General features: G+C 57.3%; 47 protein-coding genes and 4 pseudogenes (1 of these 51 running past the window's edge). 25 read left to right on the forward strand and 26 right to left on the reverse strand.

Annotation, left to right across the window (positions count from 1 at the left end):
* Positions 1-985 precede the first annotated feature (985 nt).
* Complete coding sequence (locus RGR602_RS20115; protein ID WP_203226211.1) at positions 986-1,714, forward strand: hypothetical protein; 729 nt, start codon at positions 986-988, stop codon at positions 1,712-1,714.
* A 78-nt stretch (positions 1,715-1,792) separates the two neighbouring features.
* Here RGR602_RS20115 and RGR602_RS20120 read toward each other — a convergent pair whose 3' ends face one another.
* Positions 1,793-2,710: a recombinase family protein gene (locus RGR602_RS20120; protein ID WP_040113928.1), complete on the reverse strand. Its 918-nt coding sequence runs from the start codon at positions 2,708-2,710 to the stop codon at positions 1,793-1,795.
* Positions 2,711-3,112: 402 nt separating this feature from the next.
* Between RGR602_RS20120 and RGR602_RS20125 the strand changes: the two are divergent.
* Positions 3,113-4,282: pseudogene (locus RGR602_RS20125) on the forward strand (RHE_PE00001 family protein).
* 149 nt (positions 4,283-4,431) lie between these two features.
* Complete coding sequence (locus RGR602_RS20130; protein WP_052451668.1) at positions 4,432-5,415, forward strand: DUF2971 domain-containing protein; 984 nt, start codon at positions 4,432-4,434, stop codon at positions 5,413-5,415.
* A 44-nt stretch (positions 5,416-5,459) separates the two neighbouring features.
* Here RGR602_RS20130 and RGR602_RS34950 read toward each other — a convergent pair whose 3' ends face one another.
* The gene (locus RGR602_RS34950) at positions 5,460-6,866 is read right to left on the reverse strand and encodes a Shedu immune nuclease family protein (RefSeq protein WP_052451663.1); all 1,407 of its coding nucleotides are present in this window, start codon (positions 6,864-6,866) and stop codon (positions 5,460-5,462) included.
* Between the two features lie 184 nt (positions 6,867-7,050).
* Between RGR602_RS34950 and RGR602_RS20140 the strand changes: the two genes are divergently transcribed.
* Positions 7,051-8,727, forward strand: a complete 1,677-nt coding sequence (locus RGR602_RS20140) for an ATP-dependent nuclease (RefSeq protein ID WP_208867270.1) — start codon at positions 7,051-7,053, stop codon at positions 8,725-8,727.
* On the forward strand, positions 8,717-10,237 hold the full coding sequence (locus tag RGR602_RS37370) for a UvrD-helicase domain-containing protein (RefSeq protein ID WP_040113930.1): 1,521 nt from the start codon (positions 8,717-8,719) through the stop codon (positions 10,235-10,237). Before RGR602_RS20140 ends, RGR602_RS37370 begins: the two co-directional genes overlap by 11 nt.
* Positions 10,238-10,387: 150 nt before the next feature.
* On the opposite strand, the gene RGR602_RS20150 is transcribed toward RGR602_RS37370, so the two are convergent.
* A complete protein-coding gene (locus RGR602_RS20150; RefSeq protein ID WP_133939769.1) occupies positions 10,388-11,080 on the reverse strand; it encodes a hypothetical protein in 693 nt (230 codons plus the stop codon).
* 53 nt (positions 11,081-11,133) lie between these two features.
* Here RGR602_RS20150 and RGR602_RS20155 point away from each other — a divergent pair, with 53 nt between their 5' ends.
* Entirely contained in the window at positions 11,134-12,426 is a 1,293-nt protein-coding gene (locus RGR602_RS20155) for a hypothetical protein (RefSeq protein WP_052451665.1), read from the forward strand.
* 379 nt (positions 12,427-12,805) lie between these two features.
* Here RGR602_RS20155 and RGR602_RS20160 read toward each other — a convergent pair whose 3' ends face one another.
* Both RGR602_RS20160 and RGR602_RS20165 read right to left on the reverse strand, forming a co-directional pair.
* Complete coding sequence (locus RGR602_RS20160; protein ID WP_040113931.1) at positions 12,806-13,381, reverse strand: SLATT domain-containing protein; 576 nt, start codon at positions 13,379-13,381, stop codon at positions 12,806-12,808.
* Positions 13,371-14,684, reverse strand: a complete 1,314-nt coding sequence (locus tag RGR602_RS20165) for an SMODS domain-containing nucleotidyltransferase (RefSeq protein ID WP_040113932.1) — start codon at positions 14,682-14,684, stop codon at positions 13,371-13,373. Before RGR602_RS20165 ends, RGR602_RS20160 begins: the two co-directional genes overlap by 11 nt.
* 605 nt (positions 14,685-15,289) lie before the next feature.
* On the opposite strand from RGR602_RS20165, the gene RGR602_RS20170 reads away from it, so the two are divergent.
* Positions 15,290-16,354 carry an XRE family transcriptional regulator gene (locus RGR602_RS20170; protein WP_040113933.1) on the forward strand — a complete coding sequence of 355 codons (1,065 nt, stop codon included), beginning with the start codon at positions 15,290-15,292 and terminating at the stop codon, positions 16,352-16,354.
* Positions 16,355-16,357: 3 nt separating this feature from the next.
* Positions 16,358-16,858 (forward strand): PIN domain-containing protein, encoded by a 501-nt coding sequence (locus RGR602_RS20175; RefSeq protein ID WP_040113934.1) that lies wholly within the window; start codon positions 16,358-16,360, stop codon positions 16,856-16,858.
* Positions 16,859-17,011: 153 nt separating this feature from the next.
* Here RGR602_RS20175 and RGR602_RS38520 read toward each other — a convergent pair whose 3' ends face one another.
* The 4 genes and pseudogenes from RGR602_RS38520 to RGR602_RS20190 all read right to left on the reverse strand — a co-directional run bounded on the left by RGR602_RS38520 (position 17,012) and on the right by RGR602_RS20190 (position 19,598).
* Positions 17,012-17,479, reverse strand: a complete 468-nt coding sequence (locus tag RGR602_RS38520; protein ID WP_223844046.1) for a hypothetical protein — start codon at positions 17,477-17,479, stop codon at positions 17,012-17,014.
* Positions 17,480-17,548: 69 nt separating this feature from the next.
* Positions 17,549-18,025: pseudogene (locus RGR602_RS39445) on the reverse strand (GIY-YIG nuclease family protein); the annotation flags it as partial.
* Positions 17,919-18,782, reverse strand: coding sequence for a PGN_0703 family putative restriction endonuclease (locus RGR602_RS20185; protein ID WP_040113936.1), 864 nt, complete (start codon positions 18,780-18,782; stop codon positions 17,919-17,921). The pseudogene RGR602_RS39445 and the gene RGR602_RS20185, both read right to left, overlap by 107 nt.
* A 90-nt stretch (positions 18,783-18,872) precedes the next feature.
* The gene (locus RGR602_RS20190; protein ID WP_040113937.1) at positions 18,873-19,598 is read right to left on the reverse strand and encodes a DUF2726 domain-containing protein; all 726 of its coding nucleotides are present in this window, start codon (positions 19,596-19,598) and stop codon (positions 18,873-18,875) included.
* Between the two features lie 479 nt (positions 19,599-20,077).
* Between RGR602_RS20190 and RGR602_RS20195 the strand changes: the two genes are divergently transcribed.
* Positions 20,078-20,752: a transcriptional regulator gene (locus RGR602_RS20195; protein ID WP_040113938.1), complete on the forward strand. Its 675-nt coding sequence runs from the start codon at positions 20,078-20,080 to the stop codon at positions 20,750-20,752.
* A 242-nt stretch (positions 20,753-20,994) separates the two neighbouring features.
* Here RGR602_RS20195 and serA read toward each other — a convergent pair whose 3' ends face one another.
* Both serA and RGR602_RS20205 read right to left on the reverse strand, forming a co-directional pair.
* On the reverse strand, positions 20,995-22,233 hold the full coding sequence (gene serA, locus RGR602_RS20200) for a phosphoglycerate dehydrogenase (RefSeq protein WP_040114068.1): 1,239 nt from the start codon (positions 22,231-22,233) through the stop codon (positions 20,995-20,997).
* 1,334 nt (positions 22,234-23,567) lie between these two features.
* Positions 23,568-24,733, reverse strand: a pseudogene (locus tag RGR602_RS20205) (IS110 family RNA-guided transposase).
* Positions 24,734-25,237: 504 nt separating this feature from the next.
* On the opposite strand from RGR602_RS20205, the gene RGR602_RS20210 reads away from it, so the two are divergent.
* A complete protein-coding gene (locus RGR602_RS20210) occupies positions 25,238-26,071 on the forward strand; it encodes an oxidoreductase (RefSeq protein WP_040113939.1) in 834 nt (277 codons plus the stop codon).
* Between the two features lie 623 nt (positions 26,072-26,694).
* Here the strand turns inward: RGR602_RS20210 and RGR602_RS20215 are convergent.
* From RGR602_RS20215 to RGR602_RS20230, 3 genes are all read right to left on the reverse strand, one after another.
* On the reverse strand, positions 26,695-27,687 hold the full coding sequence (locus tag RGR602_RS20215; protein WP_082046619.1) for a TRAP transporter substrate-binding protein: 993 nt from the start codon (positions 27,685-27,687) through the stop codon (positions 26,695-26,697).
* 79 nt (positions 27,688-27,766) lie between these two features.
* Positions 27,767-29,641: a TRAP transporter large permease gene (locus RGR602_RS20220; RefSeq protein WP_040113941.1), complete on the reverse strand. Its 1,875-nt coding sequence runs from the start codon at positions 29,639-29,641 to the stop codon at positions 27,767-27,769.
* A 784-nt stretch (positions 29,642-30,425) separates the two neighbouring features.
* The gene (locus RGR602_RS20230; protein ID WP_223844047.1) at positions 30,426-30,770 is read right to left on the reverse strand and encodes a methyl-accepting chemotaxis protein; all 345 of its coding nucleotides are present in this window, start codon (positions 30,768-30,770) and stop codon (positions 30,426-30,428) included.
* Between the two features lie 28 nt (positions 30,771-30,798).
* Here RGR602_RS20230 and RGR602_RS35950 point away from each other — a divergent pair, with 28 nt between their 5' ends.
* Complete coding sequence (locus RGR602_RS35950) at positions 30,799-31,125, forward strand: methyl-accepting chemotaxis protein (RefSeq protein WP_203226212.1); 327 nt, start codon at positions 30,799-30,801, stop codon at positions 31,123-31,125.
* A 3-nt stretch (positions 31,126-31,128) separates the two neighbouring features.
* Here RGR602_RS35950 and RGR602_RS20235 read toward each other — a convergent pair whose 3' ends face one another.
* Positions 31,129-31,752, reverse strand: coding sequence for a nucleotidyltransferase family protein (locus RGR602_RS20235; RefSeq protein ID WP_040113944.1), 624 nt, complete (start codon positions 31,750-31,752; stop codon positions 31,129-31,131).
* 212 nt (positions 31,753-31,964) lie between these two features.
* On the opposite strand from RGR602_RS20235, the gene RGR602_RS20240 reads away from it, so the two are divergent.
* Complete coding sequence (locus RGR602_RS20240) at positions 31,965-32,927, forward strand: winged helix-turn-helix transcriptional regulator (protein ID WP_223844042.1); 963 nt, start codon at positions 31,965-31,967, stop codon at positions 32,925-32,927.
* 43 nt (positions 32,928-32,970) lie between these two features.
* Here the strand turns inward: RGR602_RS20240 and RGR602_RS20245 are convergent, their stop codons facing one another.
* The 4 genes from RGR602_RS20245 to RGR602_RS20260 are packed head-to-tail and all read right to left on the reverse strand — an operon-like array spanning position 32,971 to position 37,482.
* Positions 32,971-35,367 (reverse strand): xanthine dehydrogenase family protein molybdopterin-binding subunit, encoded by a 2,397-nt coding sequence (locus RGR602_RS20245; RefSeq protein WP_040113945.1) that lies wholly within the window; start codon positions 35,365-35,367, stop codon positions 32,971-32,973.
* Positions 35,364-36,125, reverse strand: coding sequence for an N-acyl homoserine lactonase family protein (locus RGR602_RS20250; RefSeq protein WP_040113946.1), 762 nt, complete (start codon positions 36,123-36,125; stop codon positions 35,364-35,366). The genes RGR602_RS20245 and RGR602_RS20250 overlap by 4 nt, the downstream gene beginning before the upstream one ends.
* The gene (locus tag RGR602_RS20255; protein ID WP_040113947.1) at positions 36,122-36,601 is read right to left on the reverse strand and encodes a (2Fe-2S)-binding protein; all 480 of its coding nucleotides are present in this window, start codon (positions 36,599-36,601) and stop codon (positions 36,122-36,124) included. The genes RGR602_RS20250 and RGR602_RS20255 overlap by 4 nt, the downstream gene beginning before the upstream one ends.
* Entirely contained in the window at positions 36,598-37,482 is an 885-nt protein-coding gene (locus RGR602_RS20260) for an FAD binding domain-containing protein (RefSeq protein ID WP_040113948.1), read from the reverse strand. The genes RGR602_RS20255 and RGR602_RS20260 overlap by 4 nt, the downstream gene beginning before the upstream one ends.
* A gap of 184 nt (positions 37,483-37,666) precedes the next feature.
* Between RGR602_RS20260 and RGR602_RS20265 the strand changes: the two genes are divergently transcribed.
* Positions 37,667-38,455, forward strand: a complete 789-nt coding sequence (locus RGR602_RS20265; RefSeq protein ID WP_040113949.1) for an SRPBCC family protein — start codon at positions 37,667-37,669, stop codon at positions 38,453-38,455.
* A gap of 75 nt (positions 38,456-38,530) precedes the next feature.
* On the opposite strand, the gene RGR602_RS20270 is transcribed toward RGR602_RS20265, so the two are convergent.
* Genes RGR602_RS20270 through RGR602_RS20285 form a run of 4 tightly spaced genes read right to left on the reverse strand, consistent with a single transcriptional unit; the run spans position 38,531 to position 41,890 of the window.
* Entirely contained in the window at positions 38,531-39,508 is a 978-nt protein-coding gene (locus RGR602_RS20270; protein WP_082046615.1) for a branched-chain amino acid ABC transporter permease, read from the reverse strand.
* 2 nt (positions 39,509-39,510) lie between these two features.
* A complete protein-coding gene (locus RGR602_RS20275; RefSeq protein WP_040113951.1) occupies positions 39,511-40,398 on the reverse strand; it encodes a branched-chain amino acid ABC transporter permease in 888 nt (295 codons plus the stop codon).
* Positions 40,399-40,431: 33 nt separating this feature from the next.
* Positions 40,432-41,139 (reverse strand): ABC transporter ATP-binding protein, encoded by a 708-nt coding sequence (locus tag RGR602_RS20280; protein WP_040113952.1) that lies wholly within the window; start codon positions 41,137-41,139, stop codon positions 40,432-40,434.
* Entirely contained in the window at positions 41,132-41,890 is a 759-nt protein-coding gene (locus RGR602_RS20285) for an ABC transporter ATP-binding protein (protein ID WP_040113953.1), read from the reverse strand. Before RGR602_RS20285 ends, RGR602_RS20280 begins: the two co-directional genes overlap by 8 nt.
* A gap of 263 nt (positions 41,891-42,153) precedes the next feature.
* On the opposite strand from RGR602_RS20285, the gene RGR602_RS20290 reads away from it, so the two are divergent.
* The 12 genes and pseudogenes from RGR602_RS20290 to RGR602_RS20345 all read left to right on the forward strand — a co-directional run bounded on the left by RGR602_RS20290 (position 42,154) and on the right by RGR602_RS20345 (position 54,656).
* Complete coding sequence (locus RGR602_RS20290) at positions 42,154-43,362, forward strand: ABC transporter substrate-binding protein (protein WP_040114070.1); 1,209 nt, start codon at positions 42,154-42,156, stop codon at positions 43,360-43,362.
* Positions 43,363-43,451: 89 nt separating this feature from the next.
* Positions 43,452-44,219: an enoyl-CoA hydratase-related protein gene (locus RGR602_RS20295; protein WP_040113954.1), complete on the forward strand. Its 768-nt coding sequence runs from the start codon at positions 43,452-43,454 to the stop codon at positions 44,217-44,219.
* Positions 44,220-44,285: 66 nt separating this feature from the next.
* Positions 44,286-45,041, forward strand: a complete 756-nt coding sequence (locus tag RGR602_RS20300; protein ID WP_040113955.1) for an SDR family NAD(P)-dependent oxidoreductase — start codon at positions 44,286-44,288, stop codon at positions 45,039-45,041.
* A gap of 23 nt (positions 45,042-45,064) precedes the next feature.
* The gene (locus RGR602_RS20305; protein WP_040113956.1) at positions 45,065-46,594 is read left to right on the forward strand and encodes a class I adenylate-forming enzyme family protein; all 1,530 of its coding nucleotides are present in this window, start codon (positions 45,065-45,067) and stop codon (positions 46,592-46,594) included.
* A 23-nt stretch (positions 46,595-46,617) separates the two neighbouring features.
* Positions 46,618-47,778 carry an iron-containing alcohol dehydrogenase gene (locus RGR602_RS20310; protein ID WP_040113957.1) on the forward strand — a complete coding sequence of 387 codons (1,161 nt, stop codon included), beginning with the start codon at positions 46,618-46,620 and terminating at the stop codon, positions 47,776-47,778.
* Positions 47,778-48,221 carry an acyl-CoA thioesterase gene (locus RGR602_RS20315; RefSeq protein ID WP_040113958.1) on the forward strand — a complete coding sequence of 148 codons (444 nt, stop codon included), beginning with the start codon at positions 47,778-47,780 and terminating at the stop codon, positions 48,219-48,221. The genes RGR602_RS20310 and RGR602_RS20315 overlap by 1 nt, the downstream gene beginning before the upstream one ends.
* Positions 48,222-48,246: 25 nt before the next feature.
* Positions 48,247-49,704, forward strand: coding sequence for an NAD-dependent succinate-semialdehyde dehydrogenase (locus tag RGR602_RS20320; RefSeq protein WP_040113959.1), 1,458 nt, complete (start codon positions 48,247-48,249; stop codon positions 49,702-49,704).
* 3 nt (positions 49,705-49,707) lie between these two features.
* The gene (locus RGR602_RS20325; protein ID WP_026203871.1) at positions 49,708-50,292 is read left to right on the forward strand and encodes an adenylate kinase; all 585 of its coding nucleotides are present in this window, start codon (positions 49,708-49,710) and stop codon (positions 50,290-50,292) included.
* A 44-nt stretch (positions 50,293-50,336) separates the two neighbouring features.
* Positions 50,337-51,278: pseudogene (locus RGR602_RS20330) on the forward strand (XdhC family protein).
* 325 nt (positions 51,279-51,603) lie between these two features.
* On the forward strand, positions 51,604-51,846 hold the full coding sequence (locus RGR602_RS20335; protein WP_133939768.1) for a hypothetical protein: 243 nt from the start codon (positions 51,604-51,606) through the stop codon (positions 51,844-51,846).
* Positions 51,847-52,079: 233 nt separating this feature from the next.
* Positions 52,080-53,195, forward strand: coding sequence for an NAD(P)-dependent alcohol dehydrogenase (locus RGR602_RS20340; protein WP_040113961.1), 1,116 nt, complete (start codon positions 52,080-52,082; stop codon positions 53,193-53,195).
* Between the two features lie 30 nt (positions 53,196-53,225).
* Positions 53,226-54,656 (forward strand): aldehyde dehydrogenase family protein, encoded by a 1,431-nt coding sequence (locus RGR602_RS20345; RefSeq protein ID WP_040113962.1) that lies wholly within the window; start codon positions 53,226-53,228, stop codon positions 54,654-54,656.
* 207 nt (positions 54,657-54,863) lie between these two features.
* Here RGR602_RS20345 and RGR602_RS20350 read toward each other — a convergent pair whose 3' ends face one another.
* The 3 genes from RGR602_RS20350 to otnK form a co-directional block, all read right to left on the reverse strand.
* Positions 54,864-56,144, reverse strand: coding sequence for a DUF3422 domain-containing protein (locus RGR602_RS20350; protein WP_040114071.1), 1,281 nt, complete (start codon positions 56,142-56,144; stop codon positions 54,864-54,866).
* 224 nt (positions 56,145-56,368) lie between these two features.
* On the reverse strand, positions 56,369-57,016 hold the full coding sequence (gene otnC / locus RGR602_RS20355; protein WP_040113963.1) for a 3-oxo-tetronate 4-phosphate decarboxylase: 648 nt from the start codon (positions 57,014-57,016) through the stop codon (positions 56,369-56,371).
* A protein-coding gene (otnK, locus tag RGR602_RS20360) for a 3-oxo-tetronate kinase (RefSeq protein WP_040113964.1) crosses the window boundary here: on the reverse strand, positions 57,013-57,671 show its 3' portion. The gene runs 616 nt beyond the window's last position; only the last 659 of its 1,275 coding nucleotides appear in the window; its start codon lies beyond the right edge, outside the window; its stop codon occupies positions 57,013-57,015. Before otnK ends, otnC begins: the two co-directional genes overlap by 4 nt.

Genomic DNA, 57,671 nt, shown 5'->3' on the forward strand with positions numbered 1-57,671 from the left:
GTTTGGCCTCTCGTCATCCACCATTCACGATTTCAGTCGTGGTCAGCTGACCACCAGTCTAACAGTTTGGCCAACAATAGCTTTTGAAGATGGGGTATCGCAAACGCCGGTTAAGTGTTGCTCCCATGTCATTTGGTCGGTGAAGACAACCGATCGCACCTCGGAAGACCAGGGCCAACGGTATCGGCCGACCAGAAACGAGAGCCATCCAAGCGGAAGATTACCTTGTGTCGGCGTCGTGTCGTTCGATCTACTGCTTCCTAGTGCCTGGTGCCGCGAGCAGTGGAGGTCGACGTCTCCGAATGGGGTTCACAGGCGACGCGGGGACAACGAGAGCCGTTGCACGTCGGCAACGGCTCGATATGCTCGAGTCGATTTCGCAACGTCCTCAAGGCTCGCTTGACCAATTCGATCCCGTTGAAGCCGCCAAAGAGGGAGGCGTGATGCTTCGATGGCGAACATCTTTAGTGGTCAGCTGACCACTGACCTAATATCTTGAAATACAAAGGTTTTAGATCACGGTCACCTTTGCAGCTCAATGACCTCTACATCCGCGAAAATGTGAGGGGTTCTCCTGAGATGATTGCTGGAATAGACGTATAGTCACTTGGAGTGCATAACGTGAGGTGAGCGATGCCGCTACATGGTGAGCGACGAAATGAGGTTCTATTCGGTTCCTAGAGGCGGCGAGCGGTGAATTTTGGAAGAGGCGCTAAGGCTGGACAGGGCAGGCCGGCAATTTGCCATCAGCATATTAAGCGATTTACTGGTGGCAAGGCGTCATCAGCGCCCTGCACCCGTGCTTCCCGACATAGAGCGATAAAGTGACCAAACCAACCCCACTAATCAAATCGCTGCTTTTTATGCGAAATTAGATAAAGCTGTTGCGCAAGGGCGGCGGCAGCGCGACAAGATCGAGCGGGAGAAATCGAAGGCCCGCGCCAATGCCTCCAATTATGAACCTGCGATCGTAAGTTTCATCGACGTGCTGGGTTTCCAGGCGCTCCTCAATTCGAGAACTCCTGCCGAGATTCACAACGTCATTCTTGATCTGCGGGAATTTTCCACGCCAGATGAGTTACCCGCGAGACGAATGAAGGACGTCCGGCTGAGTAGTCGAGCCTTCGCGGAGTCGGTGTCGGACGCGGTGGTGCGTGTCCGTGTTTTTGATACACAATATGCTGACGGGGCACTGTTCAACGAGTTGCTAGACCTTCTCCACATCCAGATACAATGCATTAACAGCGGAGTATTAATCCGAGCCGGGGTCGCGATCGGAGACGTGCATGTTGGCCTAAACGGAAAAGGCCCTATCTTCGGACCGGCGATGGTGCGCGCTTACCAAATCGAGAGCGAGGAAGCCATGTATCCGCGGATTGTCGTTGACGAAGCCGCATACAGGCTCTTCCTCGCGGACAGTCGCCTACATAATGAGAATCACGACCCGGAGGAGGAAGCGGGTTATGTCAACGGGCTTCTTCGAGTGGGCGAGGACGGGACGCGGTACATAGACTATTTGGCTGCCGGCGAGGGAGAATTCGATGACTTCGCGAATTACCTTCAATTCATGGAAAGGCACGCTGACTTACTGCGCCGGAACCTCGGCACGACCCATCGACCGAACGTCCATCGTAAATACGTGTGGCTGGCGCGGTGGCCGGTTTCATCGGAATACGCACGTAGCGGCGGAGCGATGGCGAATACCGTCGCCTAGCGCTTCAGATTCTCAAGTCTACGGAGATCGCACAGCGGCGCGAAACACCGAGCCGTCGGCGCCTGATGAACCGCGCCATCAACGGCGAATGAGGCCAAATCGGTGGGCTTCGTCTAGCAGGTCTCGAACGGAGGAGGGCTGCCACTTCTTGCCGCCGCGCGCAGGCCGTTCTCCCATCTGGTCCAGTTGCGCGCCAATGTCGCGAAGCGACAGATCGGGATCGGCAATAGAGATTGCCGCCACCAACTTCATGAGGTGGTCCGCGGGGGCGCGACGAGGGGAGCGGGCCAGAAGTTCTTTCTCCGCGAGCTTTTCGCGAACCAGGCGATGAACGGCGCGACGAAGGCGCTCGACCGTCCAGTCGTGACCGCGGCGATTGAGCACCCGCACGACATTATCCCAGCTATGTTGCGGGCGGAGCTGTCGCACCACCGGTAGCCACGTCTGCGCCGACGCGATGAGCTCATCGAGATAGAGTTTCTCCCGCGCTTGCGAAACTGCCTTGATCGCCTCCGGACGCCGTTCTCGCAAGCCCGGGTTGCCAGGAAGTTTGCCCCGCGCCTTCGCCGCCTTGATGCCGGCCTTGGTGCGCTCGGCGATTAGAGCACGTTCGAGCTGCGCGACCGCGCCGAGGACCTGGAGGGAAAACATGCCTTGTGGCGTGGACGTATCGATCGGGTCACGTATTGAGCGGAAATGCACGCCCCGCTCTTCGAGGTCCTCGATCACGGACAAGAGATGGCTCACCGATCTGGCCAGTCGATCGAGGCGGACGACGACCAGGACGTCGCCCGCGGTGAGTTCGCCGAGCATCCGCGTCAACACCGGTCGGGCGCGCGATGCACCGGAGCCGTGCTCCTGATAGATCCGATCGCAGCCGGCTGCCCGCAACTCATCGATCTGGGCATCGTGGATCTGATCGTCCGTCGACACCCGGGCGTAGCCGATCAGCCGCTTAGGAGGCTGGTGGATGTTAACGGTTTGCCGCTTTGCCATGGCGCCTTCAAAAGTCTCGTTTCAAGGTATTTTGTACAGACAAGGAATGCGTGAGAAAATGGTCAGTTGCAAGCGTGTTTTAGCGATCGGATAGCGGCCCACCAGACTCGAAATGCCACTGCGGACGAGCCACGGAGCGTCCGCAGTGACAAACGCGCCCCAGCGGGCTTTCGTGACCGAAACGCTGGAAAGCAAGGGATTGGAGGAGGGGAGGGGGGAAGCGAACTGACGTTAAACGTGCCGTCGGCATAAGGCTGACGAGAGGGGAGGCATCAATGTAGGCTCTGCCTGCCTAACACCGCCCATACGAGGTACTTATCGGAAGTGAGGCGTGGCCTGGAGCGATCTATCCAGTAACGGACATCAACTATAAGATAGCGTCCGTTTAACAAATCATTTACCATGAATTCAATGTCTTACGATCTGACCAGATTGCCCCTCCAGACCCTGCTGCGGCCGATTTCGGACGCGACGAGCACTTTGGTGCGTCTCGATGAGCGCATCGCCCGTTCGCCGGTGGGCGACGGCTGGATCGAGCGCATGCATTTCGCCGACGGCTGCGCCTCGCTGTGGATCGACGGCGAGCTCGTCCACCTCGAGGACCTGGTGCTGCACGACGCCGGCCATGACATCCGCACACCGACTCACGAACTGACGATTGCCCGCGACGTTTTGAAAACCCGCCGGCGCATCGCCGCGCAGCCGCCCGGCTGGGCGCTGAGCCCCGACGGTCTGCGCGCCTTGCGCGGGCAGGCGTGGCCTGCACCATCACGAGCCGCCGATAGCGATCACTCCGACGATACGGCTGACGAGGTTGTCGCGAGCATTGCGCCGTCGGCGACCACGGTCGCAGAGACTGCCGGGGAAGGGGAGGGGGCGGAGCCGGACGCGTCCGATCCGCTCGCCGCGGAACTCGCGGCGATCGACGCCGTGCTCGCGCGCGCCGATGCTGCTATTGCCAAGGCCAACGCGCCTGAACGCGGCGGGGGAAGGGAGAAAGATCCGCTGGTCTACGATCTCGATTGGGACGAGGATGAACGCCTCGACGAGTGGCGAGCCGTCGTCATGGAGACCGATGGCCTGCCACCGGTATTGCGGGCGATCATTCCCTCGACGCTTGGAACGATCTGCAGGTCCTGCAGCACGCGCCATGGCTCGGCCGGCTGCTCGCCGCCGAAGCGCTGCGGCAGGCAGGACTGACAACGGCGACGCATCTGGCCACCATCAATCTCGGCCTCAAATCCATCCCCGTTGAGCGCCGCCGGCATCGCGCGCGACACCCGGCTGCTGGCCATCGCCAACGGGATCATCGCGGCCGCCGAACTCGGCATCAGGGAGCATGACCGGCTGGCGCTAGCAAAACAGATGATGGAGCGGCGCCTGGTCGGCCGGCGCTCGTCCTCAAATCTGCCGGAGCTGATCGACCTTGTTGTCGCACGGCAGCTCGTGTCGGCCGGCATCGTCGCCAAAACCCTGGACGTCACACCGCGGGCGGTGCTCAGGATGGTCGAGGAGCTTGGACTGCGCGAGATGACCGGGAGGGGGAGGTTTCGGGCGTGGGGGGTAATCTAAGCTAGCGTTGCCATTAGGATTGAGCAGCCATTGCATTGTTGAGTATCTTTCGTCCGGACGCTGATTTGAGGGGCGTGGATCAGGCGTGCGCGAAAACGAGGCAAGAACTCTATGAGACGGTGGTACACCCGCCGGGATGGACCAGAACGATGAAACATACAGACAACGGAGGCCCTCAGCCAGGCGCACATCCGCACCGTATCTACAAATACCGGTCTTTCAGTAATCGCACGATCGAGATGCTTGTCGAGGATACACTTTTCTACGCGGACCCCAGCACATTTAACGACCCTCTAGATACTCGTCCGACATTAAATGCAGACGTCGAAGTTGCTGTCTTACAGGAAATGTTGCGCGTCTTTGTGGAACGCCGCACATCCGCCGAGATGGAAGCCGCAGCGAAGACAATTCGGTATAAGGGGCCACGAACGATGGACCATATCCTGAAGCTCGGCCGCAACCAGGCCGATAAGGTTCTCCAGGACATTGCTTACAATGCTGGCGATCCATCACTCGAAGAGGAAGATCCAGAGCTGTTCCTGCTGCGGAGCTATAATGAGCGCGAGCTTCTCCGCCAATATGAGAAGGGAATCGTCTCGATGAGTGAGCGCTGGGAATCTCCTCTCATGTGGAGCCACTATGGTGATCAACATCACGGCATCTGCGTTGGTTACTCAATTCCGGCAGAAGCCGGGGAAGGGGTCCGCAAGGTTCATTACGGAGGAGGAAGGGTCGTGGCAGCTAGTCTGGTTGCTTCGATGCTCCGAGGTGACCCCGGTGCTCAGCGGCAAGTCGATGACCTTGTGCTGCTCAGAAAAGCCGAAGACTGGAGCTACGAGTGCGAATGGAGGCTGATCGGAAAACGGGGCTCCCAAGATTCCCCATTGGAGCTCGAAGAAATCATTTTCGGCATTCGATGCGATGTGGCCGTCAAGTTCGCGGTAGTGCAGGCCTTAGCAGGCCGCCAACGGCCTGTTTCCTTCTACGAAATGCACGAAGATCAAGGGACGTTTGATCTTCGCCGTCGTGAGGTTGACATCGATGAACTTTCGGCGAGTCTGCCACGGCGATCGCGGCAATATATCGACGCCTTTTCAGACTTATCTGACATCCCGTCGCCCGGCGGCACCTAAGCGTTTACCCGCGCGCGGCGATGGGTGAGGTCGCACCGACGCAATCAGCTCGTTTGCTCGCCTTTTAGGAATGATAGGAGCGCACGCAACTTAGCAAGCAGCTCGTCGAATGTCAGAATCAGAACCTCCTTCAGGCTGTTCCGGTATAGTTCGAACGATTTTCTCATCGGCTCGCTTTCCGGTGTCAATCCCGCGATTACGATGCATTGAACGGCGTAAGTGTAGACGTCAAAAATGCCGGAATCGATTTTCTTCGATTTGATGTCCATCTGAAGGCGATAGCGTTGATCCAGCACTTGGCTCACGGCGCCGGAAAGTTCCGTTGACGGAGCATGCAGGTCACCGCGGTAGGCCTTGCGTTCGACCAAATCTGTCGAAGAGCGTTTAATCTCGATAATTGCGAGATTGCCCAAAAGCCCAGCTCTAATCGCGTAATCCGCGAGCTTTCCACCTCCGCCATCGAAACGTGTCCCACCCACCGCAAGCTGCTCTTCGAAGACAAGCGCGGGGACACCGAAAGCTCTTAAAATGAATGCGTTCGCAGAAAGGAACGACTGCCAGTCGTGCTCAGTCAGTCCCTTTTGAGCGATCCTCTTTTCCATCCTCTCTATCAGATCCTCGAGGGTAACGGTTTCGATTTCACGCTGGAGGGAAAGGATTTCAGTGGGCTCAGTTTTGGCTATATTCGCCACGGAAGCCCTCACGGTTTGGAGCGCGGCTTTCCGGGATATCGTCCCGGATTTTATCTTGCCAACGAGCGCTTCTGCAAGTCGGTCCGCGAGAGCCGAATTTACATCGTCGTGATAGTCGACCGAGTCTTTCGCCTGGAGCAAGTCGGATATCTTAGTCTCGATGACTTCCAGCTTGCGCTCGTTCACGAACGCTAATGTCTTTCTATGAAGCCTGCCGACAGTTTTGCGGAATCCATCGAAGATTGAGCGTGAAATTCGCAAAGTCCCACCGTTTTGCGACACGCCTCTGGCTTTCGAAACATACAGCTCCGTTACATCGGGCACCCTCTCAACGGCTTGCACGATGGTACGCAAGTCGTTCAGGACGCCGAAACCAAACAGAGGGGCTCGCACAAGACCTGCCGGCATATTTCCTATGCCCACATTCTCGCTGTAATCCTGATGCTCGAGAGAGGATATTCCATCGACAACGATAGATCGAATTTTCGTGTATTTGGGTTCAAGGAACCGTGACGTCAGGAGTGTTCGGAGCGGGAACACCGTCAATTTTTCGCTATCGGCATCGTATTGGGCCAAGACGACCGGATTTCCTGGATGCTTGAAGCCTGGGTTGTCTTTGATGAGTTTGTCGAGAGCCTTCGGTGAAATGATCAGATGTAGCTGTTCTAGGCCGTGATCGGTCGTCATCAAGTCGATGCTCAGTCCATCCTGGCTTTCAGCCACCACAGTCTGGAACTTTACGATCGAACTACCGCTCATTCTTGCCGCTTTCTCTGAATGGGTATCTTCGCCTGCTTGCTATTGATGGAAAACACGACAGCCTGTGGTTGGTCTTACAATCAAATGATTCGGTTCGGCAATGATCAAGCAGCCCCGCATAAGACGCATTAAAATTTCAAATTTCCGCGGCCTTGCGAGTACGGACTGGATTCCAGGTGACAGAATGAACTTGCTAATCGGGGGTGGTGATTCCGGGAAGTCGACGTTGCTCCATGCCATCGCGCTGATTTTTAGCCCGACCAATTCCGCGCAAGTTTTCGAGACTGATTATTTCAACAGATCGCTCGATCACGGCTTCGAGATCGAGGCCACGGTCTCGCTTCCGCCGGAGGTGGAACTGGCGAATTTCCAGCAGACGCTCTGGCCGTGGGAGTGGAACGGAAATTCGGCGATCCTGCCAGATCGCGAGCGGGACGATGCGAACAGTGATCCGGTTTGCGTATTTCGGGTCAGGGGTACCGCGGATTTAGAATTGGTCTGGGAGGTCGTTCAGCCAAATATGGAGGTGGTCGGACTTTCAACGAGCCTCCGTCGCAAGGTTGGCGTCGTGCGTTTGGCAAACGACGACCGAAACGACCGCGATCTGCGCCTTGTCCCTGGCTCGGCACTTGATCGCTTGCTGTCAAAGGGAAACCTCAAGTCGCGTATTAGCGCGCAGGTCGGTTCAGTCGAAGTCTCCAATGCATTCACAGGTGACGAGACCAAAGCGCTCAAAAACCTCGACAAGATACTCAAGAATGCCGGGCTCCCCCACAACCTTGATATCGGACTGACAAGCAGCCAGGGATTATCCATTGGCGCACTTGTCGGTCTGCTTGCTGAGAAAGACGGCACGCTGCTTCCGGTCGCCAGCTGGGGAGCCGGCACTCGGAGAATGGCGGCGCTCCAAGTCGCTGGAGCGATAGAGGCAGCGACGCGACTGACTGTCATCGATGAAATCGAGCGTGGACTTGAACCTTACCGTCTACGGCAGCTCCTCGACGCACTCGGGTCCGATCACCAACAGTGCTTTTTGACGACCCATAGCCCGATCGTCATTGCGGCGGCTAAGGATGCCGCCCTTTGGTACATGGACGGAGGCGGTCAGATCGGGCGGCTACATCCGGACAAGATCGGTAGGCAGCAGAACCGCGATCCGGAAACATTCCTCTCGAAAGTGCCGATAATAGCTGAAGGCGTTACGGAAGTCGGATTTCTCCGTGCTCTGTTCCATACCGTCTTTAGGGAGCGCGAGTACGTTCACGGGATACGAATTTCCGATGGCGGCGGCAACGAATCGATGCTGGGCCTGCTCGAAGCACTCAGATCTGCAGGGATCAACGGCGCTGGTTTCTGCGACGACGAGGGCAGGTTTCCTGAAAGGTGGCGCAAGCTGAAGGATGCATCCGGACCGAAGTTATTCCAGTGGCCGGCGGGATGCCTCGAGGAAAATGTCATCGCGCATGTTCCCGACGACAAGCTGCTCTCCCTTGCGTATGATCCCGACGGTTCCGGTGGCGATCGTCTTCGGACCCTTGCCGATCGGCTGAGTCTTCCAGGAAAGGAAGAGACCGAGATACTGGCTGCCGCGGGATCGAGTGCCGCGCTACGCGCCTTGATCATTGCCGCTGCGACTGGCGACAAGCGAGGCGCTCCAGACGACCGATCAGCCAAGGAGTGGTCTAAGCACAGTCAACGATGGTTCAAGTCAATCGGTGGCGGCGCCGAGCTGTGCGAGAAGATGATTGCCTTAGGTCTCTGGTCAAAGATCGAACCGGACCTGCTTCCATTCATCAACGCGATACGTTCAGCCGTAGGTATGTCCGCTCTTGCTCCGGGAGAACTTCGTTTTGACGGATGAAGAAGTCGGCGCTCTGCTGAGTTCAGACCTTGAGCTGGTCGTGATTGAAGCTCCTGCGGGCTGTGGCAAGACCTTTCAGGGAGCGAATTACGCGCTGCGAGCCGCGCAGCAAATGCCAGTTGGAAGAGTTCTCATACTGACCCATACTCACGCTGCAAGATCTGTTTTTGCCAGCCGGACGCGCGGGGTTTCCGACCGCGTGGAAATCCGCACGATCGATAGCTTTCTCACTGAAATTGCAGCGATGTATCATCGATCGCTCGATTTTCCGGAAGATGTGGGAAGCTGGGCGCGCGAAAACAATGCCTACGAAATCGTAGCCTCCAGGACGAGAGAGCTGCTCGAGCATTCCGTTACCGTTTCGCACGCAGCGGCGGCGCGATATCCGGTCATTATTTGTGATGAGCACCAAGACGCAAGCGCTGATCAACATGCTGCGGTATTGGCGCTGCATCGAGCAGGCTCGGTTGTACGGTTTCTCGGTGATCCTATGCAGCTCATATATGGTGGGGCTGGTAAGGGGACGCGCATGGCTCTTGAGCGTTGGAAACACCTGACAGCTTTGGGTGGCCTCGGAAGGTTGACAAACCCACACCGATGGCAAAACGGTTCGCCAGAACTTGGTCAATGGGTCTTGGATGCGCGGGAGGCGCTTGCCAACGGCGGCGCTATCAGCCTGGCCGGCCCCCTACCAAAAGGCCTTAGCGTCATCCACGCAACAAACTCTGCTCGGGTTGTTCGCAAGGCTCTAAGTATGTCCCGAGAGGATCGCTTGCCAATTGCAACTCTCGCGAACAAATCGAATCAATTGCTCGTCCTCACTGCCGGTAACGACCGGGTCGACCACCTGAACGCTTTTTTCAACCGATCAATGAGGATCTGGGAAGGGCATAGCCGAGATGATCTTTCAACTTTAGTACGCGATGTCGAGCGCAATCCCGGTCGGGCCGCTGACATGGCTGACGCCTTTCTCGCGTTTGTTACCGCAACTTGCAAAGGCTTCACGGTGTCTGGCCATGGTCAACGCCTTCGCGAGGAGGTGGTTGATGGTTGCTCAAAGCCCCGTCGGGGCCTTCCATCGCACTTGCAATCGCTAGCTCGTATCCTTTTGGAAAATCCAGACCACAAAGGTATCAGCATTGCGCTCCTGCAGCTCAAGGGACTGATCGCGTCCAAAACGGCAGGCTTCACCCACATGTCTATCGATCTAAAGAGTGAATTTCACGATGCGATCAAACTTGGGGACTTTCTGACAGCAAAGGACGGACTGGCGGAAATTAACAGGCGAAGGACGTTTTCGCATCCGGAACCATGGAAGAAATCAATCAGCACGGTTCATAAGTCAAAAGGACTTGAATGCGAGAACGCATTGATGATGATGTGTGATCGGCATTCGTTCTCGAGCACAGAATACAAACGACGCCTGATGTATGTCGGTCTCAGCAGAGCGAAGAAGAGTTTGACGCTCATCGTCTGCCGGGAAAATCCCACTCCACTATTTACGTTTTAGACTGCCCAAAAGGTCAAGGATCCCTTCGACGTTTTTAGGCGTTCCTCGGCGCGCCTGCGATCTTGCGAACGGCTGCTGTCCGGCCTGACGACGTAATCAAAATCTTCGAGGCAAGGCTTTGACATGTTGAAAGACACATTCAGGTGATCGCTATCGCTTCTTCCCCTTGATGTAGGCAAAATCAGTCAGACCCGCTTTCTTCCATAGTTCGAGATTGTCCTCAGGAACCGTCACCAAGGTCTTAAGCGCCGCTTCCACCGACTGCAGAAAAGCGACTGCCCCGTCCAGTGTCGTGAGCAAGGTTTCGACGAAACGGTCCTTGTCCGGCGGGTGATTGAAATCCGTTTCCGTATCGAAAAGCTTATGTTTCTCGTCGGGGTCGACATAGCTGTTGATCGCTGTCTCAAGAATCCAGAAATTATAGATCAGCACGACCGCCGCGTCGTGTTCCCGATCGAGGGTCAAGAGTAATTCGGGCTTCCACTCGATCGCTTTATGTAGCAGTTCGTCGGTGAGGTGACCCGTGAATTTGTTGCGCAGGTAGGAAAAAAACTCGACCGCTGGCGCGACGGTCGCGTACCCGGTGCTCAGCTCGCGATGATCTTTATAGATAAGACGGATCGACGTTTCGAAATCGCTGAGGTTGTGAAACCCGATGAACGCGGTCTTGAGGTGTGCGATTGCAAGGTAGAGGCCCTTATTGCGGATTTCTAATGCCGCCTCGGCCAGGTCATTGCGAATAACCAGGCATTTTAGAAGTTTGGCTTCCACGAGGCTCTCCAACGCATCACTATGTTGTGGTCTGATACCATAATCGCCTTGTGAGGGAAGTAAATCTGTCAAAGATGCAAGACCATATGACGAAAAGGGGCGGTAAAGCTCCAGGGCGGGTGCGAGTGGCAACACACAGGGAAGAGCAGGTACACCAGCATCTATTTGAGGTTGGGCTGGAAGCGGTCGTCAAAGATTGTCCGGCATTCGACGATCCCCAGCCCAAACCCGAAATTGATCCGGACTCAGAGCCGAACTTCGAGCTTTGGCGCCTCATCAAGCGCCGCGCATACGAAAGGCTTCGAGGTCTGCACTATACCGTGCGATATGGGACCTTTGTGGGGAGTAAGATTGCCCTTCCGATCGATGCAAGCCGGCCAATGGAGCTCGATCTCCTCGGGACGCATGAGGATGGCATTTTTGTTCTCGAGCTGAAGGTCGATCGGTCGGCCGAACGCAATGCTTTTTCCGAACTATTCGCTTACAGCAACTACATTGCCGGCATGTTCGCCTTATCCGGGCACCAGGACATCACCAATATCCTTGTGGCGAACCTCGACGTAAAGATCACGCGCCAAGCATTCCTGTACGATCTCCTCATCAACGACCGCAACATCATCGTGTACCAGCCAAGCTTTTCCTCGAGCGACGTTGCGAGCCTCCGGTTGGATCTCTGGCTTCCCACCGATGATGATTTCAAACATTTCACGAATGATCTGCTCTCCCACGATGCGATGGCATGCGTCGTCATTTCGTTCGAGGATCTCGACGGCTGGTACGACAGCGAAGAAAAAGACGGCAGTCTAAACGAGACAACGCGAAAACACCTGACCATGCTCAGTGGATATGCGGCCCAGCTGATGGAGGCAGAGCGGTTGCATGGGTTTTGCTTTATCCGAAAGCCATGGAGGGAGATTCCCCGCTACTATCGCAACAGCCTTTTTGTATGCGCCCTGAATCCGTTCCGGGTCGCGGTTCCCGAGCGAGCGAATGCCATCACCGCCCAAATAGATCCGTCGAAGCGCAGCGAGCTCTTTGAGATGCCTGAAATGGCGTTCGATGGCCGGCTGATAGGTATCGCACAGCGCGCCTTGAACGATTGCCTGGCGCATAACACCGGTGGAGAGGTGGAGACGGCGATCTGGAGCGTCATCGTGGAAACCAGCGGCGAGGTGGTTTTCACGCACAATTTCGGTTTTCGGCCGACGGGCATGCTACGAGAGGCCTACATCAGCTACCTCAACGAACGCTTCGCGATCGAAGATGCCGGAGGATGGGGGGATGATTTGTCGGTGTTGAAAATCAACAACGTGAACAATTGGTTCCAGGCTTGGGAGTTCATGCGGATGTGTGGATTGGGCCAATCCGACGCGGAACATGACGAACCAGACGATGACGAAGGTAACTCCCCTTGGTAATCGTCGCTTTGGAAAAACCGCGCATTGCGAAAAACAGGGGCGCGCAGCGGCGCCCCTGTTTCCATTAGGGATTGATACGCCCAAGCCGTCACGCTTCTTCAGCTTAGGCCGAAAGCGTTGTCTTGGCATACAGCCGATTAGTTTTTTGATGTTCTTGGGGGATACAGCGCGCGGTGAGCGCATCCTCGAGTTCGTCTAACCTGCCACTGAACTCCAGTGGAAATTATAGCCCCGGCGGTTTTTGATACGCCGAGCGGCGACCGGCGAAAGCGTGAAGCTTTCCGGAAAGCAGGTGATCGACACGGCACGCGAGACCATTGAACGTGCTAGAGCGGTAGGAGCCGCGCTTTAAGGAGGGGTGTAGCCGACGCTGACAGTGTTACTGTTTTCGAAGCGATTTCGGCACGAATTTATCGATCTCCTCGTCGTTGAAAGTGTAGTCCTCATTCTTTTGCAAAGCTATCTGAGCGTCAGCGTAGGCCTTTGCGGTGGTCTGTGGCGCGCCCAGGTAGATCGCGGAGAGCTTCTTCTGGAGTTCGTCCCTGCGTTTCAACGCCTCTTCCGAGGAGAGCGATCCCATCCTGAGATCGGCCAAGAGCGATAGATACGACTCTCTTATCGGCCACAAGTTGGCTGCAGCGTCCCTGTGCTTTTGCGCTGTGCCACCGGGGTCAAACCCCTTCATGTAGCCAGAAGCCCATAACCCCACTATCGAGAGAAACGCGGTGGCGAGCTTCAGCCAAAACTGATCGAGGAAGACGACCGATAAAGCGCCCGAGGTTGTCAGAACGGATACTCCAATCTGGCATAGCTTATACCGTTGCAGCGTCGCAGAGCAGCGATCAGCCATCTTCTCGTGGGTTTTATGGGTATAGACCACGCGGCCAAAACATTCGCGGATCTGGTCTTCAAGCGGCGAAAACTCGCTGCGGTCAGGTTGCGGTTCAGGCTGCATCGGCGCTCACCTGATTGCCTTGGATCGGAACATGGATGCGATCAGTCGCGACAACGACGCCATTTTGCACTGCGTAGCATTCAACGATGTGATCTCCGTTGAAGTTAGTATGCTCGGTTCGTTTCAGGTTTCCGCGATCACCGTGTATTTGCCCGCGAATGCAATCACGGCGGCGTGCCTCTTCTCCGCGATTAAGTACCTTCCAGTAGAGATTGAAACCGCCCTTGATGTCATGGTCAATAACGCTGAATGTCAACGTCTTGGCTGTTTTGAGCGGCAGCTTCAGTCGCAACATTTCCCTAAGAAACCGCTCTCGGAAGCCGTTCTGCGACACCTCACAATCCAAGGTGATGCTGTTGCGTATATCAATCGGAAACCGGTTTTCGATAAACTCCTCCGTGTTTTTCCACGAGGCGGCGGCAAAAGCCGACTTCTGTGTGGACTGTTCTGCGGCGGGGAAGCCGCGGCCATAAATTTTGCGCCACCTTTCATTCTCAGTGGTAGAGCCCGCGGCGGCGATGGCATCGACGGCCAGTTCATAAGCCTTTTTTGCCTTCTTCTGAAATTTGTTCTTCACCTTGACGCGCTGGCCACTACCGAGGGCGGCGTAATAGTCCTGATCAGGACGTTCAGAGAGGAACTTGAAGAAATCCCGGCTCATGTAATCGTAATAGAGGTAACTTTTTTCGTTATACTCACTCGTGGATTTCAGAAAATTGTAAGCCAGCGTGTCGATCAGTAGTCCGCCCATGGCGAGACCATGCTTGTTCTTCCAGGCGCGAGCCATCTTGCAGAGACGACGCAGGTTCTTGTTTTTCTGCTCGTTCGACTCTTTCATAGCTGCGATTTCGTCGCGAGGCTTCGTGATTTTCCACGATCCACCGTCGTAGGTGTCAGGATATTTGAAGCTGCCATCGGTCTGTTCGAATACCGGCTGGACTTCAATATGAAAATCTCGATAGAGCACCTGTACTACAAGCCGGTCCTTGACGACCGTCGTGCTCGGATAGCGGCTTTTGATTGCATTCCTTGTATCATCGAGAAGACGGGATTGTCCGCCGTCCTTGTAGTCATCCCATTTGCCGGCAGGCATGATGTAAAGCATGTCAAGGTCCGAAATGCCCCTGATCGCCGTCCAGCGGCCGTACGAGCCGACTTGCAGAGAATTCGAAACTTTCGACTCCGTATCGCGGAATTTCTTGTTGAGAGCTGCCGTCACCTCGCCGTAACGGAGGCTAATTGTATCGCCGTTGTCCACCGCGATGTTGCTGAGAAACTGTTTGAACGTATCGGCGATGCTCATCGGCCTGTTACCTCAATAGCTCTGAAAATTTGGCTCGGCTTGCGGCTGAGCCTATTCGTGGGTTGATGGGGCCACCTCACTATGTGGCCGATTAGTCGGCAGGCTGGTCTGTAAAAAGCTCCAATGTGAAAGGATCGCGCCGTCGGCTTAATCCCGCGCCAAGTGTTTGACAGGGGTGCTTGACTCTGCCGAGCCCGTCCTTGCCTTCGAAATGAGCCCAGCCGCCATTGGGCAGGCGCCTTGTCAAAATAGTTGCGCCGCATTTCCGACAGGGATGGAAGTAGCTTGTTTTTTCGCTTGCATCGGCAGCTTGATAGCGGATCAGCGCCTCGCGGACTGGCGTCACGCGACCTGATGGCAACCGTCTCGGATGCGCCTTGCGTGTAAACCGACCTTTTCTCATGCTGCAATCCTTAAATCGAGGTTGATCTGCTAGATGGCAAGCTTTGGGATCGCGCACACCGCCAGGAAGCCTTGATCTTTCAGGAATCGAGAACTTCCAGTCCCTGCAAAAAAGATCAGGTATTCATTCGCCTAATTCAAGAGGCAGGTTTACAAAAAACACAAAAAGATATATTTTGTAAACTGAAATCTAGGAGGTCGACATGATCGGCAACAAATTGAAGGTCGCTCGGCAAGCGTCTGGGCTGTCATTGCGCGCATTGGCGGATGCCATTGGGGGCGTTGTCTCTGCTCAGGCAATCGGGAAGTATGAGCGAAATGAAGATATGCCTGGATCCAAGGCGTTGATCGCTTTGGCCAAGGCCTTGGGTGTGTCGGAAGATTACCTTCTAAGTGAAGATCAACTGTCTCTGGAAGGGGTGGATTTCCGGAAAAAGCTCGGGACGTCCTCGAAAGAGGAGGCTGCAGTCCAAGCTCGCGCGGTCCACATGCTCGAGCGATATCTTGTTGTAGAGGATCTGCTTCAGTTGCGCAGCGTCGAGTGGGAGCAACCGCGAAGCGCCCCACATCCGGTCTCCGACATCCGTGATGCGGAAGATGCGGCTCGTTCGGTCCGCGATGACTGGGGACTTGGAAACGATCCCATTCCGCAACTGGCCGAGCTACTGGAGGAGCGGGGAATTAAGGTTCTTTCAATGGACTTGCACGACGTCGACGGACTGGCGGCGAGAGTTCGTCGCAAGGACCGCGATGCAGCTCGTGTGATCGTCATAAAGCGTGGCACGTGGTCGGAACGAAAGCGTTTCAACCTCGCACACGAACTCGGGCACATGGTCATTGCACCTGCCGAGGGAGTGGACGTGGAAAAGGCAGCCCATCGCTTCGCTGGCGCCTTTCTAATGCCCGCAGACGTCTTGCGCGCGGAGGCTGGTGTCCATAGGTCATCTATAAGCATTGGTGAGCTGGTCGCATTGAAAAAGAGATTTGGCGTAAGCGTTCAGGCGCTGGCCTATCGTTGCAAAGACCTGGGTATCATCAGTCAGGCGTCATGCTCGCGACTGTTCAAAGTTTTCGAAGAGCGAGGGTGGCGCACTTATCCCTATGAAGAGCCGGACAGCTTGGCGCCGGAACTCGAAGAGCCCAAGCGCTTCGAGCGTCTTTGCTACCGTGCTTTGGCAGAAGGTGTAATCGGCGAGTCCCGCGCCGCCGAGATGCTCGATATTTCGGTTCGCGAACTCGATAGGCGGCTGGATCAGACTGCGGGCTAAAGCATGGCAATTCTCGTCTCCGATACCTCTGTACTGATTGATTTGGAACGGGCCGGCCTTCTTGAGGCTATGTTTGTGTTGCCATTCGAGTTTGCAGTTCCCGATTTGCTCTATGAACGGGAATTGGCCGGAGAAATGGGCGAAAGACTTTTGGGACTTGGGTTAAGGGTTGAAACGCTCACATCTATGGAAGTCCGCCGGGCAACTGAGGTAAATCGGGCTCATACCCGCCTATCCGCACCTGACACGTTTGCTTTTGTGATAGCGCAAGCTAGGGGCTGGGGATTGCTCACCGGGGATGGCGTACTGCGCGAACTTGCTACCGCTGAAAATGTGGACATGCATGGCGTGCTATGGGTGCTCGATCAGTTTGCGGATGGTGGGCATGTCGAGTTTGCGCATTTGCATGCCGGATTAAGTCGCTTAGCGAATCATCCACGGTGCCGTTTGCCAGCGGGAGAAATCCGCCGTCGGTTAGCACGCTTCTCCAAATATGGTTATTAGCATCTTGAGCGGCAGATCTTTTATGATTCAGTGGCTTAGCTTATCCAGCCAACCGGGTTATAGGTTCGTATCCCATCAAGGCGGTCATTCGCAATTTCCGCCTTGAGCCTGTTATTCCGGTCGGTTGAAAGATCATGCACTTTCTAATTTAGCTTAATCTAGACTCTTGAGTTCTGTCCGGCATGCAGCTTCTACAAACGGAAGCGCGTATTTGACATCGGGAGCGCTCGAAATGCGGATTTCGTCCTTCAATCGCCCCCATCCGTGCGTCTCGGGTATCTTTCGCACTTTCTCTTCAGCGTCCACCAAGCTGGTCTCCGGCAGGCGAATCAGGATTGCCCTTCGCTGGACCTTAATCTCCAGAAAGTTCGTCCCGCCCGAAACCTTGTAGGCGATGCGTTGCCGAGGCGTGACGACCTCGCCCGAACGCAAGCGGCCATCAATCGCCAGGATGTGGTCACGGAGTTCACGCAGAAGCGGTTGCCTGACCGCGTCGGCGTAGGCAATGTGATCCTCGAAAGAGGCAGGGCCTTCCGGCGTTCCTTGCCTTCTCCTCTGTGGTCCTACGGAAGGTTTACGCGGGACAAGATCGATGTCGCCTGTGGTCACAGTATCAGCCATCGGAGCGCTGGGTTCCTGTACAGCTGGTTTCTCCGGACGAAGTCCGACTGCGGCGGCAACTTCATTGAGGATATCAATCGCGAAACTGAGACTGACCTGAAAGAATTCACGGTCCGAACCGGACCGATGCTCCGCCAACCTCTGATGGATCAACCGTTCCGCCCGATGACAATCCGTCACCCGTCTGGACAAGAGCACTTCGAAGTTTTGAGGCACTCCCGTCGCTGACGAGATCTCGGCGGCCCTTTCTTCGGGCGTCCGAGTCGTCATTCCGATCTTATACTGGTTTGCGCGATAGGCTGGATTGAATAGGATGTATATGTGCCCTTCAGTCAAGACTTCCTCCCATTTCAGGAATTTACAACGGCTAGCGGGTTCCTCGGTCCTAGGTTCCAACGCACCTCTGGGTGTCGGTCCGTCAATTTCGCCAGTGGCTAGGCTAGCTCGAAGGTGAACCCATTGCTGCCGTAGCAATCTTGTGATCGACCCATGCAGCAAGGCCGTTCCACAGTTCTCGGTCGAGGCCGACTTGGCAAGCGATCGCAATGATCTGCTGGTATGACACGGGCGTGATCGCAGATTGGCCGGCGAGACTGGGATCCATCAGACCCCGCTTCGCCTTCCGCGCCGTTGGGAAACTGGGGTGATCGGCAAAGACTGCGAGAGCAGTTCCTTGAAGATGGCGGTGCTTGCCGAGCGCTGCCGCCAGCACGGCGTTGCGCATCCACTGATAGGCATCTCCCTTAAAAGGGCAGGGCGTATGGTCAACACCCGTATCGAGCGCGAAGACCGTTGGGATATATTCCCAGTAACGAATGCCCTTGCCTGTAAGAGCACACTGTGAGCGCACGCCGTTGCCCGGGTTGATCTGATCGACGTAGCTTCCGTTGCATTGGCGCTCGCCAAAGCCTGACACCGCGGTTTGGCTACATTGTCCTCCGGGTTCGGTGAACTTGCACTCGATGACGAGTGCTGCCGCGGAGCCGATAGCAAGTGCATCGACTTGCGTCGGCCTCGGTTCCCCCAGAAGCCGATCAGTATCGGTCCACTCGAGTGTTATCGCCCATGGACCACCCGGCGCCACTCCCACACGCTCGGCGATGGCGTCGAAAATGCGGTCGCGATCTGTGCTCGTTTCGAGTGTGCCGAACACATCGATTGCAATGGCTTGCGACGAATGCACCTTATAGGCCTGAATTCGGTTGGTTCGGTCACGATGCCAGGGAAACGTCTCCCAGTCTTCGATCGCTCCGTGACTGGCCGGAAATAGATTTTCGCGGACTGCCTGGAAATCGGAGATCATCTTGGGTGCGCCTCAATTCCATCAAGCCAAGAAGATGGTTTCCTCCAATCGAAGAGGCTCAACCGTGCAGGCATTCGTGATGGGATCGCTTTAGGTGACACTCGGCTTGTCCACCAGCTTCTCGACCAATCGCCTGAGTTCCGACGGGGTCATTTGGCCAGCCACCACCTCGTGGTAGCCAATTCCGGCGCGTCGCAACGCCTCTTTCTTTACGGCGTCGCGCGCGGCCGCTGCGCCTTGATGATGCGCTCCGCCTTGGTATTCGATGACGTGCCGCGGTCGGCAGTTGCTGTCCACGAGCAGTAAGTCGACACGCCTGGAATTGATGCAACTGTAGGCGTCTGGGTCGGCACTTCGAAGAATCTCGCCCAATGAAACCTGAGCCATCACCTGCCATGACGGATTGCAGCCGATCACGACACTGTCGAGTTCTCGAAACACGCGGGCTTCACTCTTGTTCAGCAATGGCTGGATGGTGAACTTCGAGCGCATCACGATACGCAGTTGATCCGTGGCATCGATTGGCCGCGATGGCTGAGCAGCTGGGGTCTGAAGCCAGGAGACTGGTATGACGCGCTCGTTCCAGCGCCTTTCCTCCGATTGCGACCTGTTTCTCTCTCGCCACGCCAGTCTGCTCGTCGCGGTTAGGAACTGCTCAACGGCCATGCCGATGATAATGCCCACAAACAGCGCAGCGATTAGCAGTTCCAGCTTTTCGAAGTCTGCAATGGTTATGCCGCCCGAGGCGCCGACTGCGGCAACTCCGATGATCAGCCAAGGTGCTGCGAACAGAACCGACCTTTGGCGATATTGCATGCCTCTCTCCGGATTTCCCGCGAAGATAGTATGACGCTTTTACGGCGCGCGGAAAGTTATCCAAAAGAATGAGGTTTCACACGCCGCAAACTTCCACCCGATGATCGGTTTCCTGTTTCCGAGGGATGGTTCTAGCGACTAGCCGGCATCCGCTTTAGCCAGGATTCCTTCATCGCTGGCACAGCGAAAGCTTTAGAGTCGGTGCCAAGCCTGTTGCCATGGTGTTCACGCTCTGGGCTAAAAAGATCGCATAATGGATCGTCGGGAACCTATGAAATGTCTCGGACAAACTACTGGTCGCTGCTTCCTTTCAGTATGGATCGCCATCAGCCCCATTCGATTGGCCACATATTCTGCTCCCGAAATGGTGGGGTGGACCGGGTATGACGGTAGGTATAGACGCGTGGTCCGGTAGGCGCTATTCGTGATGTACCAACATATCAGCAAACCATCCCGTGGATTCTCCAAGGCCTCTTGTATTGAAAAAAGTGCAACGCAGTTTTGCCGTCGAGTACAAAACCGGCAGACGAAAACTCGATACCAGGTCAAACTCGATCTGGGGCAACTTTGATTTGAAATCCGTCGCTCGCGACCTGGAGGAAGAGGCAATGCCGTTTCTGTCGGGTAGCTCTCAGAGTGGCAAATCCGACTGCGAAATGTCTTTACCAAAAGCAGATCAGGTCGAGCCGTTGTTGATAGCGCCTCTCGGGCCGTCGACAACTGCATCAGATACACAGGAGATAAGCATGGCCGACGAGACTGATACTGCAACCAGTGCCGATGTGCCGACCGTTGTCGAAACGCCTATTGCGCCGAAGAAACAGCGCAAACCCCGGGCCAAGAAAACCGCGGCACTTGAGACGCCGTCAGCTGACGCTGTCGCAGAGCCAGCAGCTGCTCTGGCCGCCGCCGGTGGTGTGAAAAGGAGAGGGCGCAAGGCAAAGGTGATCGAAGTTACGGCGAGCGCCAAACGCGCACCTGTGCGCCGTGCCCCAAAGGCTGTGCAGGCAGCACCGGCCCCACCGATGACGGCGATCGATGAGATGGCAGACCTTTTGCAGTTGGAAGAGGAAAATCAGCGACTGCGCAAGCTTCTGGCCGAAAAACTTCGCGCTGAAAATGCCGATCTGCGCAAACGGCTCAAGCTCAATTGACAAAAGCAGCTGGTCAATCGCCGGCCGCATTTCCATGCTTATCGAGAGATACAATTTGGCAACGGTGAATGCTGTTGCCGGAACTAAAACTCACTGCCTGCTTGCGGGATAAATCGCGAGGTCGGATAGATGGCGTCTCCCTGGAAATTTCTTGCCCGACTGATCTCACCTGGACGCCAACCGGCATAAGTCGCGAATTGCGAGACGTTAGGCCAAAGCGAAATGACGCACAAACCGCCGGGTCAGTAAAGCAATCGAGCGCGTATCGTTCCCGGAATCTGGCGAATTTCATCAAGGATATCATCCGCTCTCTGGCCAATGCTCTCGGCCTCAATCACCACATAACCCATCTCGCCGTAGGTCTGCAGGAATTCGCCGACGATATTCAGTCCGCGGGACGAAAAAATCATATTCAAACTGTTCAAGATGCCAGGGCGATTTTCATGAACATGGATGAAACGTGTGCCGTTCGGTCGCGGAGGCAGTTGAACCTGGGGAAAATTGACCGCGCCCAGCGTCGAACCGACGTCCGAATATTCGACGAGCTTCCTTGAGACTTCCCCTCCGATGCGCTCCTGGGCTTCTTCGGTTGAGCCGCCAATATGTGGCGTCAGAATTACATTGTCCAAACCCTGTAGCGGCGTCTCGAAGAGTTCTTTATTGGATGCCGGCTCTTTCGGGAACACGTCCACAGCCGCGCCTGCAAGATGCCCCTCTTTCAAAACCGTCGCAAGCGCCTCAAGATCGACCACGGTCCCGCGGGAATTGTTGATAAAAACGGCTCCCTTTTTCATTCGGCGCAGTTCAGTCTCAGTGATCATGTTTCGCGTTGAACTGGTCTCTGGAACATGCATCGTCACATAATCTGAGATTTCGAGCAGTGCCCCGAGCGTCGCCATCGATTCTGTATTGCCGTGGCGAAGCTTGTCCGAGGGATCGAAATAGCGCACGTTCATGCCCATACTTTCCGCAAGAACGCCAAGCTGCGAACCGATATTGCCATAGCCAACGATGCCCAGCGTTTTCCCGCGCACCTCACGACTGCCGACGGCAGATTTTTCCCATCCGCCTTCATGAGCCGAAGCCGAACGCGGGAAGATCCGCCTGGTCAGCATGATGATCTCACCGATCACAAGCTCGGCGACCGAGCGCGTATTTGAATAGGGAGCGTTGAACACGGGTATCCCGCGTCGGCGGGCCGCATCCAGATCGACCTGATTTGTCCCCACAGAAAAACAGCCGACGGCCATGAGCTTCTTAGCCGATCTGAAGATTTCCTCTGTCAAATATGTGCGTGAGCGAATTCCCACAATATGTGCTTCGGCTATATGACTTTTAAGATCCTTGTCATCCAGAGCCTTCGGCAGATGCGTGAGATTGACGTAGCCGGATGACGAAAAGTAGTCCACCGCGCTCTGACTGATGCCTTCAAGCAGAAGTACGGAAATCCGGTCGCGCGGAAGCGAAAGAGGTCGGGACATTGGATTGCTCTCGATTTTGGAATTCATTAAGAATGAGGCCACAAAAGCTCACAGACAGGGCAACAGGATTCAGTCAGATCCACGGACATTTGCACATAATAACCGACTCCGGCGGTAGAACATATGGCTCGCCAGCGGACAGTTCCGCATTGTCCAAAGATCTACATCATTTCCTATTGTCGGTATAGAAATCGGGCTCATCCCGGAGAGCAGGCTCAGAGCCAAATTTTTCCCAATGCAAAAGACCCCGTACGGAACTGGTCGACAATAGATCGCACGTTAAGCGGGTAATGTACCCGGCGCTCCAACAGCGCTAACCGAAGCAATAAGCCAAGTCAGCGACGACGAGGCTTTACTGCCGTCTTATTGCCAACGAGCGTCACGAAGCAGACGTCTATCCTTCTCGGAGAGAGATGTTTCAGCAACCGATCGTCATCCATCCAAGGGGCGAGTCTGATGATCAGCTTTATGGTGCGAACGGGTTTCCGTGCGGCACAGTTTGATCGTTATGATCATGCGCGCCGCTGCAGCCGCTTCGAGATCAATTTGAAGTCGTACGTTGTCCGGGCCGGAAGTCCTCTCAGTCGCGGTTCGCCCATGGTGTCGTTTCGCGTCTTGGATGAGCCGTCCGTACATAGCCAGCCGAGATCGCTCTGTCCGACAGCATAGGTTCGGAGCAACCGCTTTGCGCGGCCCGGTCAGATAGCAGACGACGGACATCAGGCGGGCCATCTATTCGTTATGGCGACCATCCGTGCGGTCACAGGGTCACGCATCTCGACCATATGCAGTTCGACCGACGACCGGTCAAATCTACGCCCGGCCTCCCGCCGAGAATATAGTGCGTCAACGCGGGATATTATGCGTGAGCTCCAGCGCACGATTGATGAGATGGTCCAGGCACGTGAGGAAAGTGAATCCTGGAGTCTTGAATATCTACCGAGCTAAAGTTCGCAGGCCTGATGACCGTTGGCGCAATCTCACAGCCATGTATGCGATGAAATCCGAGATCGTTGGTTCGAATCCTTTCACATCAGGATTTTTGTCAATTGTTCATTCGAGTGGTATCGAATTTCTCCTTCGTAGGCGGATCCACGGTCTGAGCCCATAGCAATTACCGGCCCGGTTCTCGGGCCTATACAACCTCACATGCGGTCGCCGCTCTCACGCGGCTGCACCATTATCCCGCTTTCGACGGGCACAGGCTCAGGAGAACGGGGCCAAACTCAAGGTCGGCGGTTAAAGCCAAAAGGATTCCCGGTCCGTTCACCTGGATCCGTCAGAGCTGATCAGGCCCTGAGGATTAGAAACTGTGTTTCACAGCAGTTTGTGTTTCAGGCGGTTTTCATGATTGCACCTTCGATCACGACGCCGGAGCTCACATACTTCCAGAGGGCCACGAGCAGCTTACGCGCGAGCGCAACGATCATCGGCGTCTTTAAGCGGCCGGCGTTCCGCGCGATGCGCTCTTTGAACCATAGTGTTAATGTCGATTTCGGTTGATGCCGCAACCATAGCCAGGCGAGCTCGACCATGGTGGCTCGCAAACGCGGATTTCCCGCCTTAGACACGCCCTGTTCGCGATTGACGTTACCGCTTTGCCAGGGGGAGGGGGCAAGACCTGCGTAAGATGCGATTTGGCGTCGATTGTCGAAGTGTCGGAACAGGCCCTCCGTGTAGAGTATTGTAGCGAATTCCGGCCCAATTCCTCTGATGCCTAAAAGAGCGGTCGCGCCTTTCGGCGTTTCTGAGGTCTTCTGGACGATCAAAGCATCTCGCTCGGCTTCCACTGCCTTGATTTGCGCGAGCAACAATTCGAGGCGATCGAGTTCTCTGCAGATTTCCGCCTTCAAATGTTTTGAGAGCGACCGACCATCGCCAGTCCGAAGCTCGTCCAGACGCTGGCGGCGATCTCGATTGACAGGTTGGTAATCCCGAATTCCTTGCGTGAAGAGCAGCCCCTTTATGCGATTGACGTGGAAGACACGTTCCGCAATCAGAGTTTTCCGCTCCCGTCCAACCGTCGATTGTCGTCTTCCTCGGGTGAGAGAAGTTTGACCATTGAGCACGCACGAGGCTCGCCACGTTTCCATGCCATCAATGCGCGGATCAGCGTTTCGCCGTCGATACGGTCGGTCTTCGCCCGGCGATGCCGGCGCGGCATGGCAATTGATGCGGCTTCTACAATGTGGCTCTCGATCCAAGCTTCTTTGCTAAGCACTCGCCCCAGCCAGAAGCCATCCAGCCCGGCCTCTTGGATCACGACCAGTGGGTAAAGTATGTTCTTTCGCCGAGTGGCTTTCTGACGAAGCGCTGCAAAGCATGCGAACAAGCCGGCGATATCCCCTCCAGTAACGGTGTGGCGGGACATCTTCTCGCTGCCAGGTGACAGAGCTGTCACCAGCCACGTCGATTTACTCAATTCCAACGAGACAAATATTGCGCCAAGATCGACGGGGGTAGTGGTCTGCGCTCGAGTTTGATCTGCTGTTATCGGCATGATTGGCCTCCAGAGAGTTTTCTAGCGACCTCACTCTGCCACGGTGCAGGCCGCTACTCACCCCTGATGGGATCTCAAGGCGACGCTTTCGCTTGAACGTTATTGAGCCAAAGAATATCGAAGCGCAGGATCTCAGCCGCGGCAATCTTCTCAGCTGCTTTCGCGCCCGTCCTAGCGGATCGTTTTCTCAAGCTCTTCTTTCAGGCGTTCGGCATCCATCGGCACACAATAAACCGGCCTGCCGCGCTCCAATCGCCATCCCTCGGCAAGGAGGCCCGGCATCCACTGCATCGAAGCCGAACTGGTCATAGAGCCGTGCGACGACTGCCTTGTCTGCGGAATTGTCGCCGGCCATCGCACGCGTCGCGCGGCTTTTGTGATTGCAGATGAGCTTAGCTCAACGCAGTGATGATGTCATGTGATCTCAACCAAATCGAAATCCAACCCATATCGCTGATGCGTCGCTGGCAGCGGCATCACCTTAGCAATGTGGAGTATTAGCAAATGAAAACATGGTTCATCACAGGTGCATCCCGCGGTTTCGGTCGCGCTGTCGCCGAGGAAGCCATTCGCCGCGGTGATAAAGTCGCCGCAACCGCTCGTTCCGTCGAAGCGCTCCAAGACCTTGTGGCACTTTCTCCCGAAGGCGTCGCGGCGATTCAACTCGACGTCACCAACCCCGAAGAGATCAAGCACAGCGTAGCCGCTGCCCAAGCACGCTTTGGCCACATCGACGTCCTCTTCAACAACGCTGGGATTGGCTATTTCGCTGCGGTCGAGGAAAGCCAGGAGGCGGAAATTCGACGAATGATGGAGATAAACGTTTTTGGTCTTGTCAACGTCACCAATGCGTTTCTTCCGGCCATGCGGGCGCGGCGCTCAGGTACCATCATAAACGTCTCGTCCGTCGGAGGCATCCGAGCTTTTCCGGCCGTCGGATGGTACTGCGCGTCCAAGTTCGCTGTGGAAGCTATTTCCGAATCGCTCTCGCAGGAATTGCAGCCGCTCGGTATTGACATCGTCCTCATCGAGCCCGGCCCGTTTGCGACGGATTGGGCTGGCAACTCAGCACATGAAGTACCACCGGACGGTGAAATCGCCGATTACGGCAATACGGCGGGTGGCCAGCGCGCGTCCTTCCGACAGAACGTCGGCAACGAGCCAGGGGATCCGGCAAAGGCGGCCGTGGCGATTGTCAATGTCGCTCATGACGAGGACAAGCCTCTGCGACTGCCGCTTGGCAATATCAGCTATGACGGCATTCTCGATAAACTCGAGCAGGTCCGTCAGGAGATCGCGAAGCGAGAAGCGGTCAGCCGCGCCACGGATCGGGATTGACGTTGTTCGGGTGGCTTCTGCGATGACGCTATTGGTGCGTATCGCGGAAAAGCAAGACGTCCTTTCAGATTCCCTATCAGAGCTTGAGGCCCGAGCGAGACTGGGAATCCAGTGACAAATGTCTCGCGGCGCTCGCCGGCTTCAAAGCGTGCCGTAGCCCGGGCGAGCCCATTAGAGCCGAGCTCGTCGTCAGCCGGAGGTGAGTAGACGGCGCTAGCGTCACGGCCGCTTATACCAAGGCGCAAACCATACCCGCCATTCGTCGATCTAGCTATTCGAGCCTTTTGGTTTCACCGCCTCCTGCCGGTCCGCGGCGGCGAGTGACGGGAGGCGATCTCCCACTTCTGCGATCAGCACGGGGGGCTGATCGCGACGGGCCGGTTGTGCGATCTGATTTTAGTTGGAAGGGGCTTGAGCCGCCAGTACTAACGCGTCGGACAGCTCCATGAAAAAACCGCCGAAGACAAAGCGCCGCGCCGAGGTCGGGTTGTAACGATTCTGCTATTTGTTTCCACGCGATTACCACACGATCACGAAAAAAGCCGGGTCCCGTGATGTTCTTCACGAGACCCGGAAGTCGGCCGGACAGCCGGCCTCTGGGAGAAAATGTGCCGTCTTAGGGCCTAGGTGAGTTTCCCGACCGACTTTTCGAGAATCGCCCATAATTCCTCACCATATTTTTCGCGCCAGCTTGTGTAGAAGCCGCCGTCGCGAAGTTTCTGCCTGAACGACTCGGTGTCGGGCTGATTGAATACAAGACCCTGTTTGGCCAGGACCTCTTTCAGGGACTCCGACAACTTGGCCATGTCTTGACGCTCATCGAGCGCTGCTTGATTGATGTTGCGGCTTACGACATCCTGCACATCCGCCGGCAGGCTTACCCAGTTGCGCTTGTTGGCAACGCAGAAGAACGCGTCCCACATGTGCCGGGTCAATGCGCAGTATTTTTGGACCTCGACAATATTTGCGGTCTTGATGTTGGCCAGCGAATTTTCCTGTCCATCGACGACCTTCGTTTGGAGTGCAGAATAGAGTTCGTTGAAGTTGATGGACGCCGGAGCTGCCCCAAACGTCTGGAACATAGAAGTCCAAAGCGCTCCGACTGGAACGCGGATTTTCATACCGGCGAGATCCGCGGGCGAGTTGACTGGATGCGTGCTGGTGGTGATGTGCCGGAACCCGTTGTCCCACATCTTTTCCATCGGGAGGAGATTCACCTTTTCGATGAGCTTATGCAGAGCGACACCGAGTTCGCCGTCCATCGTTTTCCAAACCGTATCATAGTCCGGGAAAATGAAACCGAGACCATAGATCGAGGCCGCCGGAACCATGGTGGACAGTACATTGATACCAGAGTTCAGGAACAGATCGATGCCGCCTGCTCTCACTTGCGACAGCATGTCCGTGTCGCTACCAAGCTGGTTGTTCGGGTAGACCTGCAGCTCAACCCGCCCGTTCGTCTCCTGTTGGATGCGCGTTGCCGCCTCCCTTGCGCGCGTGGTGATTGGATGGGTTTCGGCCAGGTTAAACGCGAACTTCAGGGAATATTCGGCCGCGGCAGCTCGCTTCATTGAAAAGCCGAGCGCGGTGGCGCTTAGACCTAGCGTCGTCGTCATCGTAAATGCGCGTCTTGTCAGGTTTACCATAGCGTTCTCCTCCAAATAACTCTGTGAATTTTGACTGGTCGATGCCGGACTAAAGGAAGCCGATCGAGAGCCACGGAACCGCAGCAACAACGGCAAGACCAATGGCCATGGCGACGATGTAACCGACGATCGGTTTCATGCCCGCATCGGGGCTGACCCGGGTAATTGCGCAGGCAGCGTAGTAGCCAACGCCGAAGGGCGGCGCGAACAGGCCGATACCCATCGCCAACACGACGACCATGGCGTAGTGCACCTGATGGATGCCCAACTGTTGAGCAACCGGAAAGAGCAAGGGTGCGAACAGGACGATCGCAGGTATCCCTTCGAGCACACTGCCAAGGATGATGAATATGACGATCGAGACGATCATGAATGTGACCGCACCCCCCGGAAGGCTTGAAAGGCTTTGTGCCAGAGCTGTCGAGAAGCCTGATTGCGTCAGGCCCCATGCCATCGCCGTGGCCGCGCCAATAATCAGAAGGATGGAACCGGATAGGCTCGCCGTCTCGACAAGCATCGGCTTGAGCCGGCGCCAGTCGAACTGACGGTAGAACACCAGACCCGCGACAACCGAGTAAGCAATGCCAATAGTCGAAACTTCTGTCGCCGTAGCGACACCTTCGATAACGGCTGAGCGGATAACGAACGGAAGCGCGAGGGCAGGGAGTGCGGTGACAAGCAGCTTACCGATCTGCCGTCGGCTTGCTCTCTTGGCTTGGCTCGAGTCGTCGTTGCGGCAGCGCCAGCGGACCAAGAAGCAGAGCGTTATCGCTAGAATGAGGCCCGGCAGAAGGCCGCCGGTGAACAATGCTGCGATCGATACCCCGGTCGCGGATCCCACCGTAATCAAGACGATGCTAGGCGGGATTGTTTCTGTCTGAGCACCGGTTGCCGAGAGAAGCGCGACAAGATCGCCCTCGTCTGCTCCGCGCGCCTTCATCTCCGGAAACAGGACCGGCGCGATAGCGGCCATGTCGGCAGCCTTCGATCCTGAGATCCCTGACACGAGATACATCGCGGCCACCAGCACATAGTGAAGCCCGCCGCGCACATGGCCAAGAAGGCTGGCGAGGAACGCAACCATCGCCCGCGCCATACCCGTCATCTGGATGAGCTGGCCGAGAAACACAAACAGAGGGATCGCGAGAAGGATCAGATGGCTGACACCCTCATCGATCCTGCCGACAATGATCAGAGGTGGCGTTCTGGTCGTCAGAATGAGGTAGCCGAATGTGGCGATCGCGAATGAAAAGGCGATCGGCACGCCGCCAAAGACACACGCTGCAACGCCGCCGACAAAGAAAATGAGAAGATTGAGGTTCCCAAGACCAACGAGCACGGGCTTCAGCGCCCAAAACAAGCAGAAGACCACTGCTATGGCAGCAACGGCACCGAGTGCGAGACGGAGATTCGAACTCTGCAGAAGCCGCAACACCGCGAAAACAAGCATCAAAGCGAAGCTCGTTGGCAGCGCCGAAGCGCGCCAAGAGTTCTGAATATTCATCGCTGGTGTCCAAACGTAGGACTCCTCGATGGCGTATTCCAGAGATGCGGGCAGGATCAGTACGAGGAAGGCAAGTGCCGCCGCAACCGAAACCAGTTCAACGAAGCGGCGCGTATCGCCCTTCAACGCGGTAACCAGGGCCGTCATGCGCATGTGTTCCTGCCGCTGAAACGCGACGGCCGAACCCAACATGGCAAGCCAGAGGAACAGGATTGAGGCTAGCTCGTCCGACCAAACCAGTGGCACGTGGAACACATACCGAGCGACGACGGCCGAGAACAGCAGAAGAATTTCGCAAAGCACTAGAAGTGCTACCGGTATCTCCAGGCCCTTTACCAAGCCGTGCTCAACCCTGCGTGCCATTGCAGCCAGGTTTGACGTGCTTGTCACTACATTCTCGATGGTTCGGTGAACAGTCATAGTGGCCTCCTCATTCGGCCACGCCTGCTCGTTTGCGTGCGTGTGCAGCGCAGTCGTCTATCCGTCAAAATCGATCCTCCCACTGCCGTTCACGCACTACTTCCTGCGGGAAGCTGACCAGCTTCCGTCCTCCCAAGTGCGTTTCAACGAACTTCGCGCCCAGCTTCTCTTGGCGTAGGTATAAGGTATGAGGTCATACCCATGTTGGCAAGCACTTTTTCTGCCGGCTGGGTGTCTTGAACAGGAACAAGTACGCCCGGGGTCGAGGCATCGATCGGTCACTCGACCGGTCACTGGATCGAGATCACAGACCCGGGCTCGATGGCCCTCAAACAGATCGAGCGGTTCCACTGGCTGGTGTGCACAAATGTCAGGGGATCTTGGAGCCGATTAGGCGTCCCGTTTGACGACGGGGGCAAGCCGCATCCTGTTCATCGCGCCGCCGCGATCGGATTTCTTGAAATCGGCGACCGATCGCCTGTGCCGGCTCGATGTCGCCACCGTTCCGTCCCTAGTCCTTCGGGAGCGGCGAACCTGGCGCGTGCTTGAACCCAGGACGTGCGCCGCCGACCTCAAAACGCCGGACGGCCTTATTGACCTTGCTGTTTTGACAAGTCGTCTCGCGCGCTTACCGCAGGTCAGCGGCCCTCTGAGTTTTCAGCGCCGCTAACTTCTTTCCGTAGATCGCTGCGTCGTCAGGGGCCTGTCCTCCGCCCGATGCTAATCCCTCTGGAGGGAGGGACGTCACACCGGACTTGAAAGTCCTGCTTTGCATCGGCTCCGGCTATGCCGCGGCTAGATAAAGCGTTGGCTCCTCTGAGCGGCTGGTCTTTGCCGGCCCACCGGCAATTTGGAACCTGGACAGCATCTCGAAAAGCGATGCTGTCTCCTTCGCGAGATTGTTCACGGCAGAGGTCGACTCTTCCACCAAAGCTGCGTTCTGCTGTGTCGGTGATTCAATCTTACCGACTGAGAAATTGATTTCCTTGAGCCCGTCCGCTTGAACGCGAGAAACCTGAGCAATGGCGTCGACGTTCTGATTGACGCTCTTAGTAGCGCAGGAGGTCAGAGACCTGGCGCAAAGGTCTGCGGCGGCGGCGAAAGAAATCAAGTCAATCAAAATATCCAACCTGCATATCAATGATGGGGTCCAGCGCGTGCAACAGGCCGGCAACGCTTTGGGCCAAATCGTTGTTCAGGTGCATGAGGCTATGACAAACATTCGGTCTTCTTCGGTCGAAATAGGCAATATCATCGTGTCATCGATGAAATCGCATCAGACGAACCTTTTGGCTTTGAACGCAGGCATTGAGGCGGCTCGGGCGGGGGGACTGGCCGTGGGTTCGCGGTTGCCCGATGACTTAATCCGCGGGCGCATCACACACACGGCTGGCGGATCTGCCACCTTCCGTAATCTCGGGCGGCCTGAATGGCCTCAGGCTGTCGCTCAGGGGCGGCGACGAGCAATCGTCCGCTTAGTCTGAGGATCAAGATATTATACCGCCAGCTGCGATCAATGCTTCCACCGTATCGACATCGTGCAACGCTGAAGTGCCGATATCGAAATCGACGAAGGGCACATTGGAAGCTCGGATAATATTTCTTGCGCCCAGATCGCCCTTAAGCCTCGCGACCTCGCCCAGGAGGGACCTGGGAAAGATCACGGGATTCCCGCGAATGTTCCCACAGGTCGCTCCGATAATCGATCGACCACCATAAGCAACGAAAGCCTCAATAAGCGAGTTTAAATCAGCCGTCGAAACCGACGGCATGTCGGCCGGCATAACCAGTGTTCCTTGCGCTGATCGAACTTGGGGCGTCATCATCCCGGTTATCAAAGAACTCGACATCCCGCTGGCGAAATCGGGGTTGTGCGCAATGCTGACTGGAAGGCCAGAGAGAGCTGAAATCAACTCCGGAGCTCGAAAACCGACGACAACAGTAACGGAACGAGCCCTGCTTTCACAGGCGCGCATGGCACTTCGCCTGACAAGTGGAATACCATCGAACAATGCCAGGAGCTTGCTATCTGTGGCGGTCCCAAAGCGACGTGCCTGTCCTGCGGCGAGCAGCACAACAGCCACCTCTGAAGGGTCCGTAGTCTTCTCCATATTGCCTCCTAGGCTCACGGCGCATTTACCTCGCCCACTACTATATCACTTGAGACTAGGAATGGGTCCGTTTCCGATTGAACGAAGCAACCGTTCTTACGGCGCGGAAAGCTTTCATTATTAGACCTGATACCCTATATATGTGGTATGAACCCAACCCATTCGCGCTCGTCGCCAGTCGCTATCCGATGAACAAGATCATAAAGATGCCCATGAATATTGCCTCCTCATCCGGTAATGAAAAGCCCTTGCTAATGCAGCGACAATCATCAGTTCGTCGAACGATGGAGATTGTATTCGAGACCTGGAACTTCTTGATACTTCGAGAAGCCTATTTTGGCGTGCGCCGGTTCGACAAATTTCAGCAGCGCTTGGGCATTCCGCGGCAGACGCTTTCGTCTCGACTGTCCAGCTTTGTGGCGAATGACATCCTGAGCACTGGAAAACGGCCGAACGAGCCGGGGCAACAATATTTCCTAACCGTCCGAGGAAAAGATCTCTTTCCGACGATGCTGTCGCTCATGGAATTCGGCGACAAGTGGCTGACGGGGGGCAACGAGCCCCCACTGAAGCTGATTCATAAAAGTTGTGGGTGTGAATGCCATCCCATCACGGTCTGCTGCGAATGTCTCGAACCCTTCACGGCAAAAGAGGTTGCGCCACGCGACGGGCCAGGCGCGGGGTATGCTCCGGTCGAAGCGCGGCCGACGTCTCGCAGAAGCTCGGATTCGACGCTTTTGGAAAGGGTGCGGCCCTGCTCAGTCGCGCGGACGCTTGGGATCATCGGCGACCGTTGGAGCTTCCTCATTCTACGAGAAGGCTGGTTCGGAGTTCGACGGTTCGAGGAAATGCGCGAGAACCTCGGCATTGCGACTAACATTCTCGCCGACCGCCTCGCCCGGCTCGTACAGGCGGGCGTATTGCGCAAGGTTCCTTATAACGGAGGCGAGCGCTTCGAGTATCGCTTCACCGAAATGGGCCTCGATCTGTACAAGCCCATGCTCGTCATGATGGCCTGGGGAGACAGGTGGCTCGCAGACGGCAAGCCACCGATGCGGCTTCGGCATAAGGCCTGCGGGCAGGATTTTTCCGCCATCGTGGTCTGCTCCGAGTGCAAGAAGCCCATCTCCTCCAAGGACACCGACTACATCCTAAGGTACCCGTTTGATCTTTGAAGGATTTGGCGTCCGATAAGGCATTTCTGAAATCAAACGACGCTCAGGGTTGAGGTGATGGGTCGAGAGGACGTATCTTCGAGCGCAGCATCTGGAAAATGCGCTCCGGCGTAACTGGCAGCGTTTCCACCGACACGCCGAGGTGAGAAAGCGCGTCCGAGACGGCGTTTGCGATCGCCGCCGGCGCGCCGATCGTGCCGCCTTCGCCCATGCCGCGAAAGCCGCCGATGTTGTTCGGCAGATCTGCTTCGATATGGACGATACCGATATCGGGAACGCTACTGGCAACAGGGACCAGATAGTCCGCAAAGCTCGCGGCAACTGCCTGCCCCTGGTCGTCGTGGACGATTTCCTCAAATAGGGCAGCACCGATACCTTGGGCCACGGCGCCTTGGACCTGTCCGTCCACGATCATCGGATTGATGATCTTGCCGCAATCCTCGGCCACGACATAACGCAGGATTTTCACGCTGTAGGTTTCCGGATCGACCTCGACCATCGCAAGATGCGTCGAGGAGCAGGCGGTTCCGAGATAGGGATCGTAGGTTTCAGAAGCCGTAAGATCCTCACGCTGGTCTCGTGGAATACGCCCCATCTGCGTATAGACCGCAGAAGCGATTTCCTTAATTGTCATGGTCAGGTTCGAGTTTCTGCTTGTAACGATGCCATCATGTATGTCGAGGTCCTCGATACTCTGCTCCATCAGGTAGGCGGCAGCGCGCAAGACCTTGGCTTTCACATTGCGAGCTGCAAGCGTGGCGGCGCCGCCGCCCAGGACCGCCGAACGGCTGGCATAGGTCCCACTGGACATAGGAACCAGAGAACTATCTCCATGCTTGATCTCAATATCCTCGAGCTTGCAGCCGAGCTCGTCAACAATGACTTGCGCCAGTGTCGTCTCAAGCCCCTGTCCGTGCGAGGAGATGCCGAATGCCGCGGTAATCGCGCCGGTGGCGTCGATTTCGATCTTCGAGGTTTCCGTTCCTGTGTTGATCGGCATCCCGGGCGCCACTGAGATACGCGAGCCGATGCCGGTCAACTCGGCATAGCTCGCCAGACCGATTCCGATCCATCGGCCCTCTTTCCTGGCTTTGTCTTTTTCGCGCAGGAGAGCGGGGTAATCCAAATGATCGCACGCTCCTTGGAGGCATTCATGGAAGGCTGACTTGTCCCAGATAATGCCGGAAGCAGTGCGATAAGGAAATTCTTCGGCTCGAACGAGGTTCTTGCGGCGGAACTCGACCGGGTCCATGCCGAGCTTGCGGGCCGCCATCTCGATGAGCCTTTCCATCGCGAAGGTCGAGGAAGGGCGGCCAACACCACGATAAGGACCGGTTGGTGGTTTTGGTGTGAGGACACCCTGGATCCGGCCTCGGTAATGCTCCATCCGATAGGGTCCGGGCAGGAAGCTGACGACCTGCACCGTCTCCAGTGCAGCAGTCCACGGGTAGATCGAGTAGGCTCCGACATCGCCGATAACGTCTGCGCGCAGGCCGATCAGCATGCCGTCCTTGGTTACCGCCAGCTCGGCCTCGATCAGTTCGTCGAAGGCCTGACTGGTCGCGGAAAGATCTTCCAGCCGATCGCTGATGAACTTGATCGGCCGCTTCAGCTTTCGTGCCAGCGCACAGACAAGGATTTCTTCGCCGTAGAGCGACCCCTTGCCGCCGAAGCTGCCTCCCACATCGGGGGCAACTACGCGCATGCGTGTTCCTGGGAGGTCGAGGCAGCCCGAAAGCACATCGCGGATCACGCCTGGAATATTGGAGGATGTATAAAGCGTGAGCGATTGTTTCCGGCTGTCCCATTCGGCGAGATAGGACCGGTTCTCCATGGCAGCGGCTGTCTTCCGCGTCATCCGGAACCTGCCTTTCACGGTGACCGCTGCGTCCTGGAATGCCGCGTCGACGTCGCCACGCTTGAACTCGCGGCGAATGATCGTGTTGGTGCCGGCCTCCTCATGCAGGAGGGGTGCATCGTCCTTCACCGCATCGACCTGTCGGATAGCGAAGGGCAGTGGCTCGTACTCGATAGTGATGTATTCAAGCGCGTCTTCCGCCGCGTACCGGCTTTCGGCCACAATGGCGACGACCGGCTCGCCTACATATCGAACTTTTCCGCGTGCGAGCGGCCATATGGGGGTGGCGTAATAACCAGGCATGCGCGAGGTCGGGATGGCCGGTTTGATCTCTCCTTCCAAGTCGCTCGCGTCATAGATGGCGACGACGCCGGGCACCGAGAACGCATCGCCGACATCGATGTTCAGGATTCGGGCATGTGGCTGGTCCGAGCGTCGCAATGCGACATGCAACATACCAGCTGGCGCCATGTCATCGACATACTGACCAACACCCGTCAGCAGACGTGGATCTTCGGTGCGCTTGACCCGCTTGCCGACAAGTTTGGGCCGCAGCTCGACGGAATGGTCCTGATGGCTCATTCGTAGAACTCCACACCCTTTCGCAACCCTTGCCACTGCGTGTCGTCGTGGCCGGAAATGATGGTAGCTCCCCCCTCCCGAAGAGCTTTCAGGCGAGCGAGTGCCTCTGCGGCCAGTTCAATGTTCCACGTATTTTTCGGAGCGATACCGGTATCGATGTTCGACTGGAGCGGCGCAGCATCCGAAGCGAGTATGAAGGAACCATCTTTTTCAAGATCGACACGGGCGACGGTCATTCCCGGGGTATGACCCGGCATCGGCAGTAAGACGATGCGCCCGTCGCCAAAGACGTCATGCTCCGCATTGAAGGTCTGGAAACCCTGCGGCTGGTCCCATTCTCCCCGAAGATAGCCAAGATTCTCTGCACCGCTTGCCGTTGCAGCCTGCGTCTCCGCCTCGTGGCAGAGGATCGTTGCGCGCCGAAAGTACGCGTTGCAGCCGCAATGATCGGGATGGAGATGTGAACAGATCACAACATCTATGTCCTTGGGATCGAGATCAAGAGTCTTCAACTGATGAACGACCGTCTGCTCAGGTGAAAAGATCGGAGTCATAACCTTGCTTAACCCGCCCCATCGCGCGCCTGGATCGATGGCGGCCTCTGGACTGCATCCGCTGTCGAACAGCGCGTTGCCTTGGGGATGGCGCACCAGGGTGGCGTGAACCGGCAACTCGATCGCTTCTTCCTTCGGTGCCCCGGGGACGTAGATGGACCGGCGCATACGGAGCCGGCCGCCTTCAAGAAAATGCATCTTCATCTCAGAGGTCCTCTCTCCCTAGCCAGTTCGCGGACGGCATTGACGATGTTTTCATATCCCGTACAGCGACAGATGTTCCCCGACAGCGCTTCCCTGATCTCCTCATCGGTTTCCAGCGGATGGTGGCGAAGAAGGTCGGTGATCGCCATGATGAAACCGGGCGTACAGAATCCGCATTGCAGGCCATGATGCTGGCGGAACGCTTCTTGGATTCGCCCGAGTTTATCGACGCTTCCCTGGCCTTCGATGGTTTCGATTTCGCTCCCGTCCGCCTGCACTGCAAGCGTCAGACAGGAGCGCGCACTCCTCCCATCGAGTGTGATGGTGCAGGCACCGCAAACGCCATGTTCGCACCCGACATGGGTTCCGGTCAGGCCAAGGTCCTGGCGCAGGAAGTCGCTCAGCAGCATTCGTGCTTCGATCGTGCGCGTCATACACACTCCGTTGATGCTGACGGTGATCGTCTTCTCACTCATCTTGCTTGAAGCCTTTCGTGGTTCGCGCGGCTCCAGGCGGCGCGAAGGGCTCGTTTGGCGAGGACGCCTGAGAGATGTCTACGGTAATCTGCAGAGGCATGGATATCCGTGTTGGGCATGAGAATTTGCGCGAGGCGATCCGCCACCGTATCGAGAACCGGCTCGGACACATCCGTCCCCTCGATGATGTCCTCAATCTCTTCGAGCCGCAGCGGGGTTTCACCAACGCCCATCATGCCAACGCGAACGTCAGACGCTATGCCATCTACACAACGCAGCGTCGTCGCAAAGCAGGCGAGCGCGAAGTCCCCGTGGCGCTTTGCAAATTCCTCAAAGCCCCATCCGGCATCTGGTTTCATCGCATCGAGATCGACGCCGATCACGAACTCATCTTGTTCGAGCGAATTGACCAGCGATCCGACAAAAAATTCGGCTGCAGGTATTTCGCGTACACCGCGCTGAGAGTAGGCGATGACTGTCCCATCGAGAAACCGTGTCATCATCGGCATCTCGGTCGCCGGATCCGCATGGGCGACGCTGCCGCAGAAGGTACCGCGGTTGCGCACCGTCATATGAGCGACGTGATGCATCGCCTCATGCACGATCGGCAAGTGTTGGCGGATGATCGCGTCTGTCGCGGTCATGTGATGGCGTACCGTCGCGCCGATCCTCACCCGATCTCCGTGCAGTTCGATCCGATCAAGGCCGGCCACCCGGTTGATGTCGATAACGATGGTCGGCTTCACCAATCGAAAGTTGATCATCGGCATGAGGCTTTGGCCCCCGGCGATGATCTTACCGTCTCCCTCGGCAGCGCCAAGTGCCGCGGCAACCTCATCGATCGTGGTGGGAGCGATGTAGTCAAACGGCGCGGGCTTCATGGCGTCTGCGACCTCACCTGCGATACTAACTTCCTCGACACGTATCTTCCTCCCCCGCGCAGTGCGGCTCAGCGCAATGCTATAATTTTCACTTGCATTATTAGACTTAAGATAGGAATGTCAAGCAATGTGATTTCGCCGCCGAGGGCGGCAACACCCAATCGTCAGGTGAGGAGATGTATCCATGGAAATGTCAGGCCAGCAGTTAATTCCGGCGACAAGGGAAGACGTATGGGCCGCACTCAACGATGCAGACGTGCTCAGAGTTTGCATTCCTGGGTGCCAGGAACTGGTAAAGTCTTCAGACACGGAAATGACCGCCGTTGCGGTTATGAAGGTCGGCCCGGTCAAGGCACGTTTCCAAGGGGCGGTAACGCTCTCCGACCTTGATCCGCCGAACGGGTACAAGATTTCGGGTGAGGGGCAGGGCGGCGTCGCAGGTTTTGCGAAGGGCGTCGCGACCGTGAAACTGGAACCGGCTGACAGCGGAACCGTACTCATCTACACCGTCGATGCACAGATCGGTGGCAAGCTGTCGCAGCTTGGTGGCAGACTGATTGATGTTACTGCAAAACAAATGGCGGGCCAATTCTTCAAGCGGTTCGCGGAAGAGATCCAGGCGCGGCAGGACGCGGCTGTTGACCCAGGCAGGTTGACCCCGCCGAAATCCGAAGGTGTCTCCCAGAAGGACGAAAGGTCCATTAGCACAGATCGCGCGCGGATAGAGGCAGCCTTTAGTCCCGGGCCGTCGCCTGCGGTTGCAGTCGCGCGCGCAGGTCCTTCGATGCCAATCCTAGCGTTTGTGGTGTTCGTGTCCGTGTTGGCCGCGTTGTGGGCGGTCTATGGCGGCCTGCTTCCCAGCCTTCTGCCGGCAGGTGATGACCGCGGTCGAATGTCTCCGGATCTGGCAAGCGCCGTGCAGTTGATAATGGCTGCGGCGATTGGCTACCTCTTTGGCGCCCGAGCTCGATAACAAGAACCACACGTCTGGCACAAAAAAGCCGGAACTGTCGTTCCGGCTTTTTCATTTAACTTGCACAAGAAGACTTCATGTACGCTGACTCCGGCGCTCGAGGAAAAGCTTGAGCTCGCCAAAAACGCCACGCCTGAACATCATTACGCAGATCACGAAAAACAGGCCGATGATGAAGGTGATAGGCAGGCCGCTGGTCGACAAGAAGTGCTCCAGGCCGACGACCAGGGTCGAACCCACGATCGGACCGATCAGCGTTCCCATGCCCCCAAGCAGCGTCATCAGAATGACTTCGCCGGACATGTGCCAGGTGACATCAACCAAAGAGGCAAGCTGGAAAGCGATCGCCTTCATCGATCCGGCAAGGCCCGACAGCGCAGCAGACAAGGTAAACGCGATGAGCTTGTAACGGTCTGGCTTGAGGCCGAGCGAAGTCACGCGGGTTTCGTTTTCGCGGATTGCTGAAAGGGTGTGGCCGAAGGGCGAATTGACCGCCCGCCAGATGATCACGAGGCCGATGACCGTACCGCCGAGCACGGTGTAGTACATGGCCGTGATGTTTCGCAAGTCGATCATGCCGAGCAGGTTGCCGCGTGGCACAGCCTGAATGCCGTCCTCTCCGCCGGTAAACGGCATCTGCACGGCCATGAAATAGACGAGTTGTGCAAGGGCCAGCGTGATCATTGCAAAATAGATCCCGTGCCGCCGGATGGACAGCGCGCCGAACACGAGGCCAAGCACGGCCGCAAATGCGGTTCCGGAAAGCACGGCCAGTTCGAAGGGCAAGTGCCAGACTCTTGCGGCGTGAGCCGCGATATAGGCGCCGCCGCCGAAAAATGCCGCGTGGCCAAAGGAGAGTAAACCTGCGTAGCCGAGCGCCAGATTGAATGCCGCTGCGAAAAGCACGAAGCACAGAATCTTGATCAGGAATAGCGGATACGTCACCAGCGGGGCGATAAGCAGGATCGCAGCGACCGCGACCAAGAAGAGAAAACATGTTGGTCTAGCAAATCCGCGTGCGGCAGCGGGACTGGACATAGTGGTACCGTTCATCGTCACGCCTCGCGACTAAACAGGCCTGCCGGCCGGATGAGAATTACCAGCACCATGACCACGAAGACCGCGATCGAGGATGCTGCGGGATAGAAGGTCTTGGTGAGGCCCTCGATGATGCCGAGGCCGAGGGCCGTCACGATAGCGCCACCGATCGATCCCATGCCGCCTATGACGACGACGGCGAAGACAACGATGATGATGCTTGAACCCATACCGGGGCTTACCTGATAAAGCGGCGCTGCAAGGGCGCCCGCAAAGCCGGCAAGGCCGACGCAGAAGGCGTAGGTCAGGGTGAGCATCAGGGGCACGTTGATCCCGAAAGCTTGAACCAGGGCCGGGTTCTCGGTGGCAGCCCGCAGGTAGGCGCCGAGCTTCGTGCGCTCGATGGCAAGCCATGTCAGGATGCAGATGACAAGCGAAACCACGATGACCCATGCGCGATACATCGGCAGAAACATGAAGCCCAGATTGATGCCGCCGGTCAACGCCGCAGGCACGGGATAGGGCTTGCCTGCCGCGCCGAAGACATGGCGGAACAGCCCTTCCAGCATCAGCGCGATGCCGAAGGTGAGGAGAAGGCTGTAGAGGTGATCCATCCGATAGAGCCGCTTCAGCAACAGCCGTTCGACGAGGACACCGAAAATGCCGACCACGATGGGAGCGGCAATCAGAGTTCCCCAATATCCAAGCCCCAGGCGGGAAAGAAGATACCAGGCAACGAAGCCACCAAGCATATAGAACGCACCGTGTGCAAAGTTGATCACATTGAGCATGCCGAAGATGATCGCAAGACCGAGGCTCAGCAGCGCGTAGAACGAGCCGTTGATCAAGCCAAGCAGTAATTGGCCGAGAAGGACGGGCAGCGGCACCCCAAGAAAATCAGTCATCGGATTTTACCTGTTTTATGATGCACTTCACCGTCACACCCCCAGATACCGGTTCAGCCGGTCCATGTTGGCGTCAAGCGCGCTATTGGAGATTTCGTCGACGACCTTGCCCTGATCGAGCACGAAGTGGCGATCGGCAACCGACGCTGCGAAGCGCAGATTCTGTTCAACCAGAATGATCGTCATGCCGCGGTCCTTGAGAATGCGCAACGCGGCGCTGATCTCCTCGATGATCACGGGGGCAATACCTTCCGTCGGCTCGTCGAGGAGGATGAAATCGGCTCCGGTGCGCAAAATCCGGCCGATCGCCAGCATCTGCTGCTCGCCGCCTGAAAGACGCGTTCCGGGCGTGCTATCGCGCCCCTTCAGGTTCGGAAAGAGGGTGTAGATCTCCTCCACGCTCATACCACCCGATTGCCAGGCGGGCGGAAACATGAGGTTTTCGATGACGTTCAACCTTGAGAAGATTCCGCGCTCCTCCGGGACGTAGCCGATGCCAAGACGAGCGACCTTGTGAGCCGGGACCTTCAGGAGGTCGTTGCCCTTATAGGTGCTCGCGCCGGTACGTTTGCCGACGACGCCGATCAGGCTTCGCAATGTAGTCGTCTTGCCGGCGCCATTGCGGCCGATAAGGGTGACGACCTCGCCTCTTCTGACATTGAAGTTAACGCCGTGCAGAACATGACTCTCGCCATACCAGGCTTCGAGATTGCTGACGTTCAAGAGTGCAGGTTCAGCCATGGGCGCCTCCCATATAGGCTTTGCGAACTTCCGTATTAGTCGAAACCTCTGAATAGGTTCCCTCCGCAATCACCTCGCCACGGCGGAGCACCGTGATCGTGTCGGATAGGTCGGCGACGACGCCGAGGTTATGCTCGACCATCAGTACGGTACGGCTTTTTCCGACGTGTCGGATCAGCGATGCCGTTCTGCCAATGTCTTCCGTTCCCATGCCGGCCATCGGTTCGTCGAGCAGCAGAACTTCCGGTTCCAGCGCCAGCGTAGTTGCCAGTTCAAGGGCGCGCTTGCGTCCGTAGGACAGTTCGCTCGCCTTCGTCCGCGCCTTTTCGGCAAGGCCGACGCTTTCGAGAAGGGAGAGCGCCTCCTCGTTGAAGCGCTTCAGACACCGGTTGGACTTCCAGAACGAGAACGTCTCACGCTCGCGGGCCTGAAGCGCCACCCGCACATTTTCGTGCGCGCTCAGGTGTGGAAATACCGACGAGATCTGGAACGAGCGAACGAGCCCAAGCCGCGCGATGTCGGCAGGCGCCATGTCAGTGATGTCGCGGCCCTTGAAGAAGATTTGCCCCGAACTCGGGGAAAGGAACTTGGTCAACAGGTTGAACAGCGTGCTCTTACCGGCTCCGTTAGGGCCGATCAGCGCGTGGATCTCTCCCCGCCTGATCCGGATATCGACGTTGTTCACGGCGACGAAGCCGCCGAACGAGCGCGTCAAATTGCGCGCCTCGATTATGGGTGCGTTCTCCGGCACGGATCCTCCCTATCTGCTCGATTTCCTCCAGTGGCGTCAGACGATGACTGCCACGCGCCTCTCCTCGCAAAAGGCAATTTCAGAAAAACATATAAAGTCTAATAATGCAAGCTTGCATAACTGTGAAATTCTGTCTATCTTACTCTGCAAGCCCACCATGGCGCATCATATGTCGGCGTCTGGCTTATGCTAGGTATGATAGAGCAAGTTAATTGTTGGCGCTCGCGGAGGAGCTTCAGCGCCAGATCAGGGAGGATGGAATGATGAAACGTCTACGAATTTTGCTGTCTTGCGCCGGGGCTATCGGCGCTATGTGCGTTCAGGTCCAGGCCCAGGATTCAGGGCCGATCCGGATCGGTGTCCTGACCGACGTTAGCGGCCAGTTCTCGCACGAGGCCGGCGAGGGGGCGATTGCCGCCGTCAAGATGGCGGTCGAGGATTTTGGTGGCAAGGTCCTCGACCGTCCGCTGGAAGTCGTCGTCGCGGACCATCAGAATAAGCCGGAGGTGGCGGTGGCCACGGCCCGCGAATGGTATGGCTCGCAGGGCGTGACGATGATCAACAACCTGATCAATTCGGGCATAGCTCTGGCTGTCACGCAGGTTGCCAAGGATGAGGACAAGATCGCCATCGTCAACGGCTCCGGTTCGTCACGCCTGACGAACGACGGCTGCACGGCGAACAGCATCCACTACTCATATGATACTTATGCGCTCGCCAACGGCACCGCCAACGAACTGATCCGGGAAGGCAAGAAGAACTGGTACTTCCTGACTGCCGACTACGCCTTCGGCCATGCGCTCGAGGCGGATGCAACCCAGATCGTCAAGGCAAACGGGGGAACCGTTTCCGGCGCCGTCCGCTATCCGATCGAGACTGCCGACCACAGTGCCTTCATGCTGCAGGCGCAGGCATCGCCCGCCGATGTCGTCGCCATGGCCGGTTCCGGTACGACCTTCGTGAATGCGGTCAAATCCGCCGCTGAATTCGGGCTTGCCTCGTCTGGCAAGACAGTTGCCGGCCTGCTGGTCTGGGATACGGACGTCCATTCCCTCGGGCTCGAAACGGCGCAGGGCATGATCCTGACGAACGCCTTCTACTGGGACCGCGATGACGAGACCCGGGCTTTCGCCAAGAAGTTCGAGGCGCGCGTCGGTCGTCCGCCGCATATGGGCGACGCAGGAGACTACTCCTCGACCATGCACTACCTGCAGGCCGTCAAGGCCGCCGGCACGACGGACACCAAGAAGGTTATGGCTAGTATGAAGGAGACGCCGATCAACGACTTCTTCGCAAAGGGCGGCAAGATCCGCGAGGACGGCCGGATGGTGCATGACATGTACGTTTACCAGGTAAAGACGCCGGCCGAATCCAAGAGCGAATGGGATCTGTTGAAGCTTGTCACGACCATTCCCGGCGACAAGGCGTTCCGCCCGCTTTCCGAGAGTCAATGCCCTCTGGTCAAGAAGTGAACGAAATGGAGTGCCCGGCTTTCTTGCGCCGGGCACTCCCACCGCGATCGCCCGCTAGTCCGGGGTCAGCAGGGAAGAGAAGAGCAGAAATGAGTTATATTCTAGTGGAGAAATCCGACGGTATAGCCACCGTCACACTGAATCGGCCCATGCAGCGCAACGCTGTGACCTATTCGATGTGGTGCGAGCTTGCGGAGCTATTTCGTCAGTTCGACGGTGATTCGGATATTCGCGCTATTCTGTTGATGGGTGCGGGAAGCGATTTTTCTGCCGGCGCTGATATCAGCGAATTCGAGACGGTCCGGGGGGGAGTGGAGGAAAGCACACGCTACGAGGTCGCCGTCGATGCGGCGGGTGACGCCATCTACGAGGTCTCCAAGCCCACGGTTGCGGTTGTGCGCGGTTATTGCCTGGGTGGTGCTGCACATCTTGCCATGTCCTGCGATTTTCGGATCGCGGAAGAGAGTGCCACCTTCGGCATTCCCGCCGCCCGCCTGTCGATCGTCTATGGCGTCTCCGCGACCCGCAAACTGTTTTCGCTTGTCGGCGTCAGCGAGGCAAAACGAATTCTATACTCGGCAAGTCGATTCACTGCGCGCGACGCGCTTGCCACCGGTTTCATCGACGAGCTTGCATCGGATGCGCACGCGGCTGCTCTGGAACGCGCCAATGCCATGGCATCCAACGCTCCCCTGACGATCAGGGGTGCCAAGTTCATCCTCAACGGCTGTGTCCGGGGGGATCTCGACCTTGTCGAGGCGGAAACACTGATCGACAAGGCGAGTTCAAGTCACGACTACGCCGAAGGACGCAAGGCGTTCGGCGATAAGCGCTCGCCGCGGTTTCTGGGCCGATAACGGTTTTTGGCCTCATTCACCAATTCGCTGCGAAGGCAGCAATTCAAGTATCAAGGAGACAATGCAATGGAGACCAATCTCAAGGGCAAGGTGGCGTTGGTCACGGGCGGTGGCCGGGATGTCGGAGGCGATATCGCACGCGCTCTCGCTGCCGAAGGCGCCGTCGTCGCGGTGAACTACAGCCGTTCCAGGGGTGAAGCTGAGGCCGTTGTCACATCCATCGAGGCGGGCGACGGAAAGGCGAAAGCCTACCAGGCTGACATCAGCGACAATGCCCAGGTCAAGGCGATGATCGCCGCGGTCACGGCGGACTTTGGCACGGTCGACATTCTCGTCAACAATGCCGGTTACGTGAAGTACCAGCGGTTCGTGGACTCGACCCCGCAAGACTGGAAGCAGCAGATCGACGTGTGTCTCTACGGCGCGATCAATTGTTGCCATGAGGTGGCGCCGCTGATGATCGCGCAGAACTCCGGCCGCATCATCAATCTCGTCGGCGACAGCTCCCGTATCGGCGAAGCCAATCTTGCACTCGCCGCCGCGGCGCGCGGCGGTACGATCGCGCTCGGCAAGTCGCTGGCTCGGGAATTTGGCCGCAACAACGTCACCGTCAACACGGTCTCGCTCGGCCTGATCGAGACCTCCCATTCGGACCCGGAATTCCTCGAGAAGAACCGGGAGAAGATCGTCAAGGCCTATCCGTTGCGCCGTATCGGCAGGCCCGAGGATATCGCCCCAATGGTCACCTTCCTCGCTTCGGAGACATCGTCCTGGGTGACGGGCCAGGTCATCAGTGTCAACGGCGGCTTTTGCATGGTCTAACGGGAGGATTGGGAGGAGCCAAGATGATACGTTACGATTTGATCGCGCCCGTCGGCGAAATCCTTCGGCGGAATGCGCGCCTTTATCCTGAAAAAATGGCGTTCGAGGATAGGATCCGTTCGGTTTCCTATCCGCGGCTCGATGCGGAGACTGAAGCCCTGGCTTCCCACCTCGTCGCTCGTGGACTTCGGCAGGGGCAGGCCGTCGCGATATTCCTGCCGAATTCCGTCAACTGGGTGGTCGCCTGCCTCTCCGTCGTGCGCGCAGGCGGCATCTGCGTCCCGGTAAGTATCGAATCCACGGAAGCCGAGCTTGCATACCGCATCACCGACGCCGGGTGCGCGGTGCTCGTTGCGCTGCCGGACAAACGGACGATGGCGGACGCGGTCTTGTCCCGGCTCGACAGGCCTGTCCTCGTGATCGAGGCGGACCCGGTCTCCGGATTTTTAGGGATGGAGCGGCCGCAGTCGTCCGGTTTCGAGGACGACCGGGATGTCGATCGGCCGGCCTATATCGTCTACACGTCGGGAACGACCGGGCAGCCCAAGGGCGTTCTTCTCTCGACACGATCCATGCTGTGGGTGACAGCCGCCTGCTGGGCGCCCATCGCGGGGATGAACGAGAACGACGTCGTCCTCAATACGCTTCCGCTCTATCATTCCTATGCGCTCAACATCGCGGTCCTCTCCATCATCGCGCTTGGCGCCAGCGAATACATCATGGAGAAATTCTCGACCACGCAGGCGACCGAACTGCTACGGTCGGGACGCTTCACGTTCATGCCCGGCGTGCCGACCGTCTTCCACTATTTCCTCTCCGCATGCCAAACAAGCGGCGAGAAACTGCTGTCGTCGGTTAGGCTTTGCGTGTCGGCGGGTGCCATCCTTCCCGGCACGCTGAACAACGACTTCGAGGAATTCTTCGGCGTCGCCCTGCTCGACGGTTACGGCATTACCGAGACTTCCACGATGGTGATTATGAACTGGCCCGGCCGCTGGCGCGTGTCAGGTTCCTGCGGCCTGCCGCTACCCGGCGTCACAGTCCGATTGGTCGATCCTAAAACCGGCCTCGACGTTCCGGTCGGCAGCGAGGGCGAGCTGATCTGCAAGGGGCCGAACCTGATGCAGGGTTATCACAATAAACCACAGGAGACCCAGAAAGCCGTTGTCGACGGCTGGTATCGCACAGGCGATCTCGCAAAGTCCGATGCGAACGGCTTCCTTACGATCACCGGCCGCCTGAAGGAGTTGATCATTCGCGGCGGGCAGAACATCGCACCAGCCGAAGTCGAGGAGACGATCCTGCTCGATCACACGGTCGTTGACTGCGCCGTCATCGGCATGCCGCATATGATGCTCGGCGAGGTTCCGGTGGCCTGTGTCGTTCTCAAGGATGCCGAGGCTTTCGATCAGGCAGCCCTCCTTACCCACTGCAAGGAGCGCCTGTCTGCCTACAAGGTTCCTGATCGCATCTACATCGTCGACGAAATACCTCGGACGGGATCCGGGAAGATCCTGCGCGTGAAGCTGCGCGAAAGCCTGCCTGCCGCGTGAGGGAAGTGACAGAGGAGATTTGCATGAACCCTTTCATATTCACCACAACGCCGCAGATCGTTTTCCGGCCGGGTGCAGCTGCCGGGATCGGCGACATCGTCAAGAAGAAGCTGGGTGAGCGCGTCCTGTTCGTGACCGACGCCGGTCTGCGGAGGCTCGGGCTTTGCGATCCGGCTCTGGCCTCGCTTGCAGCCTCGGGTATCGAGGTGACCGTGTTCGACAGTGTCGAAGCCGATCCGTCTCTCGCGACCGTGATGGCGGCATCGGACATGGCGCGGCCAGCGGGTGTCACCGGCATTATCGGTTTCGGCGGCGGGTCTTCGCTTGACGTTGCCAAGGTCGTGGCTCTTCTCTGCGGATCGGGCGAGGATATCGACGAGGCCTGGGGTGTCGGCAACGCCAAGGGGCCTCGCCTGCCTCTGGTGCTTGTGCCGACCACTGCCGGGACCGGATCCGAGGTCACGTCGGTTTCGATCATCACCGTCGGCGGGGACGAGAAGCGCGGCGTATCGTCGCCAATCATCCTGCCCGATATCGCGATCCTCGATGCCGATCTGACGATCGGCCTTCCCGCCCATATCACGGCGGCTACCGGCATCGACGCCATGGTGCACGCGATCGAATCCTATGCCTCGAAAAGCGCCAACAACAATCCGCTGTCGAAGATGCTGGCGCGCCAGGCGCTTCAGCTGCTGGGCGCGAATATCGAGAAGGCCGTGTCCGACGGTCAAGACCGCGCCGCGCGCGGTGCGATGCTGCTTGGCTCGATGCTTGCCGGGCAGGCCTTCGCGAACTCCCCAGTCGCCGCCGTACATGCGCTGGCTTATCCGATCGGTGGGACCTTCCATATCCCCCATGGCCTATCCAACGCATTGGTTCTTCCGCATGTTCTGCGGTTCAACGCACCCGATGCCGCATCGGTTTACGCGGAAATCGCCGCCGATGCATTTCCGGATCTTGTGTCGGAACGGGAGGATGAGGGTCGTTGCGGCGCCTTCATCGAGCGGCTTGCCGGACTGTCGGAAAAGCTCGGGCTTCAGTCACGGCTTCGCGACGTCGGCATCGGCGAGGAGCATCTTGCGGTCATGGCGCGCGACGCCATGAAGCAGACGCGCCTCCTCGTCAACAACCCCCGCGAGGTGAGCGAGAGGGATGCGCTCTCGATATACAGGGCGGCCTGGTAATGGCGAAGCGCGAAACTCCCTCACGACGCTCTGATTACAAGGTGTTCCGCACGACCGGCCTACGCTGGTCGGACAACGACACCTACGGGCATATGAACAACGTGGTGCATTACACGCTCTTCGATACCGCGGTGAATGCCTTTCTCATCGAAAACGGCGTGCTCGACATCAAGGCTGGCACCGAGGTGTTTCTCGTCGTGGAGACGGGCTGCCGCTACCATGCCGAAATGACATTTCCCGATCAGGTGACGGCAGGCATTCGGGTGGCGAGGTTAGGCAGTTCGTCGGTTCGCTACGAGATCGGCCTGTTCCGTAACGATGAAGACGTGGCCGCAGCCGAAGGTTTTTTCATCCATGTCAACGTCGACCGCCTGTCGCGCCGACCGGTTCCGTTCGGTGACAAGGCCAGGGAGCTGCTTGAGCCGCTTCTGGTCGAAGCATGACTTTTGTTCAAACAAGGATAACCCCATGGCAGTTCCCACTCTCAAGGATCCATCGCTGCTGCGCAGCCAGTGCTTCATCGGCGGAGAATGGCACGACGCCGACGACGGCAGGGTGATCGATGTCACGAATCCCGCTGACGGTTCCGTCGTTGCAAGCGTTCCCCGAATGGGGGCCGGTGAAACCCAACGCGCCATCGAGAGTGCCGAACAAGCGCAGTCCGGATGGAGGGCGCTTTCCGGAAAGCAACGCGCTGCCGTCCTGCGGAAATGGTTCGAGCTTCTGATCGAGAACCAGGACGACCTTGCCGCCATCATGACGGCCGAGCAGGGCAAGCCGCTTCCTGAGGCCCGGGGCGAGATCGCCTATGCGGCATCCTACATCGAATGGTTTGGCGAAGAGGCCAAGCGTGTCTACGGCGACACGATTCCGGCTCCGACGTCCGACAAGCGCATTGTCGTCATCAAACAGCCGATCGGGGTTTGCGCGGCGATCACGCCATGGAATTTCCCGGCAGCGATGATCACTCGGAAAGTCGGGCCAGCTCTGGCGGCAGGCTGCACCATGATCATCAAGCCGGCGAGCCAGACGCCACTTTCGGCGCTTGCTCTCTGCGTTCTGGCGGAACGTGCAGGCGTGCCGAAGGGCGTGCTTTCCTGCGTGACGGGGTCGGCTGGCGACATCGGCGCCGAACTGACGTCCAACCCTGCCGTTCGCAAGCTCAGCTTCACCGGTTCGACGGAAATCGGCAAGGTCCTGATGGTCCAGTGCGCGGCAACCGTGAAGCGGACCTCGATGGAGCTTGGCGGAAACGCGCCCTTCATCGTCTTCGACGACGCCGATGTGGGGGCCGCCGTCAAAGGCGCGATCGCCTCGAAATACCGCAACGCCGGCCAGACTTGTGTCTGCGCCAACCGTTTTCTCGTCCAGAGCGGCATATACGACACGTTCGTGGCTCAGCTATCGGACGCGGTATCCCAATTGAGGGTGGGGAATGGATTTGCATCCGGTGTGCAGATCGGCCCGCTGATCGACGAGAAGGCGGTCGCAAAGGTCGAGGAGCTTGTGTCGGATGCCATCAGCCAGGGCGGCAGAGTGGTTGTGGGCGGCGGCCGGCATGCGCTAGGCCACAGCTTTTACCAGCCGACGGTGATCGCCGACGTCTCGCCGGAATCCCAGATCTTCGGCGAGGAGATTTTCGGGCCGGTCGCGCCGCTTTTCCGTTTTGAAACTGAAAGCGAGGCAATTCAGCTTGCCAACAAAACGCAATTCGGGCTTGCCGCCTATTTCTACGGCTGTGACATTTCCAGGATCTGGCGGGTCGCAGAGGCGCTTGAGGCCGGCATCGTCGGCATCAACGAAGGAATGATCTCGACCGAGGTCGCGCCGTTCGGTGGCGTGAAGGAAAGCGGAAACGGTCGCGAGGGATCCAAGTACGGAATGGATGACTATCTCGAGATCAAATATCTGTGCATGGGGGTCTGAAGAATGACGAGACTTGTTTTCATTGGCCCGCCCGGCGCTGGGAAAGGGACCCAGGCGGAACGGCTTATACGTGAGCGAGGCTTGCTGCACATCTCGACCGGTGATCTGCTTCGCAACGCGATCAAGGCACAAAGCGCACTCGGCGTTCAGGCGAAAGCCGCCGTCGATTCGGGCAGATTGGTGCCGGACGAGGTCGTCATAGGTCTCGTGGAAGAAGGCCTTGAAAATGCTGTCGGCAGGGCTGGCTACATCCTCGATGGTTTTCCGCGGACGGTCGCACAGGCGAGCGCACTAGAGGCACATCTTGCCGAGAAAAATCTGCCACTGGACCACGTGATGCTCTTCGACATTCCTCTCGAACTGCTTGAAGCTCGCATCAAGTCGCGGTCGGAGCAGTCACTGGAGGCTGGAGGAAGCAGCCGCTCAGATGACAATCCGGAAGTCTTAAAGCGAAGGGTAGAGGAGTTTATCCGCGCAACGGCGCAGTTGTCGCCATTTTACGAGCAACGCGGACTTCTGCGCCGGATCGACGCAAGGCAGGACGTCGAGGCGGTCGCTGCGGCCATTGCTTCGACCATAGGCGGGTGAGCGTCTCGTTAGGAGAGAAATGTGACCTATCGCTGGAGGAAGCCATGGCGGCGCGGGACCCGATGACGGACCCTGTCGTCCCCGCGATAGGCCTCTCGACAGACGAGCCTCTTGAAATTTTGCGTTATGCTCACGCCTCGGTCGAGGCGGGGATAGCGACCGCCCTGGTGACCTTGGTCGAGATCCACGGCGGCTCGGCACGCCCGCTCGGCTCGCAAATGGTCGTCAGGGCGGATGGACTCTATTGCGGCTTTGTTTCTGGCGGTTGTACAGAGAACGCCGTTGCAGCAGAAGCATTGGAGGCCTTGCAAAACGGGCATGATCGCTTCCTCCGGCTCGGCGAAGGGTCGCGGTTTTTTGATATCGTTCTTCCCTGCGGAGGAGGGATCAATCTCGCTATCCACCGGCTGCGGAGCGTCAAAGAATTGGAGGAGGTGATCGGTGAACTAGAGCTAAGACGGGGAACAGCTCTCAGATATAGTCCCGCCTCGGAGCGACTATCCGTCGACCGTCGGTTCCGTGGTGTGTCGCAGTAGGATCGTGAAGATTTCGTCATCGCCTACCAACCGACTACCAGACTGCTCGTTTTTGGCCGTTCGATCGAAGCGACGGCAACGGCAGACGCCGCGCGCGCCGCCGGCATAGACATTCATCTCGTCGACGGCCAGATGACGGCCAGTTCTTTAAAGTCGTTGATCGATCCATTTACCGCGGTCGCATTGCTCTATCACGACCTTGACCGGGAGATACCGCACTTGCGGCTCGTGCTCGACAGCCGGGCCTTTTATATCGGAGCTTTGGGAAGTTTGCGCACACACGGTAGGCGGATCAAGGCTCTGGCCGACGACGGCTATAGCGAGGCCGATATCGACCGGATCAAAGCTCCGATCGGAATTTTCGGGAAAGCCAAGAGTGCGTCTTCTCTGGCATTGTCGATCGTCGCAGACGTCGTGGCGGCGAGAATGTCTGCAAAATTCCAGACATGAAATACGGTCGCCCCAGCGAGATGTTACCTGAAGAAGGACGCGCCGACGTGCTATGCGAGCGGTCGTAACAGGCTTGACGAGCCGACTTCGGCGCAGCGCTCTGTTCACAGCGCGCTCACGGAGCCCGAATAAGGTCACCGCTTTAGGGGTCACGAACCCCTCGGCTCTCGATAATACCCTCCATGGCTTGCGCCGTCTCAGAGTCTGACGAAGCCTTCATCCACCACTGTGTTGCTGGGCGGGTGCCCCTACGCGCCGGCTCTGCGCGTCTCGTAGGGGAGGTCCGGTTTCCCCTGTTGGTTCGGCCGATTCGGCGACGGGAGGGTTGGCGGAGAAGAAGCAGACCGGAAACGATGCTGCATCTAGTTCTCGAATGGGATCAATTGCGCTAATGAACTTGATTTGGCTGCAGTTGGCACGTGGAAAGACCTCAGCGAGCGCCAAAAATATTCCCAAAGACAAATTCACCATCCCCACTCACCGCATAGTGGCGCTACTTGACTCACTTTTGATCGTCACCTCGGCGCCATTGACATTTGTGGCCGCCTTTCATCCGATTGCCCATTGAGCAAACTTTACAAGATAGCTTGCACTATTGAACTTTGTGGTCTAGCTTCTCTTGGCGCTCGACGAGCCTGACAGTCAGGCGAAATCCAAAAGGGGAGGAGAGTTCTGCGCGTTTCGCCTGAGGTGGCGATGGGCAGGTTGCCCGTCTTGTGGGCGAAAAGCGTCATATTCTCATCACGGCGAGGGGGTCGTGCGCGTGAATGACATTGTGTTTGCAACTGGGAGAGAGGCGACATGTTCGAATGCACATCGGCCGTCGTAAGAGGCAAATCGCAGCCGTTCGAAATTACAAAACTGGAGCTCGAAGATCCGCGACCCGATGAGGTTGTGATCGAAGTCGTCGGAGTTGGCGTATGTCACACCGACATAGTTGTTCGAGACCAATATTACCCGACACCGTTGCCTGCTGTCCTTGGACACGAAGGTGCGGGCGTTGTGCTCAAGGTCGGGTCCGCCGTAACTAAAGTGGTGCCCGGCGATCACGTGGTGCTAGCATTTGGTTCATGTGGCAAGTGTGAGAACTGCCAAAAAGGTGAGGCGGGCTACTGCCTCGAATTCTTCGGTTATAATTTTGGCGGCGGCCGGAGTGATGGTTCGACGCCTTATCACTGCTGCAACGGAGAGCGCGTCAGCGGTTGTTTCTTCCGCCAGTCTTCGTTCGGCACGCATGCACTTGCTACGGAGCGCAACGTCGTCAAGATCGATAAGAGTGTTCCGTTGGAAATCATGGGCCCTTTGGGGTGTGGCATCTCAACGGGCGCCGGCACGGTTATGAATGCGCTTCGCCCTGTTGCCGGGACAAGCATCGCAATATTTGGGGCCGGCTCCGTTGGTCTCGCCGCCGTTATGGCCGCCAAAGTTGTTGGCTGCATGACGATCGTAGCCGTCGATCTCAATGATGGGCGGCTCCAATTGGCGAAGGAGTTGGGAGCAACCCATGTGATCAACGGCCGGACCGGCGATGTCGTAAAAGCCATACAAGAATTGACTGGCGGACTCGGTGTCCAATACTCACTCGAGTGCACTTCTATCCCAGCAGTTTTCCGACAGGCCGTAGATTGCTTACGACTAACGGGAGTTTGCGCCCTGGTCGGAGCCGCTGCTCTGGGCACGGAAGTGACGTTTGACATGAACAACATTCTTTTTGGGCGCACCATTCGCGGGGTGATTGAAGGAGAAAGTGTACCTGACACCTTCATTCCTCAGCTCATCGAGTTGTGGAAGCAGGGACGGTTCCCCTTCGACAAGCTTATCGAGTTCTATGACCTCGACGAAATCAACGAAGCTTGTGCTGCCTCGGAGAGCGGCAAAGTACTGAAGCCTGTTCTGCGCCCGCGGAAGTCCGCCTGATTCCTACTTCATTGAATAGGAGCGAAGCCTATGAATTTTGACAGTGATTATACAATGACGATCGGCGGCGTGGCCGTTTCCGCCGCCAAGACCGCAGCTGTGCTCAACCCGGCGACCGAGGAGATCATCGCCCAGGTACCCTCTGCAGGCCGCGAAGAACTCGACGCGGCAGTCGTAGCGGCCCGCGCGGCATTTCCCGGATGGAGCAACAGGCCGCCAGCCGAACGCCAGGCGCTTGTGGCGGCGATTGGCGAGAGGCTAGAACAGCACAAGGAGGAGCTTATGCGCCTTCTAACTCGCGAACAAGGCAAGCCTCGTTCGGGAGCCGAATGGGAATTAACTGGCGCAATTATCTGGTGCCGCGAGATTGCTAAGCAAGAATTGCCTGTTCACATCGCCGAGGATTCGGCGGAACGCACCGTCGAAACGCGGCACGTTCCAATCGGGGTGGTTGGAGCGATCACACCGTGGAACTACCCAATTCTTTTGGCCATTTGGAAGGTACTACCCGCACTTCTTGCAGGTAACACCATCATCGTAAAACCATCACCATACACACCACTCGCCACGCTCAAGATCGGTGAGATGATGCGTGATGTCTTGCCTCCAGGAGTTCTCAACGTCGTATCCGGCGGGAATGAACTCGGGCAATTAATGACCAATCATCCCGACATTGGCAAAATCTCCTTCACAGGCTCCACCCAAACCGGCAAGCGCATCATGGAAAGCGCAGCCGGAACGTTGAAACGCATCACCTTGGAACTGGGCGGCAACGATGCAGCGATTGTTTTGCCGGATGTTGATCCTAAGGTGGTTGCCAAGGAAATATTCTGGGCGGCTTTTCAAAATAGCGCACAGCTTTGCGTTGCGGCGAAGAGACTATTTGTTCACGCCGACATTTATGACGCGTTGAGTCACGAACTGGTTGAGTATGCCAAGACGGTGAAGCTTGGAGACGGATCAGAGCAGGGCGTCGATCTCGGCCCAATTCAAAATAAAATGCAGTTCGAGAAAGTGAAAGATCTTCTTGCCGATGCTCGCGATAAGGGACTCAAGTTTCTGCTCGGCGGCGATGTACCGGAAGGCAAGGGTTATTTCGTGCCCGTTGCAATAGTCGACAATCCCCCCGATGATGCGCGGGTGGTCGTAGAGGAGGCATTTGGCCCCGTATTGCCATTGCTCAAGTTCTCGGATCTGGACGATGTGGTTGTGCGTGCCAACGACACAATCTACGGGCTCGGAGGGTCAGTTTGGTCGGCCGACCCCTCCGCTGCTCGCAAGATTGCCGAGCGGTTAGAATGTGGAACCATCTGGATCAACGAGATCCATGCCTTTTCACCGCACGCTACTTTCTCAGGGCACAAGCAGTCCGGTATTGGTGTGGAGAATGCGATCCAAGGGCTCTTGGAATTCACCAACGCACAAACGATCGTTACAAAGAAGGTAGCGACGGTAGCGTGAGATTCGTCCACCCACGGCATTTGTGTTAACCGCTCGGCGTCAGCAAAATAGGATTTATACCGTCACGTGAGCCGCCCGCCCGCGTGACGGCCAATTCCATAGGGCGGGTGTGATGTGGCGGTCGAACATCAACTGCGGTAGTTTTCACGCGACATTGTCGGTGCCTGCCGTAACCCCACTAATACTCACCGCGACAGGGCAACGAGCCTAGCTCTCTGCTTTCAAAGCATGCTTAACGCGGAGGATAGTGATCGCAACAGCTCCCACAACTATCGGAACAGCAACGAGCATAATCACCGGGTCGATATGGAACCCAGCGTGGACTGCTGTCTCATATATAAATTTCAGCAAGCTCAGCAGATAATAGCTGATTGCGATGATCGAAAAGCTTTCGACCGCGCGCTGGATCTTAACCTGCGTCGCCGCTCGATCCGCCATTGCCTGGATCTGCGTAGCGTTCTGGAATTCAATTTCGACCTGAATTCTGGTTTGTAACAGGTCGAGCAAGTGCATCGCAGCTCTTGATAACTGCTCGAGCCTCAACGCAGTTGCTTCGCAGGTGCGCACCGCCGGCTTGAATCGCCGCTCCACGAACGTACCGAAACGTTGATAACCTGGGACATGGGTTTCCCGTAAAAGCGCGATCCGCTCTTCAACAATTTTGGCGTAGGCAGCAGTTGCGCCGAACCTGTTTCTGGTCTCGGCGGTGGCCGAAATGATATGCGACGAGAGTACCGTAATCTCCTCAAGCAATTGCTTATGCTGATGAGCTGGCGTACTCAAGTTGCGATTGGTCAGCTGTACGAGGTCCGCGTCATATCCGCTGAGAAGAGGCGCAAGACGACGCGCCTCTGGCAATCCGAGCAGCGCCATTGACCTGTACGTTTCGATCTCAAAGATGCGACGTACCATGCGCCCCAGGCGATGTGCATTCAGATCCTTGTTGAACAGGATGATTCTACTTGAATTGTCCCCTCGAACGCGAAAATCGGAGCACACCTGGGCCGCCCCCCCGCCAATCGATGACGCGGCGGTATCGCCGAAGTCGAGGGCGTTCAGAACAGATTCCAGCTTTCCAGGCGGGTTCCCGAGGACAAGGATACTGACGTGGCAAACGAGGAGAGGAGAGGTCAATCCTGCCAGCCGCGCAAAATCACCTTCGGAGAGGTCTGGTTCTGGCCAACGCTCGGGGTCGGTATCTAATTTTCGGACCCGTGTGACCGTCACGAACTCGGTATGTCGTTCAACTCTGACTGAGATCCCACCGTCGGCTTCAAGGCTGTCATGGAACTCCTTGATCGCTCCATCTAAAGGCATGAAAGCAACCTGCTCAACGATCGCGGGACCGTCGAAATAAATGGACGGTCGAGCGTGAAGCTCGGAGTTAAAATCTGCTGTCTCTGGTTTGCATGCAGCTGGACTGGAGACACGCGGTGCTGGGACGGATGTCGTTGGGGAAGCTTCTTCTTCTGCGCCCTTTGAAGTCACGTCGATCTTCCCCATTTTCAAAAGCACATGAATTGGCGATCCTATATGAAGCGGATGCAATCAACTTGAAAGCCCCCCGCGGGTGTAAAGGATTCTTTGATCCGGTAGTCCTCACTTCAAAAGGTCGCAGTACGCTCAGGCTTCTCACAAAAGGTCGCTTCGTCGCGCCAATTCTCCCCTCTGAGCACGCTTCATTTCTATCTGGTCCGCGAAAAGCCTCTCAGTCACTTGGAAAGATTGATCAAGGTGGTCCTCTGCTCGGCGGTGAGCGGCCGGACCTCGTGGTTCTGCAAGAGCAAAAAGAGCTTCGCCGTTTCCTCCAACTCCTCTGTCGCGTACTGGGCGTCCTTTAGGGACTTGCCCGCGACGACAGGTCCATGGTTTGCCATCAACACCGCATGATGGTTCGCGGCGGCGGCTCCCACCGCCGCCGCGAGCGCTTCGTCGCCGGGAGGAAAATACGGCACGAGCGGCAGGAAGCCGATACGCATTACATAGTAGGCGGTCAGGGGCGGCAGAACGTCGCGCTCGTTGACCTGCTTCAGCAAGCTGACGGCAACCGAATAGGTTGAATGCAGGTGGCCGACGGCTCGGCGATTGTCCTTGCCGCAATACATGCACTTGTGGAGGAACGCCTCCTTGGTGGGCTTGTCACCTCCGACATGCACGCCTTCCGCCGAAAAGCAGGAGAGTCGCGCTGGATCGAGCACGCCCAGCGAAGCGTTGGTGGGCGTCATCAGAATGCGACCGTCCGACAGACGGACGCTGATGTTGCCAGTCGATCCTGCGGTCAGCCCGCGGTCGAAGAGCGAGCGGCCGACCTCGACCATCTCGTCGCGTACCTTCGTCTCTTCGGATATGGAGCCCATCATCGTAGCCGGTCCCAAGCGTCCATGAAGAAGTCCCGTTCGCCGAAGTTGCCCGACTTCAACGCGAGCGACAGAGGTCGCCCCTGGCTCTTTGCGTGTACCCACGGAACTCCGGGGGCGATTTCGTTGCCAATCGAGAGCTGGTCGACGCCGAGCGACTTCACCACCGCTCCCGACGTCTCGCCGCCGGCGACGATAAGTTCGCTCACACCCTTCTCGACGAGCCTTCGCGCGATTGAGGAGAGGGCGGCCTCGACCATCTCGCCGGACTGCGCGACGCCCAGCTGGCGTTGGTTTTCCTTCACCTCGTCAGGCGGAGCCGTCGCATAGATGAGAACAGGCTTGCGGCCCAGCCGGGACGACGCCCACTCGACGGCCTCGCCGACGACGTCGCCTCCCCCCGCCAGCTTCGAGACGTCGACGCGGAAACCCTCGTGGTCGGCGAGCATCGCCTCCACCTGCCCGTTGGTCGCGACCGAGCAGCTACCGGAGACGACGGCTCTGTAGCCTTCGTCCAAGTCAGTCGTAACGGCAGCGTCGCGACTGTTCCCGCCTACAAGAAGAACACGGGCCAGCCCATATGCCAGGCCCGACGCCCCGGTGAATAGCACGAAATCCTTGAACGCCTGGGCAATCTCGACAAGGTCCTCGTCAGCCA

Source organism: Rhizobium gallicum bv. gallicum R602sp (assembly GCF_000816845.1).
Taxonomy (GTDB): Bacteria; Pseudomonadota; Alphaproteobacteria; order Rhizobiales; family Rhizobiaceae; genus Rhizobium; species Rhizobium gallicum.

Coding starts and splice junctions, on each gene's coding strand:
- RGR602_RS20340 (WP_040113961.1), top strand. CDS start 52,080: ATGTTCGAATGCACATCGGCCGTCGTAAGAGGCAAATCGCAGCCGTTC.
- RGR602_RS38520 (WP_223844046.1), bottom strand. CDS start 17,479: ATGGCTGATACTGTGACCACAGGCGACATCGATCTTGTCCCGCGTAAA.
- RGR602_RS20310 (WP_040113957.1), top strand. CDS start 46,618: ATGAACCCTTTCATATTCACCACAACGCCGCAGATCGTTTTCCGGCCG.
- RGR602_RS20170 (WP_040113933.1), top strand. CDS start 15,290: ATGATCGGCAACAAATTGAAGGTCGCTCGGCAAGCGTCTGGGCTGTCA.
- RGR602_RS20250 (WP_040113946.1), bottom strand. CDS start 36,125: ATGAAGATGCATTTTCTTGAAGGCGGCCGGCTCCGTATGCGCCGGTCC.
- RGR602_RS20240 (WP_223844042.1), top strand. CDS start 31,965: ATGAATATTGCCTCCTCATCCGGTAATGAAAAGCCCTTGCTAATGCAG.
- RGR602_RS20175 (WP_040113934.1), top strand. CDS start 16,358: ATGGCAATTCTCGTCTCCGATACCTCTGTACTGATTGATTTGGAACGG.
- RGR602_RS20140 (WP_208867270.1), top strand. CDS start 7,051: ATGAACTTGCTAATCGGGGGTGGTGATTCCGGGAAGTCGACGTTGCTC.
- RGR602_RS20295 (WP_040113954.1), top strand. CDS start 43,452: ATGAGTTATATTCTAGTGGAGAAATCCGACGGTATAGCCACCGTCACA.
- serA (WP_040114068.1), bottom strand. CDS start 22,233: ATGTCCCGACCTCTTTCGCTTCCGCGCGACCGGATTTCCGTACTTCTG.
- RGR602_RS20235 (WP_040113944.1), bottom strand. CDS start 31,752: ATGGAGAAGACTACGGACCCTTCAGAGGTGGCTGTTGTGCTGCTCGCC.
- RGR602_RS20255 (WP_040113947.1), bottom strand. CDS start 36,601: ATGAGTGAGAAGACGATCACCGTCAGCATCAACGGAGTGTGTATGACG.
- RGR602_RS20120 (WP_040113928.1), bottom strand. CDS start 2,710: ATGGCAAAGCGGCAAACCGTTAACATCCACCAGCCTCCTAAGCGGCTG.
- RGR602_RS20130 (WP_052451668.1), top strand. CDS start 4,432: ATGAAACATACAGACAACGGAGGCCCTCAGCCAGGCGCACATCCGCAC.
- RGR602_RS20160 (WP_040113931.1), bottom strand. CDS start 13,381: ATGCAGCCTGAACCGCAACCTGACCGCAGCGAGTTTTCGCCGCTTGAA.
- RGR602_RS20300 (WP_040113955.1), top strand. CDS start 44,286: ATGGAGACCAATCTCAAGGGCAAGGTGGCGTTGGTCACGGGCGGTGGC.
- RGR602_RS20345 (WP_040113962.1), top strand. CDS start 53,226: ATGAATTTTGACAGTGATTATACAATGACGATCGGCGGCGTGGCCGTT.
- RGR602_RS20265 (WP_040113949.1), top strand. CDS start 37,667: ATGGAAATGTCAGGCCAGCAGTTAATTCCGGCGACAAGGGAAGACGTA.
- RGR602_RS20315 (WP_040113958.1), top strand. CDS start 47,778: ATGGCGAAGCGCGAAACTCCCTCACGACGCTCTGATTACAAGGTGTTC.
- RGR602_RS20305 (WP_040113956.1), top strand. CDS start 45,065: ATGATACGTTACGATTTGATCGCGCCCGTCGGCGAAATCCTTCGGCGG.
- RGR602_RS34950 (WP_052451663.1), bottom strand. CDS start 6,866: ATGAGCGGTAGTTCGATCGTAAAGTTCCAGACTGTGGTGGCTGAAAGC.
- otnC (WP_040113963.1), bottom strand. CDS start 57,016: ATGATGGGCTCCATATCCGAAGAGACGAAGGTACGCGACGAGATGGTC.
- RGR602_RS20280 (WP_040113952.1), bottom strand. CDS start 41,139: ATGGCTGAACCTGCACTCTTGAACGTCAGCAATCTCGAAGCCTGGTAT.
- RGR602_RS20320 (WP_040113959.1), top strand. CDS start 48,247: ATGGCAGTTCCCACTCTCAAGGATCCATCGCTGCTGCGCAGCCAGTGC.
- RGR602_RS20325 (WP_026203871.1), top strand. CDS start 49,708: ATGACGAGACTTGTTTTCATTGGCCCGCCCGGCGCTGGGAAAGGGACC.
- RGR602_RS20290 (WP_040114070.1), top strand. CDS start 42,154: ATGAAACGTCTACGAATTTTGCTGTCTTGCGCCGGGGCTATCGGCGCT.
- RGR602_RS20260 (WP_040113948.1), bottom strand. CDS start 37,482: ATGAAGCCCGCGCCGTTTGACTACATCGCTCCCACCACGATCGATGAG.
- RGR602_RS20275 (WP_040113951.1), bottom strand. CDS start 40,398: ATGACTGATTTTCTTGGGGTGCCGCTGCCCGTCCTTCTCGGCCAATTA.
- RGR602_RS20220 (WP_040113941.1), bottom strand. CDS start 29,641: ATGACTGTTCACCGAACCATCGAGAATGTAGTGACAAGCACGTCAAAC.
- RGR602_RS20270 (WP_082046615.1), bottom strand. CDS start 39,508: ATGAACGGTACCACTATGTCCAGTCCCGCTGCCGCACGCGGATTTGCT.
- RGR602_RS20185 (WP_040113936.1), bottom strand. CDS start 18,782: ATGATCTCCGATTTCCAGGCAGTCCGCGAAAATCTATTTCCGGCCAGT.
- RGR602_RS20190 (WP_040113937.1), bottom strand. CDS start 19,598: ATGCAATATCGCCAAAGGTCGGTTCTGTTCGCAGCACCTTGGCTGATC.
- RGR602_RS20245 (WP_040113945.1), bottom strand. CDS start 35,367: ATGAGCCATCAGGACCATTCCGTCGAGCTGCGGCCCAAACTTGTCGGC.
- RGR602_RS20165 (WP_040113932.1), bottom strand. CDS start 14,684: ATGAGCATCGCCGATACGTTCAAACAGTTTCTCAGCAACATCGCGGTG.
- RGR602_RS20215 (WP_082046619.1), bottom strand. CDS start 27,687: ATGACGACGACGCTAGGTCTAAGCGCCACCGCGCTCGGCTTTTCAATG.
- RGR602_RS20210 (WP_040113939.1), top strand. CDS start 25,238: ATGAAAACATGGTTCATCACAGGTGCATCCCGCGGTTTCGGTCGCGCT.